Consider the following 57671-nt stretch of genomic DNA (forward strand, 5'->3'; position numbering starts at 1 on the left):
AACTCCAGCCCCGCGAAGGCCACCTCCTTGTCGAGGTAGTCGTCGCGGAACTTCGCGTCCGCCACGCTGGCCGCGGTGGTGTTGGCCTTGAGGACCTCCACGTCGTAGCGCTCCAGCATCGCGGGCAGCGTGAAGAAGAAGCTGTCCACGGGCTTCACGCCATCCGCGATGAAGCGCAGCTTGCTCAAGTCCAGCGGCGGGTAGTACGGCGCGAGCGCCACCGCCGTCTGCATCCACTCCGGCGGCAGCCGCTTGTCGATGAGCACCCGGCGCATCATCGACACCAGGTACATGTTGGCCGGGAAGCGCGGGGTGGACAGCTGCGTGCCCAGCGCCTGGATCAGCGCGGGGTCCAGGTAGAAGTTCTCGTCGCGCTTGTGCAGGTACGGCGCGGACTCGCCCACGATGGTGAGCAGCGCGCCCACGAGCTGCGCGCAGTTCGCGTCGCTCGTCCCCTGCACCAGGGCCTGATTGACGCGGGAGCGGAGGAACCGCTTGTCCATGTCCGCTTCGCGGAACACGGGCGGCTCTCCCGTTCCAAAAAAGAACTCCTTCTGGGCGAGCGCGGGCGTCGACAGCAGGCCCACGGACAGGGCGAAGAGGGCACGGGTACGCATTGGCCTGAACCCTACCATGCCCTCCCCGGGGTGATCCTCCTCCGGGCCGTCCGCCCATGCGCGGAGTGGAACCCGCCATGGCCCCGACGTGAGAGGGCAATCGCGACCAGCCGACCCGATGCGGCGGGGCTTTCGCGACAAGCCCTTTCGCGGCCAGGGGGCAGGGGACGGACCGGCCGCGCGGGGGGGATGCCGGGGCGGCAGGCCGTGGTTTTTTCCGCCTGTTGGCGGCGCGGGCTTTTGTGTACCTTGCCCTCAGCCATGCCGACGCCTCCAGAGACTTCCCCGGCACCCGTCACCATCGCCCACATCAAGGACGAGGCGGAGCTCATGCAGGCCCTCGCCATCCGCGAGGTGGTGTTCATCGAGGAGCAGCACGTGCCCGAGGGCATCGAGCGCGACGCCGAGGACGCCCACGCCTACCACGTCATCGCCTACCAGGGTGGCCACGCCATCGGCACCGGCCGGCTGGTGAAGCTCCCGGAGCCCCCCGCGGGGCAGAGCGGGACGTGGGGCCAGATTGGCCGCATGGCGGTACTCCAGGCGCACCGCAAGGCCCGCGTGGGCTCGCTGCTCCTCACGTCGCTGGAGGAGGAGGCGCGCCGCCGCAACGTAAACGGCATCATGCTGCACGCCCAGCTCTACGCGCTCGACTTCTACAAGAAGCACGGCTACCAGCCCGTCGGCGCTGTCTTCGACGAGGCTGGCATCGACCACCTGGAGATGCACAAGCGGCTGTAGTCCCGCGCGCCGCGCTTTCCGTCAGCGCCTCGGAGGACGGGGCGCGGGTGGCTCGGCGTGGCGCGGATCCTCGGGCCACGAGTGCCGGGGGTACTTGCGGCACAGCTCCTTGCGGATCGCCGGGTAGTGACGCTCCCAGAAGCCCGCCAGGTCCGTGGTCACCTGGACGGCGCGCATGTTGGGAGCCAGCAGGTGCAGCACCAGCGGCACGCGGCCCGCGCCCACGCTGGGCCCCTGCGCCATCCCGAAGAAGTCCTGCAGCCGTGACTCCACCCAGGGGGGCTTGTTGGGCTCGTAGTGCACCTTCACGCCGCGCCCGCCGGGCAGGGTGACGCGCTCGGGGGCGTGGTTCGCCAAGAGCCGCTGCTGCTCGGAGGTGAGCCGCGCGTAGAGCGCATCCAGCAGCGACACGCCCTCCAGGTCGGAGAAGCTGCGCGCGCCCACGCACAGGGACGCCAGCGCGTCGCGCATGAAGGCCGCGTCCACGGTGGGGAAGCCCGCCTCGGGGAACGCCTTGCCCAGAAGCGCCACGCGGGTGCGCCACTGCTCCAGCGCCTCGGGCTCCGCGAAGCGCTCCGGGCCCGCGGCCAGCGCGGCTTCAACCAGCACGCGCGCGGCCTCCTCGGACGGTGGCGCGGGCGTGCGCGTCTCCTCCAGCACCAGGTTGCCGTAGGCCAGCCGGGTGAGGCGCTCCACGCGGCGCGAGTCCGCGTTCCACTGGAGGGTGTCCACCTCCTCCAACGCCTCCGGGTAGAGGTCCAGCAGCCACTCGGCCTCCACGGTGCTGGCGAGCCGCACGACGGCGCCGCGGCCCGGGCGCTCCTCCGCGTCCACGGCGACCATCAGGTCCGCGTCCTGCACGACGCTGAACTCGGACAGGCTGGTGGTGCCGCCGCCGAACATGAGCAGCTCCGGCGAGCGCGGCCTCCGCCTGCGGGCCACGCGGTCCGGATAGCCCGCGAGCACGCTGAGCATCAGCGCTTGCTCCACGTCCTCGGGACGGCCGGGGCGAGCGCCCTGTTCCCGCACCGTGCGGCGCAGCTGCTTCTGCACGCGCTCCACGGACTGCACCGCGCCCGCGTCCAGGGACAGCGACTGCATGCGGCCGGAGGCGAAGCCCGAACGGCCGGCCTCGCGGAAGCGCTCCAGGAGCTCCAGCAGGTCGGAAGGCCCGCTGACGAGCGCGGACGCCCGGCCCCCGCCCCCCAGGTTGGCGCGGGCCTCACGGCGGATGTCGCGTTCACCCATGAGGGCCGCGAGCACGGCGGCCTCACCGCCCACGCCTCGGCGCTCGCCCTCGACGATGACGCGCGCCTGGCGCGGGTGCACGGGGAAGCGCAGGAGCCGCTGGCCCACGGCCGTCACCTGGCCCTTCGCGTCCACCGCGCCCAGCCGGCGCAGCAGCGTCTCCGCGGCCTCCAGCGCGGGGGCGGGGGGCGGCTCGAAGAACGGGAACGCCGTCAGGTCCTTCACGCCCGCCGCGCGCAGCGAGAGCACCGTTTCGGCCAGGTCGGTGCGGCGGATCTCCGGGGCCTCCTGATCAGGCCGGCCGTCGAAGTCGTGCTGGGTGTAGAGGCGCACGCAGTGCCCGGCGCGGGTGCGGCCCGCGCGGCCGGCGCGCTGCACGGCGGAGGCCCGGCTCACCTTGCCCAGCTTGAGCTGCGGCAGCCCGGACCAGGGAGAGTGGGACGCCACACGCGCCAGCCCGCTGTCGATGACGACCGCGACGCCGTCGATGGTGACGGAGGTCTCCGCGACGTTGGTGGACAGGATGATCTTCCGGCGCGAGCTGCGGCGCACGGCGCGGTCCTGTTCCGCGGGAGAGAGGTCTCCATGGAGCGGGAGCACGTCGGCGTCGTGCCGCTCGGCGAACTCCGCGCAGGTGTCGCGCGCGCGGCGGATCTCCCCGGCACCGGGAAGGAACACGAGCACGTCGCCGTCGACTCCCTGGGTGAACAGGCGCTTGAGCGCGGAGAGCACCTGTTGATCCAGGTGCCGCTCATCCGGGGCGGACAGGTACTCGACGCTGACGTCGAAGCGGCGGCCCTCGGAGCGCAGGGACGGGGCGCCGCCCAGGTACGCGCGGACGGGCTCGGCCTCCAGGGTCGCGGACATCACCACGAGCTTGAGGTCGGGGCGCGCCGTCTCCTGCAGCCGCCGCAGGAGCGCGAGCGAGATGTCCGCGGACAGGTGCCGCTCGTGGAACTCATCGAGCACGACGATGCCCACGTCGCGCAAGGTGGAGTCGGTGAGCAGGCGGCGTCCGAGCACGCCCTCGGTGACGAAGGACATGCGCGTCTTGGGGCCGCGGACGTCCTCGAAGCGGACCTGGTAGCCCACGGTCTCGCCCACGCGCTCGCCAATCTCCTCGGACACGCGCTGCGCGGCGAGCCGGGTGGGCAGCCGCCGGGGCTGGAGGACGACGATCTCCTTGCCCGCGCCCAGCCCTGCCTCCAAGAGCGCGCGGGGAACGCGGGTCGTCTTGCCCGCGCCAGGAGGCGCCTCCAGCACGAGTGACCGCGAGCTCCGGAGCGTGGAGACGATGTCGGGCAGGAGGGGATCGATGGGAAGGGCGACGTCCGCCATGTCCGGGTTCCTCTTCACGGCGGGGCACTCACCGCGCGTCGGGTCTCAAGGCGTGCCAGCCTCGGACGGGTCGGTCTTCTTGCGTCGCTTGGGTCGCACGGCCTCCGGAGCACCGGAAGCCGGAGCGTCAGATGGGGCTTCGGCCTGCGCGGGCTCGGCAACTGGAGCGGCGTTCTTCGGAGGCCGGCCCCGCCGGGCGGGACGCGGCGCGACGGGAGCCTCCGAGGCGACGGGTTCGGCGGCAGCGGCGGCATCCTCGGAGCCACTGTCCGAAGCCTGGGGCTCGGAGTCGCCAGCCTCCGCCACGGGCTCGGGCTCCTCCAGGGGAGCCTGAATCTCCGGCTCGTCGGGAGCTGCCTCCATCGGGTCTTCCCCGGAAGCCTCTTCGGTCCCCTCGAACGCCTCCTCCTGGCCGGCGTCGCCCTCCTCACCGAAGAGGTCCGAGGCCCCGTCCTCGGCGGAGAGCGCGAGCGACTTGCCCGCGCGCTTCCGGGGCTTGAGGGTGAGGCCCGCGGCCTCGAAGACCCCGGGCACGGGAACGAGCGCGGCCTCGGCGAGCAGCCGCCCCTGCCGCAGCGCCACGTCCAGGCGCCGTCCCAGCGCCACCAGCGCCTCGCGCAGGGCCGCCTCCTGCTCCGGGGGCAGGGGAGTGGGGGTCAGGCTCGCGGTCCACGCGGCGAACGTCGCGGCGACCTGATCCACGACGGGGCGGACCATGGCGAAGTCGTCGCGGGAGAAGATGCGGGTGACGTAGGCGCTCTTGAGCCGCCGCTCGTACGACGTGGCGTACTCGTTGACCAGCTCCAGGGGCGCCCGGCGCAGCTGCGGGAACTTGAGGTGGGGGAAGAGGGCTTCGATGACGGGCGCGCGGCTGCTGGCGGTGAAGGTGATGCCGGCGTGCAGCTTCTCCAGCGCATCCACCCAGCGGCCCTGCTGATCGAACGAGAACTCCTCGCGGGCCTCGTCGAGCTCTGGCAGGTCCTTCACCTGTTCCAGCAGGCCGCCCGCGGGCTCACGTGCCTCGCGCAGGCGTTCCAGCGCGGAGGCCAGCCACTGCTTCTCGGCCTCCAGCCCCGGCCTGCCGACGACCATCTCCTCCGCCGTGGCGAGTCGGGCCTCGAAGGCCTCGGCGAAGCGGATCAGCTCATAGGATTCGAGCGTGGACGACATGCGTGAACGACTCCTCGGAGGGGCGGCGGAGATACCACACCTTCACCGGCCGACGAGCAGGGCCTCCATGGCTCCGGAGGCGGAGAAATCCGCGAAGGCCCACTCGGCGCCGGCGTCGCGCAGCGCCTGGGGCGTGAAATTGCCGGTGCCCACGCCAATCGTCTCCGCGCCAATGCCCTTGGCGGCCGCGACGTCCTTCGGCGTGTCACCGATGATCACCACCCGGCACGCCTCCAGCGGCTGCCCCAGCTGCGCCGCTCCGGCCTGCGCACCGTGGCGGATGAGCGCCACGCGGTCCTCGAAGTCGCAGCCGAACCCTCCGAAGGCGAACTGGTCGTGGATGTTCACTCGGTCCAGCTTCACCTTGGCGCCCGCGCGCACGTTGCCGGTGCCCAGGCCCACCGCGAAGCCCGGCCGCGAGCGGGCCTCCAGCACGGCCTCACGCATGCCCGGGTGCAGCCGGTACTCGCGCGCATCGACCTTGGGAACCTCCAGCCCCAGGTGGGCGACGTACGCGTCGATGACCGCGCTGATGGTGTCCTCGGTGTCGGGCTGGCCGATGATGCCCAGCGCCTTGCGGACGATGGCCCGGTCCGTCATGCCGGACATGCTGAAGCCGTCGCACGCGTCGCGCCGCCGGTGAAGCTGTTCGAAGGCCAGGCCCATGGCACGGCGGCCGGCACCGCCCGTGGTGACGAGGGTGCCATCGATATCGAAAAGGAGGACGGTGGGGCGCATGGCCTCCCATCTAACGGAAGGTCCCGCCCGACGCGAGCCCCGAGCGGCCCACCAGGGCGGCCGCCCGCACCATGCCCGGCGCCCGGCTCAGGGCTCCGCGAGCGTGAGGCCCTGCTGGAGCGCTTCACGCACCTGGGGAACGTCCTCCAGGGGGAGCCGCTCCTCCAGCACCTCGCGCACCCGCTGACCACCCAGCCGTCCAAGCGCCTGGGCGACGGCCTCACGCAGCCGCAGGTCGCGGTCCTCCAAGCGAGCCTGCAGTGTCTTCACGGCCTCGAACCCCAACCGCTGGCCCAGCGCGGCCGCCGCTTGGGAGCGGACCTCCGAAGGCCGGTGTGGATCCTCCAGCATCGCCTGGAGCGTCTGTCCCGCCTCGGGCGACTCCACGCGGGCCAGCGCCGTCACGGCCCGCATCCGCTGCGCAGCCGGGAGGCTCGTGTCCTCCGCCAGCGCCGCGAGCACGGGCACGACCTCCGGCCCGAACCTGCGCCACGCCGTCTCGGGCACCACGGTCGGCTGTGAGAGCAGTCCCAGTGCCTCCGTGCGCAGCGGCGCGGGAACGGCGGCGGACATGGAAGCCACACCGGAGGTCTTCGCGGGGACGGGAGCTGCTTCGGACACGGGCCCCACGCCCGCGAGCACGGCGAGACCGGCCAGCGCCACCCATCGCGAGGAGGCGGAGCGGGACGGGACCGGCGAGGGACGAACACCGCGGGGGCGGGACGGCTGGCTCGGCATGCGGGGCTCCCGGTAGGGAAGGGGAGCCCCGTTATACGACGGCTGCCGGTCCGGACTCGATAACGCTAAGGTCGGTCCACCATGGCCGGACGCGTCTTCTTCTTCCTCCAACACGCCACGTACGAGCCCGCCTATCAAGCGGCCTCCATGGGCATCACCGCCGCCGCGATGGGCGACGACGTCTACTTCGTCTTCGCCTTCGAGGCCCTGCGCCAGCTGGTCCGCGGCAGCTTCGGCCTGGCGCACAGCGAGCGGGAGCGCACCGAGGCGGCCCGGGCAGAAGGGCTCAATGTGCCCACCCCGGCCCGCATGCTGGAGGAGGCGCGCGCGCTGGGGGCGAAGCTCGTGGCCTGCGACACCACGGTGCGCATCTGTGGCCTGTCGCCCCAGGAACTGCACGGCACGCTGGATGAAGTCATGGGCCTGGCCTCCATCTGGAGGCTGACGGACGGCGCGCGCGTCCTCACGCTATGATCGGACACCCGCGCCGGTCCCCTCCCTCCGGAAGGAGGCGGATGTCCGACAGGGGAACCGGACTCGCCCTCGCGGATCGCCTGACGTTGCAACTTGGCAGCACTACCTGAATGGAACCTGCCTGCCGCGCGTCGCTGTAGCCTCGGTGGGCGTCCACGCGTTACGCTGGGGCATTCGCAGTTCGTTGTTCCCCCCTGGAAGGAATCCTCAAAGCCTATGCGCGCCAAGTCGACCCCCCTGAGCGCACTGCTGGCCGGCACCCTCGGTATCGCCGTGATGGCCGGCTGTCAGACGTATGACTTCGAGCCGGTGGATCCGCTCGCGATCGCCCAGACGACCGTGGAGGCGGTGATCAAAGCCCGCAGGAGCAAGCCGGACGTGATGCTCCTCGTGGACATCTCCGGCTCGATGACCCTGCCGGTCAACAAGGACCTGGTCGTCAACGGCACGCGCGTCTGTGACCTGACCCAGGACGGCTTCACCTTCACCTGCCGCGACGACTACCCCTGCGACACCTCGAAGTGCCCCACGCGTTGGAGCGAGCTCCAGGGAGCGATGGGCCCGTTCCTCGCGGAGAGCGGCAAGCTGGTCCGCTTCGGTCTGACGACCTATCCGGCGCCCCCGCCTGTGCTGCCGCCTCCGCAGAAGCCGAGCGCCGCCCAGTTGTGCTCGCCCGCCGCCACCGGAGAGAGCGTCCGCGTCGCCATCCCCTTCGACAAGGACTCGGACGAGGAACTCCAGCTCCACGCGAACTCGGTGAATGACAGCATCCAGTCCATCCCCAACGGTGGCGCGAACCGCCCCCAGGGTGGTACGCCGACCGCGCAGAGCCTGGTGTTCACGAGCACCCTCCTCGGTCCCCCATCCGAGGAACGCGATCAGATCATCATCCTGCTGACCGACGGTCTGCCCAACTGCAACGACAACAACGCGAACAACGGCAGCAACACCTCCTGCCGCTGCACGCTCGAGGAGCCGACGCAGTGCTCGGCGGAGCAGAGCCCGTATTACAAGCGGGGTTGCCTCGACAAGGACGCCTCCGTTCTGGCGGTGGAGTCGCTGAAGGCGAACAAGATCTCCACCATCGTCATCGGCTTCGGCGCGGAGACGTCGACGGGTGACGGCCCCAGCGTCCTCAACGAGATGGCCCGCGCCGGTGGTTACGCGCGCACCTGCAAGGCCACCGTCGACTGCGGCGCGGGGGACACCTGCGACGTCAACACCGGCCTCTGCGGACGCTCCTTCTACCAGGCGGGCAATCGCGAGGAGCTGGCGGCCGCGCTGAAGACGATCAGCGAGGCAATCCAGCCGGGCGAGCCGTGCTTCACCAAGCTCGAGCCGAGCCAGCTGCCCTCCGATGAGAAGCTCATCGTCGTCTACATCGACGGCGAGCGCACGCTCGCGGGCCCCGACACCTGGTCGCTGGACCTGTCGAAGCCCGAGGCTCCTGGCGTGCGGTTCACGGGCAGCGCCTGCGCGAAGCTGGAGGCGTCGCGTCCTGAAGCCCCGGTCAGCGTCGAAGTGCGCGCCATCCGCCAGCTCTAGCGGCAGGCAGGCGGAGGCGGCTTTACGCGGGCGGAGGCGGGGATTATAGGGTCCCCGCCGGGCCGGTCGCCTCCGCCATGAAAATCACTGTCCTCTCGCGCTCCGCTTCCATCTCGTCCACGCGGCGGATCGTCGAAGCAGGCCGCGCGAGGGGACACCGGGTCCGCGTGCTCAACCCGCTCCGGGTGCAGATGCATCTGGACGGGGGCAGCCAGGCGACCCTCTTCTACGACCGCAAGAAGCTCACCCCCACCGACGTCGTCATCCCGCGCATCGCCCTGTCCATCAGCACCTACGGGCTCGCGGTGGTGAACCAGTTCGGTCTGGCGCGCGTGCCCCTGGTGAACCATGCCCAGGCCATCGCGCAGTCGCGCAACAAGATGCGCGCCCTCCAACTCCTGTCCGCCCACGGCATCGACATCCCCGCCACGGTGATGGCCCGGGACGCGGCCCACCTCAAGGAGATGGTCGGCCTGGTGGGCGGGGTGCCCGTGCTGGTGAAGCTCCTCCAGGGCCAGGAGAAGCACGGCGTGATGGTCTGCGAGAGCCTCCAGTCCCTGGAGGCCGCGCTCGAGGCGGTGCTCGGCCTGGGGCACAATCTGGTCATGCAGGAGTACGTGCGGAGCACCGGCCAGGACGTGCGCGTGCTCGTGGTGGGCGGTGAGGCCATCGCCTGCGTGCTGCGCAAGCCGCGCCCCGGGCGCCTCTCGCACACGCTGAACCGGGGCGCCCGTCTGGAGGCCCTGCCGCTGTCTCCCGGCCATCGCGCCACGGCGGAGAAGGTCGCGCGGCTCGTGGGCCTGGAGGTGGCCGCGGTGGACATCCTGGACGTTCAGGGGCACCCCAAGGTCTTTGAGGTGAACAGCTCGCCCGCGCTCCTGGAGATGGAGGCCGCGACGGGCCTGGACCTGGCCACGCCCATCATCCAGCGGGCGGAGGCCCTCGTCGCTGGCGCCGCCCCCGTCTGGACCGCCGCCCTGGAGACGCCCCAGGCCCTGCCGCCGCCGCCGGGGCGCAAGGGGGCCGTGAAGGTGAGCGCGCCGCGGAGTTAGAAGAGAAAGCGCTCCCCGCGCGTCCGAAGCCCCGGTATACGAACGCCGCCTTCCTGGAGACACCCATGCCCGGTACCCGCCGCCTCCCGACCCTGGCCCCCCTGCTGCTGACGCTCGTCGGTGCGCCGGTGCTGGCCCAGGACGTGGACCCCGCCACCCTCTACGAAGTCACCACCGAGGGGACGTCGACGCAGGTGAAGGCCGGAGGGCAGGGCACGTTCGTGCTCGCCATCAAGTCGAAACCCGGCGCCCACGTCTCCGATGAGGCCCCGCTGAAGCTGGAGCTGGCGGGCAAGCAGCTGACGCCCGCCCAGAAGACGCTGACACGTGAACAGTCGGTGGCGAAGAAGGCGGACGGCCAGCAGTTCGTGGATCCGCGCTTCGAGGTCCCCTTCACCGCGGCGTCCGCTGGCAAGGGCACGCTGGACGCGACGCTGACCTTCTTCATCTGCACGGAGAAGATCTGCGCCCGCCAGAAGAAGACCTTCTCGCTGCCCGTGGAGGTCCAGTAGCCCCCATGCGCGAGCGCTCCCCCAACAAGCCTTCCAGTGGTGACCGCGGCGGCCACGAAGCCCCGCGCTACGTCCATGGCGTCAACCCCGTGCTGGAGGCCCTGCGCGCCCACCCGGACGCGGTGGAGCGCCTCTTCATCGTCGACGGGCAGGTCGGCGCCAAGGCCGCGGGCGAGCTGCTCAGTCGAGCGCGTGACGCGGGCGTCCGGGTGGAGAAGGTCGGCCGCGAGCGGCTGACCTCCATGGCCGAGGGCGGCGTGCACCAGGGCGTCGTCGCCGAACTGCGCGGCTTCCAGTACGTCGAACTGGAGGACGTGCTGGACGCGGCGAAGGCGAAGAAGCAGCCCGCGCTCGTCGTCGTCCTCGACGGCATCCAGGATCCGCACAACCTGGGCGCCATCATCCGCTCGGCGCACGCGCTCGGGGCCCACGGCGTCGTCCTGGCCAAGGACCGCGCCGTGCAGGTGACGGGCACGGTGGCCAAGGCCTCCGCGGGCGCCGTCGAGTACTGCCCCATCGCGCGCGTCACCAACATCTCCCGCGCCCTGGAGCAGCTGAAGGAAGCGGGCCTCTGGGTCGCGGCCGCGGACGTGGAGGGCGCCGAGCCTCTGTGGAGCGCCCGTCTGGACGGGCCCCTGGCGTTGGTGGTGGGGGCCGAGGGGGCGGGCGTGAGGGAAGGCGTCCTCAAGCACTGCGACTTCCGCCTCCGGATTCCCATGGGCGGTCAGGTCGGTTCATTGAATGCGTCGGTTTCCGCCGCCATTCTGCTATACGAGGTCGCCCGTCAGCGGGGCCGTCCTTCCCGCTGATGACGCCGGATCAATCTCCTTGACTTGGAGAGTGGGGGCTTTTAAAAGGTCGCGCCTCTCAGGTCGCTGCCGAGGGATTGACGGTCCGCCCGGGATGAGGTAGGGCGGGGCAGTTGCTGGATGGATGCCGGTGTAGCTCAGTCGGTAGAGCAACTGATTTGTAATCAGTAGGTCGCGGGTTCAAATCCCGCCGCCGGCCAGGTAGGACGGGCCGCGGATAAGGGCCCGGGACGCAGCAGGATGGTGTAGAGAGCAGCGCGCAGCACGACAAACGAATATCTGGAGAGATGCCCGAGCGGCCAAAGGGAGCAGACTGTAAATCTGCCGGCTCTACGCCTACGGTGGTTCGAATCCACCTCTCTCCACTCGGCAATGCGGGAATAGCTCAGTTGGTAGAGCGTCAGCCTTCCAAGCTGAATGTCGTGGGTTCGAATCCCATTTCCCGCTCCAACCGTTGTAGTGAATCGCCAAGCCCTGATAGCTCAGTTGGCAGAGCGCATCCTTGGTAAGGATGAGGTCACCAGTTCAATCCTGGTTCAGGGCTCCATTTTTCGAGGAGTGTCATGTCCAAGGAAAAGTTCGATCGCAGCCTGCCCCACGTGAACATCGGAACGATTGGGCACGTGGACCACGGCAAGACGTCGCTGACCGCCGCCATCACCAAGGTGCTGGCGAAGACCGGTGGCGCCACGTTCCTGGCGTACGACCAGATTGACAAGGCGCCGGAAGAGCGCGAGCGCGGCATCACCATCTCCACGGCGCACGTGGAGTACAAGACGAAGAACCGTCACTACGCGCACGTCGACTGCCCGGGGCACGCCGACTACGTGAAGAACATGATTACGGGCGCGGCGCAGATGGACGGCGCCATCCTGGTGGTGTCGGCGGCGGACGGCCCGATGCCCCAGACGCGCGAGCACATCCTGCTGGCGCGCCAGGTGGGCGTGCCCTACATCGTGGTCTTCCTGAACAAGGTGGACCTGCTGGACGACCCCGAGCTGCGCGAGCTCGTGGAGATGGAAGTCCGGGACCTGCTCAAGAAGTACGAGTTCCCCGGCGACACCATCCCCATCGTCCCCGGCTCCGCGGTGAAGGCGCTGGAGGGTGACACCAGCGACATCGGCGAGCCGGCCATCCTGAAGCTGATGGAGGCGGTGGACAGCTACATCCCGACGCCGCAGCGCGCGACGGACAAGCCCTTCCTGATGCCGGTGGAAGACGTCTTCTCCATCGCCGGCCGTGGTACGGTGGCCACGGGCCGCGTCGAGCGTGGCGTCATCAAGGTGGGCGAGGAAGTCGAAGTCGTCGGCCTGCGCGCGACGCAGAAGACGGTGGTGACGGGCGTGGAGATGTTCCGCAAGCTGCTGGACGAGGGCCGCGCGGGCGACAACATCGGCGCGCTGGTCCGCGGCCTCAAGCGCGAGGACATGGAGCGCGGCCAGGTGCTGGCGAAGCCGGGCAGCATCACGCCGCACACCAAGTTCAAGGCGCAGATTTACGTGCTGTCGAAGGAAGAGGGCGGCCGCCACACCCCGTTCTTCAAGGGGTACCGTCCGCAGTTCTACTTCCGCACCACGGACGTGACGGGCACGGTGAAGCTGCCGGACAACGTCGAGATGGTCATGCCGGGCGACAATATCGCCATCGAGGTGGAGCTCATCACCCCGGTCGCGATGGAGAAGGAGCTCCGGTTCGCCGTCCGCGAGGGTGGCCGTACGGTGGGCGCCGGCGTCGTTGCGGAGATCATCGCCTAGTCGGCTTCCCGCCGACCGGCTTTCACGGGCACTGAGTTGCGGAGGGGAGGGCTGCTTTTGTAGCCTTCCCTTCTCGCATCTGGTGAAATGAACCATGCCTAAGGGTAACCGTTCCATCATCTCGCTCGAGTGCACCACGTGCAAAGAGCGGAACTACACGACCACGAAGAACAAGCGGAAGAGCCAGGACAAGCTTGAGCTGAGCAAGTTCTGCCCTCGCTGCCGCAAGCACACGGACCACAAGGAAGGCAAGGTCTAGGTCGTTCGTTCCATGAAGGTTTAGGCCAGTAGCTCCAACGGTAGAGCAGCGGTCTCCAAATCCGCGTGTTGGGGGTTCGAATCCCTCCTGGCCTGCCAGCTTCAGTACAGGGACCCCCGGTACCGAGCGGTGCCGGGGGTCCCTGCCTTTTCGCAGTCCCGCTTCCGCAGTCCCTCGTGAGGCACCATGGCGACGGCATCTGAGGCCAGCCAGCAGGCTAACCGCTCGGGCATCGACCCCAAGCGGCTCGTGGTCATCTTCTATCTCGTCGCCGGCATCGTCCTGGCCCTCTTCCTGGAGCACGTCTTCGGGTTGCTGTGGAGCCGGTTCGGCTGGAGCGACGCGGAGCTCTTCGAGGGCCTCGGCTGGCGCGTGTCGACCCTGGTGGGCTACGCGGCGGGCCTGGCCCTGGTGCTGGCGGCCTACTTCCACCCTCGCACGCACGCCCTCTCCATCGACGTGGCGTCCGAGTTGATGAAGGTCACCTGGCCTACCTGGTCGGAGACCCGTGCGTCGACCATGGCCGTGGTCGTCGCCTCGCTGGTGGCGGCCGTTCTGCTCTTCTGCATCGACACCGTCGCGTACAACTTGATGGTGGAGTGGCTGCCTGCCCTGTGGGGGAAGCTGTAATGGCGAAGAAATGGTTCACGGTCCAGACCTACTCGAACTACGAGAACCAGGCGAAGAAGAACCTGGAAGAGCAGGTGCGCCTCAAGGGCCTGCAGGACCAGGATCTGATTGGTGAGATCCTCATCCCCATGGAGCAGGTCGTGGAGATGGTGAACGGCGAGAAGAAGACCACCCGCCGCAAGCTGTTTCCGGGCTACATCTTCGTCCAGATGGAACTCAGCGACACCACCGTCCACCTGGTGAAGAACACCTCCAAGGTGACGGGGTTCCCGGGCGTCGGCCAGAACGAGCAGCCCCGGCCCATGTCGGACCGCGAGGTCGAGCGCCTCACCGCGCAGGTCACCGAGGGCGCCCACAAGGCAAAGCCCAAGGTCCAGTTCGAGACCAGCGACACGGTGCGCGTCATCGACGGCCCGTTCGCCAACTTCAATGGCACCGTGGAAGAGGTCAACCCGGAGAAGGGCCGCGTGCGCGTGCTCGTCAGCATCTTCGGCCGTGCGACCCCCGTGGAGCTCGATTTCATGCAGGTGGAGAAGACCACCGGCTAGTTTCACCAGTCTTCCGCGCCCGGGTGACGGGCGCGGATCAATGGGTGGGAGGGTCGTCCCGTCTGACGGCCCGTTGGAACCACCCTCTCGAAAGGCAGCAGTCCGCCGATGAAGAAGGTCACAGGTCAGGTCAAGTTGCAGATCCCCGCCGGCAAGGCGAACCCCGCCCCGCCGATTGGTCCCGCGCTCGGTCAGCAGGGCGTGAACATCATGGAGTTCTGCAAGCAGTTCAACGCCAAGACGCAGGCGGAGGCCAAGGAGGGTCTGATCATCCCGGTGATCATCACCGTGTATCAGGACCGCTCCTTCACCTTCATCCTGAAGACCCCTCCCGCCGCCATCCTCATCAAGAAGGCCGCGGGTCTCCACACGGAGAAGAAGAAGGGTTCGGGCGCGAAGAAGCCGGGCAAGGAGAAGGTGGGGCAGATCACCCGTAAGCAGCTCGAGGAGATCGCCAACAAGAAGATCCAGGACACCACCGCCGCGTCCATCGAAGCCTGCATGAACACCATTGCTGGCACCGCGCGCTCCATGGGCATCGACGTCGTCGGCTAGCCCGCCCCCTCTCTCAAGGATTCCTGCAATGGCTAACTCCGGAAAGAAGTTCCGCGCGTCCAACGAGCTGGTGGACCGCAACAAGCGCTACCCCGTCGCCGAGGGTTTCGCGCTGCTGAAGAAGACCGTCGAGACCCGCGCGACGAAGTACGACCAGACGGTCGACGTCGCCATCAACCTGGGCGTGGACCCAAAGCACGCGGACCAGATGGTCCGTGGCGCCGTGGTGCTCCCGCACGGCACCGGTGCCACCGTGCGCGTGGCCGTGTTCGCCAAGGGTGAGCGCGCCACCGAGGCCGCCAACGCCGGCGCGGACATCGTCGGCGCCGAGGACCTCCAGAAGCGCATCGAGGAGGGTTTCCTCGACTTCGACACCGTCATCGCGACGCCGGACATGATGGGTGTCGTCGGTCGCCTCGGTAAGGTGCTCGGTCCCCGTGGCCTCATGCCGAACCCGAAGGTCGGCACCGTGACCATGGACGTCGCCAAGGCCATCCGCGACTCCAAGGGCGGTAAGGTGGACTTCCGCGCCGAGAAGGCGGGCATCGTCCACGCCAAGATGGGCAAGGCCTCCTTCGCCGCGGACAAGCTCGAGGCGAACTTCAATGCGCTGGTGGACCTGGTGATGAAGCTCAAGCCGGCCACCGCCAAGGGCGTGTACCTGCAGGGCATCGCCATCTCGACAACCATGGGGCCGGGCATCAAGCTCGACACCCAGGAAATCCTGGCGCGTCACCGCTAGTCGCGGTGTCAGGACGGGCAGGGAAGGGTGCGCTCCCTGACGGGGAGCGTCAGTCCTATCGCCCGGAGAACGTCACTCAGATAGAAAGTGCTGGATCTTTGCGAAAGCCGGGGGTATAGGCCCCCGGCTTTTGCAATTGGAGCGCCATGTCGAGAGACGCGGCGTTCCGACCTGGTTCATGACAGCAGGGACCTGGATTGGGGAAGACGCGTCCGTTGGGAACCGGGCAACCGGTCGGGCCGTCCATCCGCTCCTGGTTCAAACGACCGCAAGGTCAGCCCTGCCGAGACTGGAGGTGCGGTGTGGTGCCTCTCGGAGGCTCCTCTCTCGCTCTGCCACTTTGGCCCAGGCATCACGCCCGACCGTCAAGTCGGGCCATGAAGGAGGTGAGTCAAGGTGCTGAAGAGCGAGAAGGAAGAGATGATCAAGGAGCTTCACGAGAAGTTTTCGCGGACCAAGACCGCGGTGCTCGTGGAGTCCTCCAAGGTGAACGTCGAGACCGTCACCAAGCTGCGTCGCAAGTTCCGCGAGGGCAAGGTCGAGTACAAGGTCATCAAGAACACGCTGGCGCGCCGTGCCGCTCAGGGTACGACCGTCTCCGCGATTTCTGATGACTTCACCGGTCCCGTGGCGCTGTGCATCAGCTACGACGACGAGGTGGCTCCTGCGAAGATCCTGATGGATTTCATCAAGGACATGGAGACCATCAAGGTCCGTAGCGCCGTCGTCGCCGGTAACAAGGTCGACGCCAACGGCGTGAAGGCACTGGCGAAGCTGCCGGGCCTCAATGAGCTGCGCGGGATGTTGCTCGGCATGCTCAACCAGCCTGCAGGCAAGCTGGTCCGGACCATCGCGGCCCCCGGGTCGCAGCTCGCGCGCGTCATCCAGGCGCACGCGGACAAGGCGCAGGGGCAGTAATCGTCCCGAGAAGTTTTTCTACCGCAACCTTTTCGGCCGAGCCGCCCAAATGGGTCGCCGGCCGTTAGTCAACCAGAAGGAACAGTTCCATGGCCGATTTGAACGCGATTGCTGAAGAACTCTCGAAGCTCACCGTCCTCGAGGCGGGCGAGCTCGTGAAGCTGCTGGAGAACAAGTGGGGCGTTTCCGCCGCCGCCGTGGCCGTTGCCGCCGCGGGCCCCGCCGCCGCCGCCGCTCCGGTTGAGGAGAAGACGGAGTTCAACGTGGTGCTGGCGAACGCCGGCGCCAACAAGATCAACGTCATCAAGGAGATCCGCGCCATCACCGGCCTGGGCCTGAAGGAGGCCAAGGACCTGGTCGAGGGCGCGCCCAAGACGGTCAAGGAAGGCGTCAACAAGGACGACGCCAAGAAGATCAAGGACCAGCTCGTCGCGGCTGGCGCCACCGTCGAGATCAAGTAGTTCTGTACAGGGGCTACCCTGTTCTTCCGGGAAATCCCGGGTAGCCGCCTGATCGGATGAGCAGGCCGGCGCTCCCTTTGCTGGGGCGCCGGCTTTGCCCATTTGACATTTGCCAAATTTCCCGGCGCCGCCGCGCGTTACTGAAGTTTGCCCCGCCCGAGCAGCCGTCCCCGGAGACCGAATGCCGACGCAGATCCAGAACAATTTCCGCGTGCGGAAGACCTTCGCGAAAATCGCGAAGATCATCGACATTCCCAATCTCATCAACATCCAGAAGCAATCCTACGAGAAGTTCCTCCAGGCCGACATCGCCCCGGAGAAGCGTGAGGACCTTGGCCTTCAGGGTGTCTTCAAGTCCGTCTTCCCGATCCGGGACTTCAACGAGACCTCCTCGCTGGAGTTTGTGAGCTATCACCTGGAGAAGCCGAAGTACGACGTCGATGAGTGCCACCAGCGTGGAATGACCTACTCGGCGCCTATCAAGGTCGTCGTGCGCCTGGTCGTCTGGGACAAGGACGAGGAGACCGGCGCCCAGTCCATCCGCGACGTGAAGGAGCAGGAGGTCTACTTCGGCGAAATCCCGCTGATGACCCAGAACGGTACGTTCATCATCAACGGCACCGAGCGCGTCGTGGTGAGCCAGCTGCACCGCAGCCCGGGTGCGTTCTTCGACCACGACAAGGGCAAGAGCCATTCGTCGGGCAAGCTGCTCTACAACGCCCGCATCATCCCGTACCGCGGCTCGTGGATCGACTTCGAGTTCGACCACAAGGACCTGCTGTACGTGCGCATCGACCGGCGCCGCAAGCTGCCGGCGACCGTGCTCATCCGCGCCCTGGGCGCCGTCGGTGACACGGCGAAGAAGAACCCGCTCGACTTCAAGGGTTCCACCGAGGAAATCCTCAACTACTACTACGCCACCGAGACCATCTACCTGCAGAGCGCCGCGGACTTCGAGAAGTCCGTCGAGCTGGAGCTCCTGCCGGGTCAGCGCGCCACGCGCGACATCAAGACCAAGTCCGGTGAGCTGATCGTCAAGAAGAACCGCAAGTTCACCCGCGCCGCCATCAAGAAGCTCGAAGCGGCGAAGATGACCAAGCTGCCCATCGACGCGGACGAGCTCTTCACCAAGGTGTCCGCCTACGACGTGGTGGACGAGAACACCGGTGAGGTCATCCTCGAGTGCAACGAGGAGGTCTCCCAGGAGAAGGTGGACGAGCTCCTCAAGCGCGACATCAAGGAGTTCAAGGTCCTCTTCATCGACAACCTCAACGTGGGTCCGTACCTGCGTGAGACGTTGATGCTGGACAAGATCGAGTCGCCCGAGCAGGCCATCATGGAGATCTACCGGCGTCTGCGCCCGGGCGATCCCCCGACGCCGGAGACGGCGACGAACCTGTTCAGCAACCTGTTCTTCAACCCGGAGCGCTACGACCTGTCCAAGGTCGGCCGCCTCAAGCTGAACTTCAAGTTCAGCCTCGAAGAGCCCCTCGACGGTCAGATCCTGACCAAGCGCGACATCCTGGAGGTCATCCGCTACCTGATCGACCTGAAGAACGGCAAGGGCACGATCGACGACATCGACCACCTGGGCAACCGCCGCGTCCGCGCGGTGGGCGAGCTGCTGGAGAACCAGTACCGCATCGGCCTCGTCCGCATGGAGCGCGCGATCAAGGAGCGCATGAGCCTCCAGGAGATCGAGACGCTCATGCCGCACGACCTGATCAACGCCAAGCCGGTGACGGCGGTGATCAAGGAGTTCTTCGGCTCCAGCCAGCTGTCGCAGTTCATGGACCAGACGAACCCGCTCTCGGAAGTCACGCACAAGCGCCGTCTGTCCGCGCTCGGGCCTGGCGGCCTCACGCGTGAGCGCGCGGGCTTCGAGGTCCGCGACGTGCACCCGACGCACTACGGCCGCATCTGCCCCATCGAGACGCCGGAAGGCCCGAACATCGGCCTCATCGCGTCGCTGTCGACCTACGCGCGCGTCAACGAGTTCGGCTTCGTGGAGACGCCGTACCGCAAGGTGGACGCGGGCAGCGTCACGGGGGACGTGGCCTTCTACTCGGCGCTGGAGGAGGAGAAGCACACCATCGCCCAGGCCAACGCGGAGACGGACAAGAAGGGCAAGTTCCTCAACGCGCTGGTGCAGAGCCGCCGCAGCGGCGAGTTCGTCCAGGTCAAGGCCGAGGACGTGGACCTGATGGACGTGTCCCCGAACCAGCTGGTGTCGGTGGCCGCCTCCCTCATCCCGTTCCTGGAGAACGACGACGCGAACCGCGCGCTCATGGGCTCCAACATGCAGCGCCAGGCGGTGCCGCTCCTGCGCACCGCGGCCCCGCTCGTGGGCACGGGCATCGAGGCCATCGTCGCGCGCGACTCGGGCGTGACGTGCGTGGCCCGCCGTGACGGCATCGTGGAGTCGGTGGACGCCAGCCGCATCGTGGTGAAGGCGGACTCCAACGCGGCCCTGAGCGACGTGTCGAGCGAGGTCGACATCTACAACCTGCTCAAGTACCAGCGCTCCAACCAGAACACGTGCCTCAACCAGAAGCCCATCATCCGCAAGGGTGACCGGGTGAAGAAGGGCGACGTGATCGCGGACGGTCCGGCCACCGAGACCGGTGAGCTGGCGCTGGGACAGAACATCGTCGTCGCGTTCATGCCGTGGCAGGGCTACAACTTCGAAGACTCCATCCTGCTCAGCGAGCGCATCCTCAAGGAGGACGTCTTCACGTCCATCCACATCGAGGAGTTCGAGTGCATCGCGCGCGACACCAAGCTGGGCAAGGAGGAGATCACCCGCGACATCCCGAACGTGGGTGAGGAAGCCCTCAAGGACCTGGACGAGAGCGGCATCATCCGCATCGGCGCCGAGGTGAAGCCCGGCGACGTGCTGGTGGGCAAGATCACCCCGAAGGGCGAGACCCAGCTGTCTCCCGAAGAGAAGCTGCTGCGCGCCATCTTCGGTGAGAAGGCCGGCGACGTGCGCGACAGCTCCCTGCGCGTGCCCCCGGGCGTGGTCGGCACCGTCATCAACGCCAAGGTGTTCAGCCGCAAGGGCGTGGAGAAGGACGAGCGCGCCAAGCAGATCGAGTCCATGGAGGAGGCGAAGCTCCTCAAGGACCAGAACGACGAGATCAAGGTCCTCCAGGACTCCGCGTACAGCCGCCTCCGCGGGCTGGTCCGCGGCAAGGAGGTCCAGGGCAAGCTCGTGGACGACAAGGGGAAGATCCTCCTGAAGAAGGGGGACATTCTCAACGACGAGCTGCTGGCCACGGTGCCGTACAAGTACTGGGGCGAGATCTCCGTCGGTGATCCGCTGGACGCGCGCCTGCGCGACATCCTGCGCAACCTGGAGGAGACGAAGGAGGCCGTGAAGCTGGCCTTCGGCGAGAAGATCGCCCGCATCAAGAAGGGCGACGAGCTCCCCCCGGGCGTCATCAAGATGGTGAAGGTGTACGTCGCCATCAAGCGCAAGCTCGCGGTGGGCGACAAGATGGCCGGCCGCCACGGCAACAAGGGCGTCGTGTCCCGCGTCCTCCCCGAGGAGGACATGCCGTACCTGGAGGACGGGCGTCCGGTGGACATCGTCCTCAACCCGCTCGGCGTTCCGTCCCGCATGAACATCGGGCAGATCCTCGAGGTCCACCTGGGTTGGGCCGCGAAGGGCGTGGGCGAGCAGTTGCAGCGCTACCTTGAGGAGAACTTCAGCGGCGAGCAGCTCAAGAAGCAGCTGAAGACCGTGTACGACGACAAGGCCTTCGGCGACTTCGTGGACGGCCTGTCCGACCAGGAGGTCCAGGACCTCTGCCGCCGCCTGAAGAAGGGCATCCACGTGGCGACGCCGGTGTTCGACGGCGCTCGCGAGACGGAGCTGCACGCCCTCTTCGACGAGGGCCGGCTGCCTCGCTCCGGTCAGATGGTGCTCTTCGACGGCCGCACGGGTGAGCCGTTCGACCAGAACGTCACCGTGGGCGTGATGTACATGCTCAAGCTGCACCACCTGGTGGACGAGAAGATCCACGCCCGTTCCATCGGGCCCTACTCGCTCGTCACGCAGCAGCCCCTGGGCGGCAAGGCCCAGTTCGGCGGTCAGCGTCTGGGCGAGATGGAAGTCTGGGCGATGGAGGCCTACGGCGCGGCGTACACGCTGCAGGAGTTCCTCACGGTCAAGTCGGACGACGTGGTGGGCCGCACGCGCATGTACGAGGCGATCGTCAAGGGCGACAACGTCCTGGAGTCCGGCCTGCCCGAGTCGTTCAACGTGCTCCTCAAGGAGCTCCAGTCGCTGGCCCTGGACGTGGAGCTGCTGGAGAGCGCGCCCCCGGAGCGTCAGCGCAGCTTCGGCGGTGACTTCCTGGGCGGCGGCGACGGCGAGGACCGGAAGTCGGGGACCGAGGCTTAAGGCCTAGGCCTTTTCAAAGAAGCCGGTGCGCCCGCCTGACCGGCTGGCTGCTCCCTCGTGGAGGGAGCGGCTGGCCGGGCGCAGGGCGGGGGCCCGAAACGTTTGGCGCCTGAGGCGCTCATAAGTTTTCGGAGGCAACGTGAAGGACATTTTCAACTTCTTCGAGAAGCCGAAGGACCCGCTGTCGTTCAACGCCATCCGCATCGCGCTGGCGTCGCCCGACAAGATCCGCCAGTGGTCGCACGGCGAGGTGAAGAAGCCGGAGACGATCAACTACCGCACCTTCAAGCCGGAGCGGGACGGCCTGTTCTGCGCCCGCATCTTCGGGCCGGTGAAGGACTACGAGTGCAACTGCGGCAAGTACAAGCGCATGAAGCACCGTGGCGTCGTGTGCGAGAAGTGCGGCGTGGAGGTCATCCAGTCCAAGGTGCGCCGTGAGCGCCTGGGACACATCACGCTGGCCACGCCCGTGGCCCACATCTGGTTCCTCAAGTCGCTGCCCAGCCGCATCGGCAACCTGCTCGACATCACCCTCAAGGAGATGGAGAAGGTGCTGTACTGCGAGAGCTACATGGTCATCGACCCCAAGGCGACGCCGCTCCAGAGGGGCGAGCTGATCTCCGAGGAGAAGATGCACCGGCTCTTCCAGGAGCACGGTGAGGACTCGTTCAGCGCGGGCATGGGCGGCGAGGCCGTCCGCGAGATGCTCAAGTCCCTGGACGTGGAGAAGCTGTCCGAGGAACTGCGCAAGGACATGCGCGAGACCACCAGCGAGGCGAAGCGGAAGAAGTACGCCAAGCGCCTGAAGGTGGCGGAGGCGTTCCGCGTCTCCGGCAACAAGCCGGAGTGGATGATGCTGGACGTCATCCCGGTCATCCCGCCCGACCTGCGTCCGCTGGTGCCCCTGGACGGCGGCCGCTTCGCGACCTCCGACCTCAACGACCTGTACCGCCGCGTCATCAACCGGAACAACCGCCTCAAGCGGCTCCAGGAGCTGAACGCGCCGGACATCATCATCCGCAACGAGAAGCGGATGCTCCAGGAGGCCGTGGACGCGCTGTTCGACAACGGCCGCCGCGGCAAGACCATCACCGGCCCGAACAAGCGGCCGCTGAAGTCGCTGTCCGACATGCTCAAGGGCAAGCAGGGCCGGTTCCGCCAGAACCTGCTCGGCAAGCGCGTGGACTACTCGGGCCGCTCCGTCATCGTCGTCGGTCCCGAGCTGCGCCTGCACCAGTGCGGCCTGCCGAAGATCATGGCGCTCGAGCTCTTCAAGCCGTTCATCTACAACAAGCTCGAAGAGAAGGGCTACGTCACCACCATCAAGTCGGCGAAGAAGATGGTGGAGAAGGAGCGTCCGGAGGTCTGGGACATCCTCGAGGACGTGATCCGCGAGCACCCGGTGCTCCTCAACCGCGCCCCCACGCTGCACCGCCTGGGCATGCAGGCCTTCGAGCCCGTGCTCATCGAAGGCAAGGCCATTCAGCTGCACCCGCTCGTCTGCGCCGCGTTCAACGCGGACTTCGACGGAGACCAGATGGCAGTGCACGTGCCGCTCTCCATCGAGGCCCAGATGGAAGCGCGCGTGCTGATGATGTCGACGAACAACATCCTCAGCCCTGCGAACGGCAAGCCCATCATCGTCCCGACGCAGGACATGGTGCTCGGCATCTACTACATGACCCGTGCCCGCGAGTTCGCCAACGGCGAAGGCCGCGTGTTCGCGTCGCCGGACGAGGTGCGCGCCGCGTACGACCACGGCGAGGTGCACCTGCAGGCCAAGGTGGTGTGCCGCATCGACGGCAAGCGCAAGGAGACCACGGTCGGCCGCGTGCTGCTGTGGGAAGTGGTTCCGCGCCGCGTGGGCTTCGACGCCATCAACAAGGTCCTGGACAAGAAGTCGCTCGGTAACCTCATCGACCTCTGCTACCGCCTCACGGGCGAGAAGGAGACGGTGCTGCTGGCGGACCGCGTCCGCAGCGCGGGCTACTTCCACGCGACCCGCGCCGGTATCTCCATCGCGCTCAAGGACATGATCATCCCTGCAAAGAAGCAGGAGTTCCTGGACTACGCGCGCAAGGAAGTGGCGGAGATCGAGAACCAGTACCTGGAAGGCCTCATCACCGACGGTGAGCGCTACAACAAGGTCATCGATATCTGGGCGGAGATCACCGAGAAGGTCGCCCAGGAGATGATGCAGCAGATCTCCCAGGACGAGGCTTCCGGGGACGTGGACGGCAAGCGCGTGACGCGCAAGCAGCCGTCGTTCAACCCCATCTACATCATGGCCGACTCCGGCGCCCGCGGCAGCGCCCAGCAGATCCGCCAGCTGGCGGGTATGCGCGGCCTGATGGCGAAGCCCTCCGGCGAAATCATCGAGACGCCCATCACGGCCAACTTCCGTGAAGGCCTCTCCGTGCTCCAGTACTTCATCTCCACGCACGGCGCCCGCAAGGGCCTGGCGGACACGGCGCTCAAGACGGCCAACTCCGGTTACCTCACCCGCCGTCTCGTGGACGTGGCGCAGGACGCCATCATCAACGAGTACGACTGCGGCACCATGGACGGTCTGTTCATCGGCGCCCTGGTCGAAGGCGGCGAGATCATCGAGCCGCTGGGTGAGCGCATCCTGGGCCGCGTGGCCCTGGACGACATCCTCGACCCGGTGACGGGCGAGGTGCTGGTGCGCGCCAACGAGGAGATCGACGAGGAGCGCGTCCGCCGCATCGAGAACAGCGGTCTGGACAAGGTGAAGATCCGCTCGGTGCTCACGTGCCAGGCCAAGCGCGGCATCTGCGTGGAGTGCTACGGCCGTGACCTGGCGCGTGGCCGCAAGGTGTCCGTGGGCGAGGCCGTGGGCGTCATCGCGGCGCAGTCCATCGGTGAGCCGGGTACGCAGTTGACGATGCGCACCTTCCACATCGGTGGCGCGGCGACCCGTCGCGCGGAGCAGTCCAGCCTCGAGAACCGCTACGCGGGCTCCGTGAAGTTCGCGGGCCTGAACACGGTGCAGAAGGCGGACGGCACGCTGGTGGCCATGAACCGCAACGGTGAGATCGTCATCGTCGACGAGTCGGGCCGCGAGCGCGAGCGCTACCAGATCATCTACGGCGCCCGCATCCTGGTGAAGGAAGGCCAGAAGCTGGAGCCGGGCGTGCTGGTGGCCGAGTGGGACCCGTTCGCCATCCCGCTGCTCACGGAAGTGGGCGGTGTCGTGCGCTACGAGGACATCATCGAAGGCGTGACGATGTCCGAGACGCTCGACGAGGTCACGGGCCTGTCGCGCAAGACGGTCATCGAGTCCAAGGACCCGGAGGCGCGCCCGCGCGTCACCATCCGCGACGCGGCTGGCAACGTGAAGGACCTGCCGTCCTCCAAGAACCAGGCGAGCTACTTCCTGCCCCAGGGCGCGATCATCACGGTCAACGACCAGGATGAGATCTCCGCGGGCGAGGTCATCGCCAAGGTGCCGCGCGAGACCACGAAGACCAAGGACATCACGGGCGGTCTGCCCCGCGTGGCCGAGCTCTTCGAGGCGCGCAAGCCCAAGGACGCGGCGGCGATCGCGGAGATCGACGGCGTGGTGTCCTTCGGCAAGGACACCAAGGGCAAGCGCAAGCTCATCATCACCCCCGAGGTGAGCGGCGAGCAGCGCGCGGACTTGGCCAAGGAGTACCTGATCTCCAAGGGCAAGAGCATCAACGTCCACTCCGGCGACCGCGTGAAGGCCGGCGAGGCGATGATGGACGGCGCGGCCAACCCGCACGACATCCTCAAGGTGCTGGGCGAGAAGGAACTCGCGCGCTACCTGGTGGACGAAGTGCAGGAGGTCTACCGACTGCAGGGCGTGAAGATCAACGACAAGCACATCGAGACGATCGTCCGGCAGATGCTGCGCCGGGTGCGCGTCACCGACGTGGGCGACACCAACTTCCTGGTCGACGAGCAGGTCGAGAAGTGGGTGTTCGAGGAGGAGAACGAGAAGGTCATGTCCGAAGGGAAGCGCCCGGCCGTGGGCGAGCCCCTGCTGCTCGGCATCACCAAGGCGTCGCTCTCCACCGAGTCGTTCATCTCCTCGGCGTCGTTCCAGGAGACCACGAAGGTGCTCACCGAGGCCGCCATCAACGGCAAGGTGGACTACCTGCGCGGCCTCAAGGAGAACGTCATCATGGGCCGGCTCATCCCCGCCGGCACGGGCCTGCCGAACTACAAGCACCTCGACATCGAGGTGGAGAGCCCCACGGACGAGGTCAACGAGATGGAGGCCGCCCTGGCCGCCACCCACGGCGACACCGGCCCGCTGACCCCTCCGCCGTCGCGGCCGGACACCCGGTCCACCGACGTCGCCTAGTGCTTCCGCGAAGCGTCCCTGACGCTTCGTGAGTCAGCCGCCGTCCTGGTGTCATACCGGGGCGGCGGCTTTCTCGTTTTGCACACTCCGTTTCCTGTTCGCTTGACACCATGTCGCGGTGCGTTATCTTGACGCATCACGTTATGAGACCCGGAACACCCGGGGGGGAGCGCGACATGGCGACGACGACCGAGAAGACCGACGCGAAGACGGGCATGACGCAGAACGTGGAGGCCTACCTGAAGGGGCGGTTCTCCGAGGCGCAGAAGCGGTTCCAGGGCCTGGAAGGGGAGGCGAACAAGGCCTTCCGTGCGCTGGAGACGCGGAGCCAGGTGGCGGCGAAGGAGGTCCAGGCCCTGTGGACGAAGGTGCAGGCCGGTGAGCTGCGCGCCGATCCTCGCGTGCAGGAGCTGGGCAAGAAGGTGGACGCCGCGGGCGTGGAGCTTCGCAAGCGGCTGGATGGGCTGCAGACGAAGGTCGTGGAGGCGGTGGGAGTTGCCAGCCAGTCCCAGGTGCAGCAGATCACCCAGGAGCTGGGCCGCCTTTCGAAGAAGCTGGATGTGCTCCTGAAGCCCACCCGGCGTGCCCACGCTTCGACCAAGAATTCAGGCGGCGCGGCGTCTTCTCCGCGGGCCTGAGCAGCGTTTTCATCACCCATGGGGTGTGCTTAGGTCGCAAACCCCTTTGAATGCCCAGGGTTCCTTCCACCGGAAGGACCCGGGGTGACTCCCGGAGCGACTTCATGGACAACAACACCGAGGCCCCCCGAGAGAAGACCTCCGTGGCGGAGGCGTTCGAGCGGATCTGGAGCCAGGCGCTCCTGGCGGTGAACACGGCGGAGGAGGAGGCTTCCCGCGCCGTGCAGCGCGTGGCGTCCGTCGCGGGCTGGAGCCAGGACGAGGTGAAGCGTCAGGCTCGTGAGTTCGCGGACCGGCTGACGGGGCACCGCAGGGACCTGGAGCACAACGTGGAGGAGCGGGTCCGCACGGCCCTGACCCTCCTGAAGCTGCCTCGCCGCGAGGAACTGCAGGCCTTCGGTGCCCGCCTGGAGCGTCTGAACGAACGCATCCAGGCCCTGGAGCACCGCAAGTGAGTGGACCCGCCGCCTCGGGCGGCAGGTCGTTGGGAACGCGGTTCTTCGCGGGGCTGCATGCCCTGAGCAGCGGGTGCTCCCGGCTCCCGCTGCTCGCGGGTGTGGCGCTCGTGGTGTCCGCGCGGGTGGTGCCCCTCCTGGAGGAGTCCGCCCCCCAGCCCGTGGTCCCCGAGATGGTGGCGCAGGAGGCCATCTCCGAGGAGGCGGCCCTCATCGACGCCGTGCTGGCCAAGCGCGCCCCGGACCTGGGGCTCACGCTGCGCCGCCGGCTGGGGCAGGCCATCGACGAGGAGTCGCGCCGCACGGGGTATGACCCGCTGCTGGTGCTGGCCCTCATCGACGTGGAGTCCGACTTCGAGGAGGAGTCCGTCTCCGAGAAGGGCGCCCGGGGCCTGATGCAGATCAAGCCCAGCACGCTGCACTTCCTGGCGGAGAAGGAAGGCCTGAAGCTGTCGCGCGAGGAGGTGGTGGCGGATCCCGCCGTCTGCGTGCGCCTGGGCATCCGTTACCTGCGCAACCTGCAGGGCCGCTTCGGCGGCGACCTGGACCTGGCGCTGATGGCCTACAACGCGGGCCCCACGCGCATCCGGGACGCCATGAAGGCCGGGGAGTTGGAGAAGTTCCGCCGCTATCCCCGGGCCGTGCGGCGCGACTTCCGCCGCTTCCGCGAGGGCCATGGCCTGGGCGGGGACTGGGCGCTCGCGCAGCGCGAACTGCCGCCCCCGGCGCCGGACCAGACGCCGACCGCGGCGCCCTGACGGCCTTCGCCGCCGGACTGGAAGACGGGCCCCCGGGTGAATGTTCGGGGCGGCGGAGCGCTCCAAGGAGGGCCGTCCCCGCCTTGTCCCGCTCCCCCGGGTGCGCTAAGTCGTTCGCAAGCTCCCGGGACTGTTGAGGATTCCTGAGGAGGAATGCCCCCCATGCCCCGTCCGTCCGCCCGAATCGCCCTCACCGTCGCGGCCTCGCTCGTCCCCATGCTGGCCCTCGCCGGCTCGGTCTTCCTGAATGGCGTGAAGATCGACGGGGTGACGAACACGCGCTTCGAGAAGGCCACCGTCCGCATCGACGCGGAAGGCAACGTCCACATCGACGCGCCGGGCTACGCCGCCCGCGTGACGAACGTGACGCCCACGCCCACGTCGCCTTCCACCGCCACGCCTCCCGCCGCCGCCCCGGTGGACGCGGGTGTCGTCGCGCAGGCCCCCGCTCCGGCCGCGCCCGCTGCCGCCCCCACCGCGCCGGGGCGCATCACCCAGCGCTACTGGCTGGTGACGGAGCAGACGACGCCGGGCATGACGGACTTCGACATCGACGTGTACGTGAACTCGCGCTGGCTGCGCCGTTTGCGCAACAACGAGGATCAGGTGGTGGTGGACATCACCAGCCAGTTGCGTCCCGGCGCGAACGCGGTGACGCTGATTGCCCGCAAGCAGAACACGGGCAGCCGCCGCAGCACGTCGCCCGGGAACGTCTTCAAGGTGATCATCGGCGAGGGGAACGAGGGCGGTGGCAACGTGATGATTGACACGCCCCTCATCCGCTTCCAGAAGACGGCTGCGGACTCGCAGGACGCGACCGAGGAGTTCACGCTCACCACCCGCTAGGGTGTGCGCGGGAAGGGAGACGACGGTGTTCACCATCGACGAGCGCTACCGGGGCCTTCCCGCCAACCGCGACCAGGTGCTCGCGCTGCACCTGTCCCTCAACACGCCGCACGTGGCCATTCCCGGCAAGCAGGCCGGGCCCGCGCAGGCCTTCGTGGTGGGGCTGCGGGGCGGGCAGGGCGCGGGCGTCTTCGTGTACCTGTACCTGGTGGAGGCGGGGGACTGCGCGGTGTACGTGTCCGGCCGGCGCATCCAGTCCGCGGAGGAGCTGCGCGAGGACGAGGACGACGCGCTCGCGTTCGTGGAGTCGCTGGGCTTCATGATGGACAACGCGAACTGGCGTGCCGCGGCCCCCGCGCAGCAGGACGAGTGGCTGAAGACGCTGCCCGTGTTCTTCCGGGAGCCCACGCTCGTGCCCGCCGTGAAGGCCCGCGCCGAAGAGAAGCGCAACGTCGCCACCACCCTGGGCCGCTTCCTGGCCGCGTTCTGACCCTCCACCCTGGATTGGCACCCATGTCCCGCATCACTTCCTCCTGCTTCCTCGCGTTCGCGCTCGCGTCGGCGGGCTGCGCGCATGTCCCCACGGAGAAGGAGCGCCGCAGCTCGGAGATCCACTACGACCTGGGTGTGCAGGCCCAGCAGCACGGCCACGTGCAGGACGCGCTCGCGGAGTACCAGAAGGCGCTGGAGCAGAACCCGAGCAACCCGGAGGCCCACAACGCGGTGGGCCTGCTGCTGCATTTGTCCTTCCGGCGGCTCGACGAGGCGTCGTCCCACTACGAGAAGGCGCTGGAGCTGCGGCCGTCCTTCTCCGACGCGCGCACCAACCTGGGCAACCTGCGCCTGGACCAGGGGCGCTACGACGACGCCATCAAGCTGTACGAGGGGTCGCTCAACGACATGCAGTACCGCTACGGCTTCTCCGCGCAGAACAACATGGGCTGGGCGCTCTACAAGAAGGGTGACACGGTGAACGCGCTGCAGAACATCAAGGCGGCCATCACCACCAACCCGGAGTTCTGCCTGGGCTACAAGAACCTGGGCATCATCTACGACGAGACGGGCAAGACGGAGGAGGCGTGCCGGCAGTTCGCGCACTACCGTGAGAAGTGCCCGGACGTGGCGGAGGCCTACCACCGCGAAGGCGTGTGCCAGGCGAAGCTCGGGCGGGCGGACGAGGCGAAGAAGGCGTTCGCGGGCTGCGAGGCCAAGGCGCAAGCCAACGAGCAGGTGCTCAAGGACGACTGCCGCTCACTGCTGGACCACCTCTAGCCGCGGGGGCCCCGAAAGACCGTGGACCACGTCGACTTCGGCAAATACCTCAGCCAGCAGCGCGAGCTTCGCGGCATGTCGCGCGAGGACGTCTCCCGGGAGACGAAGATTCCCCCAAGCCTCGTCGCGGCGCTGGAGGCGGGGCAGGTGGAGCGGCTGCCCGAGCGCGTGTTCGTGCTGAACTACATCCGCGCGTACGCGCAGGTCATCGGCCTGTCGCCGGAGGAGGCGGCGCTGCGCTACGAGGAGGTGGACCGGGCGGTGCCCGCGCCTTCGCCGGCGCAGCTGGAGAAGGCCCGGCGCAAGCGGGCGTACGTCATCCTGGCCGTCCTGCTGGCGGTCCTGCTCCTGGGCGCGGGTCTGTTCCTGGTGCTGTCCGGGAAGCTTCCGCCCCCCGCGGCGCGTTGAAGAGAGATCATGGAGCGGTACGCCGACGACGCGTTCGTGCTGTCCACGGTCGACTATGGCGAGTCCGACCGGTTGGTGACGCTGCTCACGCGTGAGCACGGCAAGCTGACCGCGTTCGCCGCGGGCGCGCGCAAGAGCAAGCGCCGGTTCGCGGGGGCGCTGGAGCCGTTCATGCGGCTGCGCGTGCAACTCGTGGAAACGCGCGGCAGCACGGTCCGCATCGATTCGGCGGACATCATCACGGGCTTCTACGCCGCGCGCGAGGACCTGTCGCTCATCGCCCGGGCGCTGTACGCGGTGGAGCTGTGCCGCGAGCTCACGCGCGAGCACGAACCGCACCCGGAGCTGTTCGAACTGGTGGAGGGCTACCTGCACCGGCTGGACGCGAAGGAGGCCGGGCCCACGTCGCTGCTCGCGTTCGAGCTGGCGGCGCTGGCGCAGGCGGGCTTGATGCCGCGCTTCGACTCCTGCTCGCTGTGTGGCGGTGTGCCCGGCGAGCGGCCCCGGTTCGACCAGGGCCACGGTGGCGCGGTGTGCGAGCCGTGTGGCGGGCGCGCGCGTGACTCGGTGCCGGTGCCGGTGGCGCTGCTGGCCGGGCTGCGCTCGCTCCAGGAGGGGCAGCGCACGCCGCTGCCCGCGGACCTCCGCGCGCGGGCCCGGGGCCTGCTCAACGTCTTCATCGCGCACCACGTGGGCCGCAAGCTCAAGAGCGTGGACTTCATGGCGCAGGTGGGCCTGGACTGACGGGCAGCGCGCGGTCCCAGGGGGAGCTGTCATGCACGAAGCCGGGCCGCTGGACGTGGTGTGTGTCGGCGAAACGTTGGTGGACTTCCTCCCCGTGGCCGGCGGCGCCTCGCGCGTGCGGGACGTGGAGGCCTGGAAGCCGTCGCCGGGAGGCTCACCGGCCAACGTCTCCGTGGGGCTCGCGCGGTTGGGCCTGCGCTCGGCGATGGTGGGCGTGGTGGGCTCCGATGAGTTCGGCCACTTCCTGCGCGACCGGTTGGCGGCGGACGGCGTGGACGTGAGCCGCCTGCGCCAGGTGGACCACGCGCGCACGGGCCTGTTGTTCGTCTCGCTGGACGCGCAGGGCGAGCGCAGCTTCACGTACTTCCGGACTCGGTCCGCGGAGTTCCTGCTGGACGACTCCGACGTGGACGGCGCCTTCGTGCGGCGCGCGAAGGCGCTGCACTGCGGCTCCAACTCCCTGCTCCTGCCGGAGGCGCGCGAGGCCATGGTGCGCATGCTCACCCTGGCCCGTGAGGCCGGGATGCTGGTGAGCTGTGACCCGAACCTGCGGCTGCACATGTGGACGCAGCCCGAGGAGCTGCGAGCCCTTCTGGGGCGCATGCTCCCGCTGTGCACGGTGGTGAAGCTGTCCGAGGAGGAGATCCACTTCGCGACCGGCGAGCACTCGCCCGAGGCGGCCCTGCACGTCCTGGCCGCGAAGGGGGTGCGGCTGCCCGTGGTGACGCTGGGCCCTCGCGGCGCGGTGTTCCTCTGGCGCGGCGAGGTCCTCTCCGTGCCGGCGCCCCAGGTGACGGTGGTGGACACGACGGGCGCGGGGGATGGCTTCGTGTCCGCCATGCTGAGCGGCCTGGTGCGCGGGTACGGCGACGCGCGCTCGCTGGAGGATGCGACGCGCGAGGACCTGGTCGCGCTGATGACCTTCGCGGCGGGCGTGGGAGCCCGGGTGGTGACGAAGCTGGGCGCGGTGTCGGCGCTCCCCCTGGCCTCCGAAGTGGAGGGGCTGCTGCCCGCGCTCCCCGCCATGCGGCGTGTCGCTCGCTGACGGGAAGCGCCGTGCCGGGTCAGGCTCGTGTGCTTGGCTGCGTCCTGCGTGGCCCACCATCCCATCCAGGGGGAACCGATGAGTGACACCCGCGAGACTTCTTCCTCCGCTCCGGCGCGCGTCCGGGGACTGGAGCAGATTGACCGGCTGTCGGTGCCCCTGCCGCACGGCACCGAGGTCACCACCCGCGTGGAGCGCGTGGCGTCCGGGGGACGCCGCATCCCCCAGGGCGTGGTGGGCCGCGTGGTGCGCGCGCATGACGGCGGCTTCGACGTGCAGATCGTCGGCGTGGGTGAGGTGTGGTTCGCGCGCGATGAGCTGGTGCCCCGGCGCGCGGGACAGGTGCAGTTCGCCCAGCGGCGCGAGGCGGCCTGGGGCGCGCTGCGGCCGTGCGTGGTGCTGGAGACGCGCGTGGGCAGTCACGCCTGGGGGCTCGCGGATGAGCGCTCCGACGTGGACGTGCGCGGGGTGTTCGCGTTGCCGCTCCCGTGGACGCTGGGGCTGGGCCAGCCGCCGCAGGACCTGGTGAGCGCGGATGGCAGCACCACGTACTGGGAGGTCCGCAAGACGGTGGAGCAGGCGCTGCGCGCGGACCCGAACACGCTGGAGACCCTCTTCGTCCCCGGCGCGACGGCGGTGGACGAGCTGGGCACGTGGGTGCTGGAGGCGCGCGAGGCGTTCGTCTCCAAGGCCATCTTCGGCAGCTTCGGGCGCTACGCCATGAGCCAACTCGACAAGCTCACCCGCAGCCAGCGGCTGGCCGAGCACCGCGACCTGCTCCTCGCATGGCTGTGCGAGGAGCCCACGCCGGACCTGGACGAGGTGGCCCGTCGCCTGGCCGCCATGAGCCCCCGCGCCGCGCCCACGCCCGAAGACGCGGTGCTCGCGGCGAAGACGTACGTCAAGCAGCTCTACCGCTCGCTCTGGGACCAGGGGCTGCTCACGTCCAACGACTTCGCGGCGCTCACGGCATACGCGCGCGGCGGCGGCCAGCGTCCTCCGTCCGCTCGCGAGCTGCGGCCGAAGAACGCCTACAACCTGCTGAGGCTGGTGGCGCTGGCCACGGGCTGGCTGCGCGACGGCGTGCCCACCTTCGAGGCGACGGGGGCGTTGAAGTCGCGGCTGCTCGACATCAAGGGGGGACAGGTGCCCCTGGAGGACGTGCTGCGCGACGCCGAGGCGATGGCTCCGGCGCTGGAGGCCGCGCACCGTGAGAGCCGGCTGCCGGAGCATCCGGACTACGCCCGCGCGGACCGGCTGTTGCGTCGCGTGGGAGACGAGGTAGCGCGGCGCTGGGTCTTGAAGACGCCCGGACCGCTGGGCCGTGACGCGCCGGAAGCCCCGGCGCTGGAAGGAGGGACGGAATGAAGGGCAGGGTGACGGAGCATCAGGAGCGCATGGCGGACCGCGTGCTGGACGCGGAGTCCCTCCTGCGCGAGCACCTGGTCATCTCGCTGTCGGGCGCGCATGCGTACGGTTTCCCGTCGCATGACAGCGACCTGGACCTGAAGGCCATCCACATCGCGCCCACCGCCGCGCTCCTGGGCCTCCAGCCCCGGCACGTGCCGGCGGAGCGGCTGGAGGTGCTGGAGGGCGTGGAGGTGGACTACTCGTCCAACGAGCTGCAGCCCGTGCTGCTGGGCATCCTCCAGGGCAACGGCAACTACATCGAGCGCGTGCTGGGGGCCATCACCGTGCGGGCCCTGCCGGATCTGGAGGCGCTGCGTCCGCGGGTGCGGACCGTGCTGTCGCGGCGCATCCACCGGCACTATCGCGGCTTCGCGCAGGGACAGCTCCGCGAGTGGGAGAAGAGCGGATTCCGCTCCGTGAAGAAGTTGCTGTACGTGCTGCGCACGACGCTCACTGGAACGCACGCGCTGCGCACGGGCGAGGTGGAGACGGACGTCACCGTCCTGCTGGAGCCGTATGGCTTTGGCGAAGCCCGAGCGCTGGTGGAGCGCAAGCGGAGCGGTGAGCGCATCGAGCTGACCGACGCGCTCAGCGCGCAGTGGCAGGGGGAGGTGACGCGCGCCTTCGCGGTGCTCGACGCGGCGGACGCGGCCTCCGTGTTGCCTCTGGAGCCACAACCGGCGGCCGTGGCCGCGCTCGAGGCCTGGATGCTCGACGTGCGGCGCCGGCGTTTCGGCGCCTAAGCCGCTTTCTCCGGGCTCCTGGCTCGGGGGAGCGGCCGGTCTGGAAAGACGATCATCGACCTGGGAGGGTTGGGCGGGTAACATCCGCCTCCGCCATGAGTACGCAGGGAGTCGCCGGAGACGATCCCGACCGGGGGCGGCGCATTGGAAAGTACGAGATCCTCACCCGACTCTCGATGGGCGGGATGGCGGAGCTGTTCCTCGCGTACACCTCCGGCCCCGGTGGCTTCCGCAAGTTCGTGGCGGTGAAGCAGATCCTCCCCGACATCAAGAAGGACGACCAGTTCGTCAAGATGTTCCTCGACGAGGCGCGCATCACCGCGGCCTTCTCGCACGCGAACATCGGACAGGTGTTCGACCTGGGGGAGGAGGACGGCGAGCTGTACCTCGCCATGGAGTTCCTGCCCGGCCAGAACCTGGAGCAGGTGGTGAAGATGGCGGAGCGGCGCAAGTACGCGCTGCCGCTGGGCTTCAGCGCGCGTGTCATCCGCGACACGTGCCTGGGCCTGCACTACGCCCACCACTTCATGGACCCGTCCGGCCGCCCCGTGGCGGTGGTGCACCGCGACGTGTCCCCGAAGAACGTGATGCTCACCTACGACGGCGTCGTGAAGGTGATCGACTTCGGCATCGCCAAGGCGCGCGGCAAGCTGGGCCGCACGCAGGTGGGCACCGTGAAGGGGACCAGCGGGTACATGTCCCCGGAGCAGGTGCGCAACAAGGACCTGGATGGCCGCAGCGACCAGTTCTCCACCGGCGTGATGCTCCATGAGCTGCTCGCCGGACAGCGCCTGTTCAACGCGCCCGGCGAGGCCGCCGTGATGATGCAAATCGTGGACGGGGACATCCCCGCGCCGCGCTCGCTCAACGCGGCCGTGCCGGAGGCCCTGGAAGCGGTGGTGCTCAAGGCGCTGTCGCGCGATACCACCCAGCGCTTCGGCACCTGCCGGGAGATGGCGCGCGCCATCGAGGCCACGCTGGGCTCCGAGCTGTTCGACGAAGACCAGATGACCGCCGTCATGGGCGAGCTCTTCGAGGAGAAGCGCCAGAAGACGCGCACGCTCCTGGAGCTGGCCAGCCGCGCCGAGGACGCCCGCGTCAGCGAGGCCGCCGGCGCGCTCCAGGTGGAGGAGGGCAGTGAGCAGGCCGCCTCGGCGGCCACCGCGCAGGTGAAGTCGCCGCACGCGGAGGCCCCGTCCCCGGACGTCGCGGCGTCCTTCAAGCCCACGCCCGTCCGCCGCACCGCCACGGAGTCCGCGACGCCCGCGCCCCGCGCGACCCCGCGTCCCGCCAATGAGGCCGTGGAGGCCCGCGCCTCTCGCGTCAACACGCCCGCCGTGACGCCGCGAGCGCAGCGGCCCGCGGGGGCGGATGGGACGCCAGTTCCCCGGGTCGTTCGTCCTCCCGCGGACGCCGTGCGGCCCTCGCGGGCCCGTCCCAGCGCTCGGCCGGAGCCCGCCGAAGCCCGCGACGCAGCCCCGTCCGACGGGCTGATGGATCCGCCCAGCGAGCTCCAGACCCAGCGCTTCAAGGCCCGCCCGGTGCGCGGCACCGCGCGGTCCTCGCGGCAGGTGGAGCAAGAGGCGTCCGTTGAAGAAGCGCCCCCCGTGGCCCCGCCCGTGCGCGAGGGCTCCGGCTGGGGCATGCGGTTGTTCCTGCTCTTCCTCCTGGGCGGCGTGGCGTACCTGGCGACGCTCGAACCCGTGCGCCGCGTGTTCATGCCGGCGTTCGACTCCGCGAAGCAGTGGGTGAAGGCGGAGCTGGATCCGCCCCCTCCGGTGGACCCCGCCGCGAACGGACAGTGGCCGCCGAAGCCCTCCGGTCCTCCGCCGGGTTTCGTCCAGAAGACCACCCCCGAGCCCGCGCAGGTTGATCCGACGCCCCCGCCCGAACCGGTGGTGGTCGCGCCGCCCATCGACACGAAGCAGGCCCCCGCTGCCAAGGGGGGACGCAAGACGAAGCCGGCCGCCACGACGGACGCGCCCGCGCCCGTGGTGGCGAAGGCGGAGCCGCGCCCCGCGAAGCCCGCGCCCACGGAGCGGTCCCCGGAGCCCGTCACCACCGTCTCTCAGGAGGAGAACCCGGAGGTGCTCGACACGAGCACCTCCAAGGGCGCTGCGAAGGCGGGCCTGGGCTGGCTGACGCTCTACACGGTGCCGAAGAACGCGGCCGTGTTCGACGGCGCCACGCAACTGGGCACGTCCCCGTTGAACAAGTTCCCCCTGCCCATCGGGACGTACCGTCTGCGCGTGGTGGACCCGCAGGATCCCGGCGGTACGAGCAAGCTGTTGTCCGCTCCCATCCGTCCCGGCGAGGTGACGAAGCTGCAGATTCGACTGGCCGACCTGCCGGACTACTCGGACTGACCGCCGTCCTTGACGCTCCTGGACCCCCTCACTAGGGTCCGCCGCGTTCCGCCTCCGCCTTCGACGCACTGCGAGAAGGACTCGCCATCATGTATTTCCAGGACCTCATCCTCACGCTCCAGAAGCACTGGGCCGACCAGGGATGCATCGTCACCCAGTCGTACGACACGGAAGTCGGCGCGGGCACGATGGCCCCGTACACGTTCCTGCGCGCGCTCGGTCCCGAGCCCTGGAACGTCGCCTACGTGCAGCCCTCGCGGCGCCCCGCCGACGGCCGCTTCGGTGAGAACCCGAACCGCCTGTTCCAGCACCACCAGTTCCAGGTCATCCTCAAGCCCGCGCCCAAGAACGTCCAGGAGCTATACCTGGAGTCGCTGCGGAAGATCGGGATGGACCCGCTGGAGCACGACATCCGCTTCGTCGAGGACGACTGGGAGTCCCCCACGCTGGGCGCCTGGGGCCTGGGCTGGGAGGTGTGGTGCGACGGGATGGAGGTGACGCAGTTCACCTACTTCCAGCAGTGCGGCGGCTTCGACTGCCGCCCCGTGGCCGCGGAGCTGACGTACGGGCTCGAGCGCCTCACGATGTACCTGCAGAACGTGGAGAACGTCTTCGACATCGAGTGGGTCAAGGGCGTGAAGTACCGCGAGGTCTTCCACGCGAACGAAGTGGAGATGAGCAAGTACGCCCTCCACGAGTCCGACCCGCAGATGCTCTTCACGCTGTTCGACGCGTACGAGAAGGAGTGCAAGCGGCTCATCGAGCGCCACCTGCCGCTGCCCGCGTACGACTACGCGCTCAAGTGCTCGCACACGTTCAACCTGCTGGACGCGCGCGGCGCCATCTCCGTCACCGAGCGCGCCAACTTCATCAAGCGCGTGCGTGACAACGCGCGCCTGTGCGCGGAAGGGTATCTCCAGATGCGCGAGCGGCTGGGCTTCCCGCTGACGAAGACGCCGTGGACCGTGGGCGAGCAGCCGCCGGTGCTGGAGGGCAAGCCCGCCAGCGACTACTGGAAGACGGTGCAGCTCAACAAGCCGGTGGAGAAGAAGGAGAAGGCGGAGGTGTCCCGTGGCGCGTGATCTGCTGCTGGAGGTCGGCGCCGAGGAGATCCCGGCGTCGTTCATCATCCCCGCGCTGGAGGACCTGAAGCGCGTGCTCACCGAGCGCATGGCCGACGCCCGCCTGAAGCACGGCGAGGTGCGCACGTTCGGCACGCCGCGCCGGCTGGCCGTCCAGGTCCGCGACGTGGCGGACGCGGGCGAGGACATCACGAAGGAGGTGCTGGGGCCCAGCGCCAAGGCCGCCTTCGACGCGCAGGGCAAGCCCACCAAGGCGGCGGAGAAGTTCGCCGAGAGCCTCAAGCTGTCCGTGGACGCGCTCGGGCGCACCACCAACGCCAAGGGCGAGTACCTCTCCGCGCGCGTGGAGGAGAAGGGCCGTCCCGCGGAGGCCATCCTCCAGGACGCGCTGCACGCGGCGGTGCACGGCATCAACTTCAAGAAGTCCATGCGCTGGGGTGACGTGGACACGGCCTTCGCGCGCCCGGTGCAGTGGCTGGTGGCGCTCCTGGGCGACACGCAGCTGCCGGTGGTGCTGGGCGACGTGAAGTCGGGCCGCACGACCTACGGCCACCGCTTCCTCGCGCCGGGCGCCATCACGCTGAAGGCGCCCGCGGACTACGAGGCCGCGCTGGAGAAGGCGCACGTCATCGCGGACATCGCGAAGCGCCGCGCGGAGCTGGTGCGCAAGGTGAACGCCGCGGCCGCCTCGGCGGGCGCCCGGCTCCTGGAGGACGAGGGCCTGGTGGACCAGGTGACGAACCTGGTGGAGCTGCCGAGCCCCGTGGTGGGCAGCTTCGAGGAGCGCCACCTGGACCTGCCGCCGGAGGTCCTGGTGCAGGAGATGAAGAGCCACCAGCGCTACTTCTCCCTGACGGACGCGAAGGGGAAGCTCCTGCCGCGCTTCATCGCCGTGTCCAACACGCCGGTGCGCGACGAGCAGCTGTCCCTGCGCGGCTACCAGCGCGTGCTGGCGGCGCGGCTCGCGGACGGGCGCTTCTTCTTCGACGAGGACCGCCGCACCCCGCTGGCCGACCGCGTGGAGAAGCTGGGCCGCGTGGTGTGGCAGGGTCAGCTGGGCACGTACCTGGAGAAGGTGGAGCGCTTCCGCGCGCTGGCGGGCTGGCTGGCCCAGGCCACGGGCAGGGCAGGGGAGGCGGCCACGGTGGAGCGCGCCGCCACGCTGTCCAAGGCGGACCTCGTCACCGGCATGGTGGGCGAGTTCCCGGAGCTCCAGGGCGTGATGGGCCGCGAGTACGCGAAGGCGGGCGGCGAGCCCGACGCGGTGGCGCTGGCCATCTTCGAGCACTACCTGCCCCGCGGCGCCGAGGACGCGCTGCCGTCGCAGGACGCGGGCGCGCTCATCGGCCTAGCGGACCGGCTGGACTCGCTGTGCGGCATCTTCGCCATTGGCAGGGCGCCGTCCGGCGCGGCGGATCCGTTCGCGCTGCGCCGCGCGTGCCTGTCCATCATCCGCATCGTGCTGGGGCGCGGCTACCGCTTCAGCCTGTCCGCCGCGGTGGATGAGGCGCTGCGCCTGCTGGCCCCCAAGCTGGCCAACGTGAAGCGCAAGCCGGGTGAGGCGGCCCCGCGCGAGCAGGTGCTGGAGTTCTTCCGCGGCCGCCTCAAGGCGCTGTGGGGCGAGCAGCACCGCACGGACGTCGTGGAGGCGGTGCTGTCCGTGGGCTTCGACGACCTCGTGGCGGCGAAGAAGCGCCTGGAGGCCCTGAGCGTGCTCGTGGGCCACTCGGACTTCCAGCCGCTGGCGGCGGCGTTCAAGCGCGTGGTCAACATCGTGGAGAAGCAGGGCAAGGACGTGGCCGGCGGGCAGACCAACCCGCAGCGGTTCACCGACGAGCCGGAGAAGAACCTCCACACCGCCTTCACCCAGGCGCGCACCCGGGTGGGTGAGCACGTGCGCGCGGACGACTTCGCCGGCGCGCTCAAGGAGATCACCGGCCTGAAGCCCGCCGTGGACACCTTCTTCGACAAGGTGATGGTGATGGCCGAGGACAAGGACCTGCGGGAGAACCGCATCCGGTTCCTCACGGAGATTGGCGCCCTGTTCAACCAGGTGGCGGACTTTTCCAAGATCCAGGCCGAGACCGCCGCGGCCTGACGCCTGGCCGCTCTTCCTCCGCCCCGGAGCGTGCCCGTTCCCCCACCAGGGGAGCGGCGCACGCCCCGTGGATGGGGGCGGATGTCGGCGAGAGGGCGACCGGGAATAGCAGACGCCCTATTCAGTTGCCCGGGGCAGGGCCGCGTTCCTACACTCCGCCCCCCTCTGATGCGCCTCCACTTCCTGACTCCCGCGCTGCTGCTCCTCGGGGCGTGTTCGATTGAATCCGAACCGAACCCGCCTCCGTCCACCCGCTTCGTGTACCCCAGCGGGGTGGCCTTCTGGCGCCCTCCAGCGGCGGGCGGCCCGTCGGCGAGCAATGGCTACCTGTTCGTCGCGAACGCCAACTTCGACAACTGCTACGACTCCGGTTCGGTGGTGGCGCTGAACCTGGACACGCTGAGCACGCAGGTGGACGGGCAGACCGTCACGGTGCCCCACCTGGGCGGCGCGCTCCCGGACGCTCCGCTCGCTTTCGAGGACCTGGCGTCCGCGGACGAGTCGCTCGTGCAGATCCGCAGCTTCGCGGGCGAATTGGGCCTGTGGGTGAACCCGGCCACGGGGCTGCCGCGCCTGTTCGTGCCCTCGCGCGCGGAGGGCAACAACCTGAACGCGGTGGACGTGAGCCTGGAGGCCAACGGCGCTCCGGTGCTCACCTGCGTGCAGGGCGGCATGGACTGCCGCACCGGCGCGTTGTCGCTCACCGAGGACATCCCGTCGTCCCTCAGCGACGAGGGGCGCGCGGACCTGCCCCGCGCTCCGTCGCCTATCGGCGTGACGGTGGATGAGGCGAGCGGCAACCTGTACGTGACGCACTCGGAGGCGGCGGACTCGCCCGCCAGGTCCAGCAGCAACTTCGAGAGCTACCTGGCCACGGTGAAGCTGGACAACCCCACGCGGGACTCGCTGGGCTTCATCTCGCTGTCTCCCGAGGGCTACCTCTACGGCGGCTCGGATTCGGTGACGGTGGGCACGGGCTTCCTCTACGTGACGGGCCGCAACTTCGTGGCCGGCATCAGCGGCACCGTGGCCGGCAACTTCGTGCTGCGGCTGGTGGACAAGAACGACCCCGGCACCATCCTGGAGCCCTCGCTGCAGGCGGAGTACCGCATCCGCGAGGCGCGCGCCGCGCGCGTGGTGCCCCGTCCGGTGACGGCGGAGGAGCGGGCGGTGCGTCCGAACTTCGTGCGCGAGCGGCTGTACATGCTGGCGCGCGGCCCGGACACGCTGCTCACGCTCGACTTCGAATATGACGCGGTGCCGGGCGGCACCTCCACGCAGCCCTTCTTCCGCGTGGTCTCCGCGGTGCCCATGCCCGACGGCGTGAGCGACATGCAGATCATCTCGCGGACGCCGGGCGCGTCCAACGCGGACACCCACATCATCGCGGTGACGAGCACCGGCGACAGCGCGGTGTCCCTCTACGACGAGGCGCTCGGGCAGGTCGTGGCGCAGGTGCCGCTCGTCAACAACCAGAACCAGACCAGCAACCCGTCCCAGGCCTTCGGGCTGACGGTGGACAACCCCGCCGGGACGAACGCGGCGCGGCTGTTCGTGACCAACTTCGGTGACAGCCAGGTGGCCATCGTGGACATCCCCGACCTGTCGCGTCCCCAGGACGCGCGGCTGGTGGCCAGGCTGGGCATCCAGCAGCAGCGTGATCCGAACCAGGGCACCAGCGTGTGCCAGGAGAACTGACCTTGAAGCGCGGCTTTCTTGCTGCCCTGGTGCTGAGCGGCGCGAGCCTCGCGCTCGCCTGCTCCGACACCACCTCCACCGCGGGCGCCGCCGGGCTTTCCGGCACGTACGACGTGGTGCTCTCCAACCAGCTCGTCTTCGTCACCTCGCAGGACCGGGATGAGCTGCGCGTGCTGGACCTGACGCGCACGCCGCGTGAGTTCATCCCCGCGCCCAACCCGCTGGAGCCCCTGGCCATCCCCGTCATCGCGCGGCCGGACTCGCTCACCCGCGACGTGGGCTACGACGGCGACGGCAATGACGTGTCCGGCCCGTACATCTACGCGCGCAGCTCCGGCGGCCGCGGCATCTCCGTGGTGGCCGCGGACCGCGCGCGCCTCAACGAGGTGACGCGCCTGGCGACCGGCCAGCTCATCACCGCCTTCACCGCGCACGCCCCGGTGGCGGAGGGCGCGCCGAGCGTCCTGTACTACGCGCTCCAGACGCGCCCGGAGGCCGCCGAGCAGCTCTGCGGTCCCTTCGGTGGCGGGGTGGTGATGCGCCAGGACCTGCCCGGCCCGGAGGGCTTCGACGCGGCCGCGCTGCCTCCCGCGCTGCCCGTCTTCTGCCTCAAGCCCGCGGACACGGTGATGTCCATGACCACGCTGCCCGCGCGGGCGGACGTGGTGGACTCGCTGGTGGTCGCCATCCGCAACGTGTCCGGCACCAGCCGGCTCGTGCGCGTCGTCGCGGACGGGGCCTCCGTGGAGATTCCGTACAAGCGGCCGCGTCCGGCGCCCTACGCGGTGCCCAACTACGCGGACCTGGTGGACATCCCGGCGCGGCTCGTGGCCACGCACCCCAGCTACAGCGTGCCCAAGCCCAAGCTCGACGATGGGAACTGCCCGGCGGGCACGGTGGTGAAGACCCAGACCGACGGGACGACGAGCTGCATCGAGCCCTGGCCCGCGGGCCGCTTCGTGTTCGTGGTGCTGGACGAGCTGACGTGCAACTCGTCCGACTGCGAGGGCGTCATCGCGCTCGACAACGGGGCGGATCCGGTGAATGCGCCGTCCGCGGCGCCGGTGCTCGCCCGCGACATCACCGGCGCGCCCATGCTGACCCTGCGGACGTCCGCGGGCCTGCCCACGGGCCTCACGCTGCGCTCGGGCCTGGAGGTCCGTGAGATCCTGGCGGACAGCGTGCCCTACATCACCCCCATTCCGCTCCTGGGAATCATGCCGTCGTCCGACGGGAAGATCACCCTGTTCCGCGCGGACGAGCGGCGCCCGTTCAACCTGGACCGCGACTCCGCGAACAAGCCGCTGAACTCGTCGGTGTCCGCGCAGCTGCTGGACAGCAACGAGCAGCTGCGCTCGGATCAGTTCCAGGGCATCACCGTGACCCAGCCCGGCTGTCCCCAGGTGCAGGACGCGACCAACGCCACGGCGTTCCTCTGCAACGGCTCGGTGCCCAACGGGACGTACCGCTTCGTCTTCCAGGGCGTGCTGCCCGGGCTGGTTGGCCTCTCCCGCGACCTGAACCAGGAGGACCCTCCGCTCCTCATCGAGACGGCCCTGGCGACGGCCCGGGGCGTGATTCCCGGCGACTCCATCATCCTGGCGAACAACGCGGGCGCCTGCGCGGCGGTCATCCCCATCCTGCGCCTGGAGGACCAGGGCGACGGCCTCACGCGGCTCTACCCGGACCTGTCCGACCCCGCGGTCGCCGCCGCGGCCGAGCCCTGCGCGTCCTATCCGTCGTTCTCCGTGCGCGCGGGCCCGAACGTGAAGCCCTTCGTGCTCTACGCGGGCGCGGAGACCAGCGGCACGTACCTGCAGCGGCTGGACGTCAACGAGGCGTACACGGTCTCCACCTTCCTGGACTACTACTACCACCCGGACGGCTTCGACCTGGGCCTGGACCCGCCCAGGACGCCCACCACCTACGTGCCCGCGCCGCTGACGCTCACGATGACGCCGACCCTCGGCGCGGGGAGCCGCCTCAACGCGGGGGACCGCTACCTGGTGACGCTGCTGCCGCGCTTCCGCCGCTACATCTTCGGCGTGGACACCGGCCAGTCGAGCAGCCTGGGCGTCTACACCCTGCCTGCTTCCGTGGTGGCCACGGACGTGGAGGGCTCCAGCCTCGCCTACGTCGCGTACCCCTCGGCGGACGGCGTGCTCCAGGTGGCCCTGGAGTCGATCACCGACAACCTGGACAACCTCACGTATCTCCGGGCGTTCCAGTAACTGGGCGCGCCCGAGCGGCTCTGCTATCGTCCCTCACGTCCAGCATTTCCCGAGCCAAGACCGATGATCGATCAGAACTCCCGTCCCGCACGCAAGGTCGGCATCGCCGAGCACCTGTGGGAGACGTACGAAGAGATGGCCCAGCAGATGGGGTCGGATCGCGACGCGCTCATCAACCAGGCGCTGTTCATGTTCGCGCGCCTCAACGGCTTCATCGACGTGAGGACGAAGGGCGAGCCCGCCGTGGCGGCGGTGCCGTCATCCGCGCCCGCCGCGGCGGCGCGTCCGGCCGCGGCTCCGCCCCCGGCCGCCGCGGCCAAGGGCGCTCCGCCGGTGCTGTCCCCCGCGCCGCCCCCGCGAGGCGCCGCGCGCAACGTGGATGAGCGCCCGTCCTCCAACGGCCTGGACAATGATCCGGTGCGCCGCGAGGTCGCCGAGCGCGTCCTGGAGACTGCCGCCGAGTTGGAGCGGCTCATCAAGGGCAAGAACGAGCCGCCTCCGCCCGCCGCGGACGACATGATCGAGGACGAGGAGGAGCCCCTGCCCGAGCAGGAGGAGCCGCCGCTCGACGACATGCAGGACGAGCCGCCGGAAGAGGCCGAGGAAGAAGAGGCCATGGAGGAGCCGGACGAGGAGGAGGGCGCCGCGCTCTACCTCGTCACGGAGTCCGGCGAGCAGGAGAAGATCGTCAAGGACCGCTACGTCATCGGACGCGGCAAGCACTGCGACTTCGTCATCAACTCCGGCAAGGTGTCGCGCGAGCACGCCGTCATCGCCCGCGACGGCGGCGACTTCTACATCGAAGACCTCGGCTCCTCGAACGGGACCTGGTTCAACAAGCAGCGCATCAAGCGCCGCAAGGTCGAGGACGGGGACGAGTACTTCATCTGCAGCGAGAAGATCCGCCTCGTCATCCACTGAAGCCGGCATGACGCGGGGCCCCACGGTGCGATGGCCTTGTTCAGGAATTGACGGGCTCAGGGCCTCCATTGTTTGATGGGGGTCGCCTGCTCCTCATGGGAGCAGGTGCCGAATGACACCTGCTCAGCTCGCGTCGTGGACGATTCTGGGAGTGGCCCTGGTGATTGCGGTGGTGACCGACGTGCTGCGCCGGCTCATCCCGAACGCCGTGACCTATCCCCTCATCGTGCTGGGGCTCGGGCTGCGCGGCGTGTCCGAAGGGGTGGGCGGGCTGGAGTCGGGGGTGGTGAGCGGGCTTCTGGCGGGCGCGGGACTCGCGCTGCTGCTGGTGCCGGGTGCGCTGCGCGGGCGCATGGGGTGGGGTGACGTCAAGCTGATGGCGGGCGTGGGTTGCGTGCTGGGCTTTCCCACGGTGCTCGCCGCGGCGGCCTTCATCTCGCTCACGGGCGCGCTGCAGGCCATCGTCACGCTGCTGTGGCAGGGGGCCGTCTGGGACACGCTGGCGGCGGTGGCCCGTCGCTGGGCGGTGCGGATGAAATGGATGCGCGAGGAAACCTCGCCCTCGCCCGCGCGACACATCCCCTACGGCGTCTCCATCGCGCTCGGGACTTTCTGGGCCATGTGGTGGCAGCAACAACATCTGGGATAGCGCGCCGTCAGGCCGGGCGCGCGCACGCAAGAAGGGGACTCACACGATGTTCACTCGCTTCACGCAAGCCCTGGCGCTCGGCGCCGTCGTCACGGTGGTGGCCAGCGCCCCTGCCCAGGCCCAGGAGGGCAGCTCCGTCAGCCTGGGTGTGGGCACCCAGAAGGTGCTCACCATTCCCGGCCTCAGCCGCGTCGCGCTGGGTGATCCGTCCATCGCCGAGGTGAAGACGCTGGGCACCGGCCAGCTGCTCGTCACCGGTAACGCCGAGGGCAAGACGACGCTGCTCGTCTGGAAGTCCTCCGGTCAGCGCATCAGCTACCTGGTGACGGTCCGCAAGCAGGACCCCAACGAGGTCATCTCCGAGATCAAGCGCCTGCTCGGTGAGATTGAAGGCGTGTCCGTGCGCATGGTGGGCGACCGCATCTACCTGGACGGTCAGGCCTACACCACGCAGGACGCGGACCGCATCGAGCAGGTGGTGAGCCTGTACCCGAACGTGAAGTCGTTCGTGAAGATCGCCCCCAACGCCAAGAAGCTCGTCGCGCAGAACCTGAACGCGGCCTTCCAGAAGGCGGGCCTGAAGAACGTGCAGGCCAATGTGGTGGGCGCGACCATCTTCCTGGAGGGCTCCGTGGAGAGCCAGCAGGACCTCCAGAAGGCGGAGCTCATCACCAAGGCCATCGGTGAGAAGGTGGAGAACCTGCTCGTCGTCGGCATCAAGCGGATGATCCTCTCCGAGGTCCAGTTCGTCGAAATCCGCCGCAACAGCCGCGACCGCTACGGCATCAAGTACCCCACGGACATCACCGGCACGCTGTCCGCCACCGCGAACCTGAACAAGGCGCTGCTGCCCTCCGGCGACGCCGTCTCCACCCTCACGCTGGGCGCGATCGGCGGCTCCGACCTGAGCATCGGCTTCCAGGCCAACGACGGTTACGGCCGCCTGCTGGCGCAGCCCAAGCTGGTGTGCGCCAGCGGTGAGAAGGCGGAGTTCCTCGCCGGCGGCGAGGTGCCCATCCCCCTCATCACCAACACGCAGTTCACGGTGGAGTACAAGCCCTACGGCGTCATCCTGAACATCCGCCCCACCGCGGACCGCAACGGCAACATCCAGACCGAGGTGGAGGCCGAGGCCTCCGAAATCGACACCTCCGTGTCCGTGTCCTTCGGTGGTTCGTCCGCCATCCCGGGCTTCCGCACCCGCAAGGTCAAGACGAACGTCACCGTGCGCCACGGAGAAACGATCGTGCTGTCCGGCGTGTTCAGCCACGACGAGCAGAAGGCCGTCGCGAAGCTGCCCGGCCTGGGTCACATCCCCATCGTGGGCGAGCTGTTCAAGAACCGCGCGTTCGACTCCACCAAGCGCGAGCTGGTGATCTTCGTCACCCCGCGCATCGTGAATCCGGACTCGGACAAGGTCCGCAGCATCATCGAGGACGTGAAGACCCGCTACAAGCAGGCCCGCTCCGAGGTGAACTTCAACATCTTCGACTGACGGCCTTCCTCGCCGTCACGTTGGATCCGGGCCGGCTCCGTCCCCGCTTCAGAGGGGGAGGGTGCCGGCCCGTCCGTTTCCGGGCAGCAGGCGGGCGAGCGTCGCAGGAGTCTTTGAGGTCGTAGGAGGGCTTGGTAGCATCCCGACCCATGTTTCTCATCACGCTGACGGAGAAGGGCGGCGGTTCGGAGCAGCGGGAGTACCCCAAGAACGAGATCACGATCGGCCGGATTGCTGGCAACGACATCGTGCTCGCCAAGGGGAACGTCTCCAAGACCCACTCCCGCATCGTCGAAAAGGATGGGCGCTTCATCATCGTGGACATGAAGTCCACGAACGGCACCTTCGTGAACGGCAAGAAGATCGCCGGTCCCATGGTGCTCAAGCCCACCGACCAGGTCTCCATCGGCGACTACATCCTCAACGTCGAGCCGCTGGAAGACGAGCCCGCGGAAGAGGCCTACGACGAGGAGCAGGGCGAGGAGGCCTACGAGGAAGAGGCCTACGAAGAGGAGGAGCCCTACGAGGAGGAGGAGCCCGCGCCCGCCCCCGCGGCTCCCAGCCGCATGCCCGCGTCCATGGCCGCGGCCATGGCGAAGAACAAGCGCAAGGTGGACCCCCGGCTGGAGCGCTACTCGCGGCTCCAGAAGGAGATCCACGACCGGCTCATCGAGTACCTGGACCTGCGCCGCATGGACATGGACCGGCTCGGGGACGAGGAGCTCTGGCGCCGCACCGAAAAGGCCATCCGGGACATCATCGACCAGATGGAGGCGGACCAGGAGCTCCCCGGGGACGTGGACCGGGAGGAGCTGCTCACCGACGTCATCAACGAGGCGCTGGGCCTGGGGCCCCTGGAGGCGTTCCTCGCGTCGGAAGAGATCAGCGAGATCATGGTGAACCACGCCAACCAGATCTACATCGAGCGCAAGGGCAAGCTGACCCTGTCGGAGAAGACGTTCTCCTCCAACCAGGCGGTGCTCGGCGTCATCGAGCGCATCGTGGCGCCCATTGGCCGCCGCATCGACGAATCCAGCCCGCTGGTGGACGCGCGCCTCAAGGACGGCAGCCGCGTGAACGCCATCATCCCGCCGCTGGCGCTCAAGGGTCCCTGCATCACCATCCGCAAGTTCAAGAAGGACGCGCTGAAGATCCAGGACCTCATCAAATACAAGACCGTCACCGCGCAGATGGCGGAGTTCCTGGAGATGTGCGTCACGGCCCGGCGCAACATCGTCATCTCCGGCGGCACGGGCTCCGGGAAGACGACGACGCTGAACATCATCAGCTCGTTCATCCCGGAGGGTGAGCGCATCATCACGGTGGAGGACGCGGCGGAGCTTCAGCTGCCGCAGGACCACTGGGTGCAACTGGAGAGCCGCCCGCCCAACCTGGAAGGCAAGGGCGCCATCACCATCCGCGAGCTGGTGAAGAACTGCCTGCGCATGCGGCCGGACCGCATCGTGGTGGGCGAGTGCCGCTCCGGTGAGACGCTGGACATGCTCCAGGCCATGAACACCGGCCACGACGGCTCGCTCACCACGCTGCACGCGAACACGCCGCGCGACGCGATTGCCCGCCTGGAGACGATGGTGCTCATGTCCGGCATGGAGCTGCCGGTGAAGGCCATCCGCGAGCAGATCGCCAGCGCCGTGCACCTCATCGTGCAGCAGACGCGCTTCTCCGACGGCTCCCGCAAGATCTGCTTCATCACGGAGGTGTCCGGCATGGAGGTCGACATCGTGACCCTGCAGGACATCTTCTATTACAAGCAGGACGGCTTCACGGAGGACCACAAGGTGCGCGGTCGCTACGTGGCGTCGGGCTTCGTCCCGAAGTTCTACGACGAGCTCCAGCGCAAGGGCATCCCCGTGAACATGAGCATCTTCCGCGAGGACTGACGCGCCCATGCCTACCCTGGTCGTCCGTCACCCTGACGGCACTGAGCACGAGCACGAGATCGCGGGCGAGCTGAAGATTGGCCGCCAGCAGGGCAATGACCTGGTCCTCACGGAAGGTGGCGTGTCGCGGCAGCACGCGCGCATCTACGTGGAGGGCGGCACGGTCTACGTCGAGGACGGGGGCAGCCAGAACGGCACCTTCGTGGACGGCGAGCGCATCGAGGGGCCCACGGCGCTGACGCCGGCCTCGCAGGTGCTCTTGGGCGACTATGAGCTGAAGCTCAAGGGCAGCGCCCGGAGCACCAGCGGCCGCCGCGCGGCGACGCCTCCTCCCGGCGACCCGGCGACGCTCTCGGACGCGCCCGTGAAGGGCACGCGCGCCATGCCCAGCATCCGCGCCAAGGCTACGCAGAACGGGGCCGCGAAGCCCGAGGGCGCGCTGGCGAAGCGGCCCGCGCGCTCCACGCCCTCGCGGGCGGGCGCGGGTGACGCGGCGGCGGGCGCGAGCTCCGGTCCGATGCTCAAGGGAATGACGGGCCCGTGGGCGGGCAAGTCCTATCCCATCAACGGCACGGTGCTGGTGGGCCGGGCGCCTCCGGCGGCGGTCATCCTGGATGACGACTCTGTGAGCCGGAAGCACGCGGAGGTGAAGCGCGAGGGCTCCGCCGTGCTCGCGCGCGACCTGGGCAGCGCCAACGGCACGCTGCTCAACGGCGAGCTGCTGGGCGAGGAGTTCGTCGACCTGCAGCCTGGGGACGTCCTCCAGTTCGGCGTGGTGGAGATGACCTACGAGGCCGCGGACACGCCCTCGCGCCGTCCGGGCACGGGCGCGGCGCCGGCCCGTCGTGGCGGCAGGGCCGCGCCCGAGGCCGACAAGAAGCGCAAGCTGCTGGTGGTCGCGGGCGGCGTGATGGCGCTGCTGGCGGTGGCGGCGGTGGTGAAGACCTCCATCGGGGCGCCCCAGAAGGCGCAGAAGACGGGGCCGGCCGCGCCGCTGGATCCCGCGCAGCAGGTGCAGGAGTTCCTCAGCGAGTGCCGCTCCTACTCCTCCAATGAGATGGGGGCTCCCGACTGGGGCCGCGCCGAGAAGGCGTGTGAGCAGGCGCTGGACATGGACCCCATCAACGCCGAGGCGAACACCCTCGTGCGGCGCATCAAGCTGGAGAAGGAGGCCTTCGACAACTTCGAGGCCGCGAAGAAGGCCATCGAGCTCAACCGCGAGAAGGACGCGCTGGAGTTCCTGCGCAAGATTCCGAAGGAGAGCGAGTACTTCCGCCGCGCCCGCTCCAAGGCGAAGGAGACGGCCGAGCAGTTCGTGGACCGCGCGAAGTTCGACTGCAACCGCTACCTGAACAACTCGCAGTGGGGCCCGGCCGTCCAGCGCTGCCAGCAGTACATGGAAGTGTGGTGCCAGAAGCAGAGCAAGGAGGACCTGGAGCCGCCCATCGGTCAGACGCTCCGCCTGGAGGGCCACCTGCGCAGGAACGAGTGGCGCCCCAAGGACGCCATGTTCGTGAAGTTCCTGGTGGCCCGCAACCGCGTGGACCGCAACGCCCAGCCGTGGACCTGCCCCGTGTCCGACATCCTCCAGGAGGACGGGCTGGGCGTGGATCAGGCCAGCGAGGTGCGCGCCATGTTCGCCAAGCGCTACGCCCCGAAGCTCGTCCAGGCGGCGATGATGGACTACTGGGCCGGCCGCGGCAGCGAGGCGATGGCGACGCTGCAGAAGCTGCGCTCGAAGGAGGACCAGGCGCAGTTCCACCAGTTGGCGGACGATCTCATCCGCGACGTGTCCAACGTGGATCAGCTCTTCAAGACGGGTGAGAGCTCGCTCAGCAACGACGACCCCGAGCGCGCGGTGGCGCCGTTCAAGGACGCGCTGGCCACGGACAAGCGCATCATGGCGGAGCTGGCGGAGTCGCACCTGTCCTTCTACCGGAAGAACATGTTCCAGGACCTGGCGGCCTCCGCCTACCAGCGCGGCAAGCACTTCGCCGACCGCGAGGACCGCCGCCGTGGCTGCCGCATCTGGAAGATGGGCTTCGACTTCTACAAGGGCAACACGAACCTGAACCGCGTGGTGGCCTTCTGCTCCACGCAGGCGCAGAACGCGTTGAACAACGTGGGCGGCTGCTCGGACTTCCAGGCGGTGGAGGACTACGCCGTGCCGGGTGACGGCATCGCCGAGCAGATGGCCTCGAAGAAGGCCGAGATGAAGTGCCGCTGAGCGGCGCTCCGGTGCGGGGCTTCGTGGACAGACCGCGGTAGGCGCGCTAGGGACGGGGGATGGCCGACACCAGCCCCCCGCGCTCCGAGCGCCGCCTGGCGCTCTTCGACGCCTCTGGCTTCATCTTCCGCGCCTACCACGCCATCCCCCCGCTCACGACGAGCAAGGGGGTGCCCACCAACGCGGTGCTGGGCTTCACCCGCATGGTGCTCAAGGCCTTGCAGGAGCTGAAGCCCACGCACGTGGCGTTGGCGTTCGACAAGTCCGGCCGCGTGGAGCGTCAGAAGATCGACCCCACGTACAAGGCGAACCGCAAGGCGCCGCCGGAAGACCTGACGCCCCAGTTCCCGCTCATCCGCAAGGTGGGTGACGTGCTGAACCTGGCTTCGCTGGACGCGGAGGGCTGGGAGGCGGACGACGTCATCGGCACGCTGGCGCTGCAGGCGAAGGCGGAGGGCTTCCAGGTCCTGGTCGTCACCAGCGACAAGGACTTCATGCAGATCGTCGACGAGGACATCACCCTCTTCGACCCCGCGAAGAACAAGCGCATCGGCATCGCGGACGTGCAGGAGAAGATGGGCATCCTGCCGAAGCAGGTGCGCGACTTCCTGGCCCTGGTGGGCGACGCGGTGGACAACGTCGCCAAGGTGCCCGGCGTGGGCGACAAGACGGCGGTGGAGCTGCTCCACCAGTTCGGCGACGTGGAGACGCTGCTCGCGCGCGTGGAAGAGGTGAAGAAGCCGAAGATCCGCGCGGCGCTGGAGTCCCACCGCGAGAGCCTGACGCGCGCCAAGCAGTTGGTCACCTTCAACACCGGGCTGGCCCTGGGCGTGAAGCTGGACGACCTGGTCCGCCGCGCGCCGGACGCCACGCGCGCGCGGGATTTGTTCACGGAGCTGGAGTTCTTCGCGCTCCTGCGCGACCTGCCCGCGGAGGAGGCTCCGGCCCGGCCGGACGTGGCGCCGCTCGTCACCACCACCACGCTGGTCACCACCGAGGCGGAGTTGAAGGCGCTGGCGGACGCGGCGAAGGAGGCCGGGGCTCTCTCTCTGGTGCCCGCCTACGAAGGCATGCCCTTCGCGGCGCCGCTGGTGGGCCTGGGCGTGGCGCTGCCGGACGGCTCCACGCGCTACGTGCCGCTGAGGCACCAGCAGCTGGGCGCCACGCAGGTGCCGGTGGCGGCCTTCACCGCGGCGATGAAGGACGTGATTTCGGATCCGGCGGTGAAGAAGGGCGGCCACGACCTCAAGGCGCTCACGCTGGTGCTGGCCCATGAAGGCCTGACGCTGGAGGGCGCGCACGACGACGTGGAGCTCCTGAGCTACCTGCTCAACCCGTCGCGCCGGGAGCACGCGCTGGCGGACCTGGCGCGCGAGCGGCTGCGCTCGGAGCTGCCCGCGCTGCCCGCGTCGGTGGAGGGCAAGAAGGGCCGGCCGCTGGCGGACCACGGGCCGGACGAGGTGGCCGCGGCCTACGCGGTGCGCGCGGACGCGGCGCGCAGGATGGCGCCGGAGCTGTGGAAGGAGCTGGAGCTGGGCGGGCTCGCGGAGCTGGCGCGCACGCTGGAGCTGCCGCTGTTGCCCGTGCTCGCGCGCATGGAGCGCGAGGGCGTGAAGCTGGACGTGGCGGAGCTGGGCCGCACGTCCGAGCGCGTGGACGTGGAGGTGAAGGCGAAGGAGGCCGAGTGCCACCAGGCCGCGGGCCATGTCTTCAACCTGGGCTCCAACCCGCAGCTGGCGCAGGTGCTCTACGAGGAGCAGAAGCTGCCCATCCTCAAGCGCGGCAAGACGGGCCCGTCCACGGACCAGGAGGTGCTGGAGAAGCTGGCGGAGGAGCACAACAGCGTGCTCGCGCGCGCGCTGATCGAATACCGGGGCCTGTCCAAGCTCAAGAGCACCTACCTGGACACGCTGCCGACGCTGGTGGCGAAGGACGGGCGCATCCACACCACGTACCACCAGGCGGCCACCGCCACCGGCCGGCTGTCCTCGTCCGACCCGAACCTGCAGAACATCCCGGTCCGCACGGAGCTGGGGCGGGAGATCCGCCGCGCCTTCGTGGCGGACGCGGGGCACCAGCTGGTGAGCGCGGACTACTCGCAGATCGAGCTGCGGCTCCTGGCGCACATCGCGGAGGACCCGGTCCTCATCGACGCGTTCCGCAACGACGAGGACATCCACAGCCGCACGGCGGCGGAAGTCTTCGGCGTGGACCCCAAGGACGTGGACCGCGAGCAGCGCCGCGTGGCGAAGATGGTGAACTTCGGCATCGCGTACGGCCTGTCCGCGCACGGCCTGTCCACGCGCCTGGGCATCTCCCAGGAGAACGCGCGCGACGTCATCGAGAAGTTCTTCATCCGGTACGCCGGCATCCGCCAGTACCTGGAGGACACCGTGGAGAAGGCGCGCAAGGTGGGCTACGTGGAGACGCTCTACGGCCGCCGCCGCCTGATGGGGGACCTGCTCTCCAAGAACCGCGCGGTGGCCCAGGCCGCCGAGCGCGCCGCCATCAACATGCCCATCCAGGGCACCGCCGCGGACCTGATGAAGAAGGCCATGCTGGCCGTGGACGCCGCGCTCCGGGAGCAGAAGCTGAAGACGCGCGTGCTCCTCCAGGTGCACGACGAACTGCTCTTCGAGGCGCCGGACGCGGAGGTGGAGGCCGTGAAGGCCCTGGCCGTGAAGAGCATGGCCTCCGTCGCCGAGCTGAAGGTGCCGCTCAAGGTGGACGTGGGCGCGGGGAAGAGCTGGGCGGACGCGCACTGAGCAAAAAAAATGCGGGAGAGCGCCCACCCCCGTAGGCGCCCTCCCGCTGCCCCATCCCCAATCCCCCCGACAAAACATGCCGATCCGTCCGACCGGCGGAGCGCGCGGACCCCCATCCACGCGTTCCGGCGTTCGACTGTGTGCGGCTCACCGCTCCCCCGAGCAGGAACTCGCACCCTCAAGGCGCGTCACGGACCCCCATCCATGACAGCGCTCCCTCCCGCCAGCCCCCGGACCCTTCCTCAGTGAGGAGTGTCAAGCCGGACGGATCGGCAAACCCTTGCAACAAAACCCTGGCGCCTCCTGCGCGCCGTTCAATGCATGGCGGACCGCTCGTCGCGGCGGCCCATGGGGGCCCGGCGCGCGTGGGACGGCCGCTCGAAGTACTCCACCACCAGACCGCCGAACGGCACCCGGGGCCCATCCGCCTTCGGGTCCGCCATCCGCTGGAGCAGCGCCACCGCGCTGTCCACGGCCTCGTCGAGCGCGCGGTTGATGCGCTGGCGCTCCGCGTCTCCACCGCCCAGCACCTCCAGGGCGTCCACCAGGCACCGCCGCAGCAGTGCGAACTCGTCGTGCAGGGCCCGCGCGCCACGCTCCGGCGCCAGGCGCAGCACCGCGCGGGTGCGGCTCCAGGGGCTGGACTCCACGCCCTCCAGCGTCAGCCCCAGCTCCCGGACGAAGGGCTCCACCAGTCCGTCCAGCAGGCTGGGGCCTGGAACGCCCTGGCCCTCGTGCGACGCCAGCCGCATCCGCCGCCACAGGGCCGCGATGCGCTCCGGCTGCTTGCTGAAGACCCGGGCCGCCCCGGCCTTCTTCCGTCCCCGCTCCGCCGCCATGTCCGTTGTCGTCCGCATCGCGAACGAAGACATAGCAAGGGCTTTGCCAACGCCAGATGGTTGCTGGCTCTCAATGAATCCGCCCACTTGGGCAATGGGGGTGCCCTGAAGGGCGGCCGGAGGACGTAAATCCTACGGGGCGGATGTTGAAAGGCGGGGAGCAAGGGAAGTTCCTTCCCTGCCTGGGCACGCCGCGCCCCTCAGTGGAGCGTCGGCTTGGGCGGGCGGCCCGACGGGGCCTCGCCATCCAGCTCGTACTCGCCGCTGGAGGACTCCGGCTCCTCGTCGTCCATGTCCATGTCCTGACCGTCCGGGCCCTCCGGATGGCCCGCGCCCGACTCCAGCGCTTCTGGCGCGCCCTCCAGGGCCTCCGGCTGGCTGGGGGCGGACGGATTGGGCGGGGCCACGGGCGGGGTGGCGCCGGGCCACTCCGGCCAGGGGAGGGCGGGGGACAGCGGCTCGGAGCCGTCCACGGGGACGGGCCCCGCGGCGCGGGCGGCGGCGAGCAGGCGCAGCGCGGCGTCCTCGGCGGCGTCCTCCGCGGCCAGCTCCGTCATCCGCTCGGACTTCTGGCGCATGCGGCGCACGAAGGCGGCCACGCACAGGATGGAGGCGGTGAGCCACAGCAGCGCGGAGCTGGTGGTGAGCGGCAGCCAGCCGTAGCGGGCCGCGAGCCCCTCGCGCCAGTCCTGCTCCTCCAAGAGCAGCGACGTGCGGAACGCCTTGCCGAAGGCCTGCTCGAAGGGCTCACCCGCGCGCACGCCGTCCACCAGCTGGCCCATGGCGTGAGCGCCGTGCTTGCCGGTGAGGAAGGCCACGAACGCGGCGCTCTGCGCGTAGGCGATCTCCACGTCCGCGGGCACGTCCGGCCATTCGTCGGACAGGTCCTCGAAGTGGAAGACGCGCTCCTGCGTCACCGCGCGGAAGAGGGCGCTGTAGTGGGCGACGGAGTAGCGCTCGTCGGTGAGGTTCTGCGCCACGCCCTCCTGGAACCAGCGCGGCCAGTCCTTCGCCAGCTGGCCCAGCGCCACGTGCGCCAATTCGTGCCGCAGCGTGGTGGGCCCTTCCGTGTCGCTCAGGCTGAGCGCGTCCAGCAGGATGATCTGATGCCCGGGGTAGGCGAGCGCCACGGCCCAGCCCGGAGGCTTGCCCCCGGGGAGCGCCAGCGCCTCGAACTCCTGGCGGCCCACGCCCAGGCGGATCTCGGTGGTGCCCGGCCAGTCGCGCCCGAGCATCGCGCCGAAGGCGTCCCGCACGCCTTCAATCTGCCCGGCCAGCGCCCGGGCCGCGCCCGCCGCCTTCGCGGTGTGCAGGATGACGAAGCGCTGCGTCTTCAGCTCGCCCGCGACGATGGCGGGGCGGGCGTGGGGCACGAGCGCGGCGTCCGTGACGACGGCCTCCGTCGCGTGGATGCCCCGCGGACCTTCGTCCTGTGCGAACACGCCCGGCGAGGCCAGCAGCATCATCAGGAAGGCGAACAGGCGGAGCATGCGTGGCCTCACGGTCCACCAGAGATAACAGCCTCGGCCGCCGCCGCATCAACCCCTTCCACCCTCAATCGCTTACGGCGCGACGTGTCACCCGCCACGAGTGTTACCTGCCGACGCGGCACGCCCATCGTTTTGGCGATGAATTCCACCAGGGCCGCATTCGCTTCACCGTCCACGGGCGGCGCGGCGAGCTGGATCTTCAGCTGGCCGTCATGCTCGCCCATCACCCGGGTGCGGGACGCGCGCGGCTGGACGAGCACCGTCAGCTCCACCCCGGTCTGCACGGCCTTGAGCCAGGGGGCGGGCATGCGCGGATGCTAGTCGTTGGAGGTGGCCTTCTTCTGGGACAGGAACGCGACGTTGTCCTCCACGCGCGCGTAGTCGCGGTCCGCGAAGGTGGGCGCGGCGAACGTCTCCAACAGCTTGCGGTGGGCCTCCACCACGGAGCGCACCTGCGACTCGAACTGGGTGCGCTGGCGCTTGAGCTCGTTGATGTCCTCCACCACCTGCACCAGCCGCTGGTGCGCGCCGTGGACGATCTTCTCCGCCTGGTGCTCCGCGTCCGCGATGATGATCTCCGCTTCCTTCTTCGCGGCGTCCTTCAGGTCCTCGCTGATGCGCTGGGCGGTGACCATCGTCTCCTGGAGGGTGCGCTCGCGCTCCTGATGCTGCTCGAGCCGCGCCTGCGTGCGCTTCAGCTCCTCCTTGAGCGCGATGTTCTCCTTCACGACCTCCTCGAACTCGCCGGCGATCAGCTCCAGGTACGCGCCCACTTCGGGACGCGCGAAGCCGCGCATCACCGTCTCGAAGCGCTTCTGCCGGATGTCGAGGGGGGTGATCTTCATGCGCCCCAGTCTAACCCATACACGCGCGCACTCCAGGAATCGGCCCGGCGGGCACGTGTGTCGTCAGGGCTGGAGGGCAGACAGGCAGGCGTGTTTCAGGGCGCGGCGGCCGGGGCGGCTTCCCACTGCGACGCCACCGAGCGCGCGGCGTTCTGCACCGCGTAGCCCACGCGGCTGTCCGCGGCCACGTCCTGCACCACCCGGCGGGCGGTGGGGGTGCGCTGATACAGCAGACCTCCCAGCGCTTGAATCTTCAGCGTGTCCGGCAGGCGCGGGTGTCTCACGACGTTGCCCAAAATCTCTTCCGCGCGCCGGTGCTGGAAGAGCGCCACCGCGCGCAACGCGGCCTGCTGGATGCGCGGGTTGGGGTCCCAGATGAACGCGGCCAGCGGGTCCAGGGCGCGCGCGTCGCCCAGGAGCGCCAGGTCCTCGATGGCGAGCGTGCGGATCTCCTCCGGCGCGGGCTCCGCCGCCCACAGCAGGCCCTTCAGGAGGGAGGCGTCGGAGGCGCCGGCATCCGCCGGGGGACGGGCGGGGGCGGCGCGCTCGGCGGGGGCCTTCTCGGGCTTCGGGGCGGCCTTGGGCGCCGCGGCCGGAGGGGCCGACGGGGCCTGGGCGTGCGCGGCGGCGGTCAGGAGCAGGGCGGCGGCGAGGAGCGGTCGCATGGGCTTGGTTCTACCCGAAACCCGGGAAGCCCGGCAGCGCGCCGGAGGGACCCCCCGGGTCGTTCGCGACATTTTCTTGACGGGATCCGCCGCTGTGGGAGTTTGCCGGTGCTACAGGCGTGTTGCGAACGGAGGTCGAAGTCACCATGGGTGCGGCGGTCGCGAGCTGGCAGACACTGGAGAACGTCACGGTGGAGTGCACCCACTGCGGCGTGATGATGACACTCCAGCCCGGAACCCGGGTGAAGTACTACCGGTGCGGTTCGTGCCACCGCTGGGTGTCCAGCACCTACAGCGAGGTCTTCCGCGCGGACGCGAAGATGCGCACGCACCCGGTGAAGGACACCGCGGACGCGGACGCGCGCTTCGTGGAGGTGAAGGACCGGCTGGACAAGTGGCTCTCCGCCGTCCAGGAGCAGTGCCCGTACCAGACGCTGGGCGTGTCGCCGCTGGATACGCCGGACGTGATTCG

General features: G+C 69.1%; 49 protein-coding genes and 5 tRNA genes (2 of these 54 cut by a window edge). 44 read left to right on the top strand and 10 right to left on the bottom strand.

The window, feature by feature from the left end; all coding sequences use genetic code 11:
• Positions 1-617 carry the 5' portion of a hypothetical protein gene (locus JYJ93_RS18150; protein WP_206792987.1) on the bottom strand. It extends 433 nt beyond the left edge of the window, so 617 of the gene's 1050 nt are visible here — the first part of the coding sequence; it begins with the start codon at positions 615-617; the stop codon falls past the left edge of the window.
• A 261-nt stretch (positions 618-878) separates the two neighbouring features.
• On the opposite strand from JYJ93_RS18150, the gene JYJ93_RS18155 reads away from it, so the two are divergent.
• Complete coding sequence (locus tag JYJ93_RS18155; RefSeq protein WP_206792989.1) at positions 879-1358, top strand: GNAT family N-acetyltransferase; 480 nt, start codon at positions 879-881, stop codon at positions 1356-1358.
• A 21-nt stretch (positions 1359-1379) separates the two neighbouring features.
• Here the strand turns inward: JYJ93_RS18155 and hrpB are convergent, their stop codons facing one another.
• The 4 genes from hrpB to JYJ93_RS18175 all read right to left on the bottom strand — a co-directional run bounded on the left by hrpB (position 1380) and on the right by JYJ93_RS18175 (position 6515).
• Positions 1380-3944 (bottom strand): ATP-dependent helicase HrpB, encoded by a 2565-nt coding sequence (hrpB, locus tag JYJ93_RS18160; RefSeq protein WP_206792991.1) that lies wholly within the window; start codon positions 3942-3944, stop codon positions 1380-1382.
• A 45-nt stretch (positions 3945-3989) separates the two neighbouring features.
• Entirely contained in the window at positions 3990-5114 is a 1125-nt protein-coding gene (locus JYJ93_RS18165) for a hypothetical protein (RefSeq protein WP_206792993.1), read from the bottom strand.
• Positions 5115-5156: 42 nt separating this feature from the next.
• Entirely contained in the window at positions 5157-5852 is a 696-nt protein-coding gene (locus JYJ93_RS18170) for an HAD family hydrolase (protein WP_206792995.1), read from the bottom strand.
• Between the two features lie 87 nt (positions 5853-5939).
• Positions 5940-6515 (bottom strand): HEAT repeat domain-containing protein, encoded by a 576-nt coding sequence (locus JYJ93_RS18175; protein ID WP_206792997.1) that lies wholly within the window; start codon positions 6513-6515, stop codon positions 5940-5942.
• Positions 6516-6671: 156 nt separating this feature from the next.
• Between JYJ93_RS18175 and JYJ93_RS18180 the strand changes: the two genes are divergently transcribed.
• The 42 genes from JYJ93_RS18180 to polA all read left to right on the top strand — a co-directional run bounded on the left by JYJ93_RS18180 (position 6672) and on the right by polA (position 53360).
• Positions 6672-7064, top strand: coding sequence for a DsrE family protein (locus JYJ93_RS18180; protein ID WP_206792999.1), 393 nt, complete (start codon positions 6672-6674; stop codon positions 7062-7064).
• A gap of 216 nt (positions 7065-7280) precedes the next feature.
• Entirely contained in the window at positions 7281-8609 is a 1329-nt protein-coding gene (gene cglB, locus JYJ93_RS18185; RefSeq protein ID WP_206793001.1) for an adventurous gliding motility lipoprotein CglB, read from the top strand.
• Between the two features lie 77 nt (positions 8610-8686).
• Positions 8687-9661 carry a RimK family alpha-L-glutamate ligase gene (locus tag JYJ93_RS18190; RefSeq protein ID WP_206793003.1) on the top strand — a complete coding sequence of 325 codons (975 nt, stop codon included), beginning with the start codon at positions 8687-8689 and terminating at the stop codon, positions 9659-9661.
• Positions 9662-9726: 65 nt separating this feature from the next.
• A complete protein-coding gene (locus JYJ93_RS18195; RefSeq protein WP_206793005.1) occupies positions 9727-10173 on the top strand; it encodes a hypothetical protein in 447 nt (148 codons plus the stop codon).
• A gap of 5 nt (positions 10174-10178) precedes the next feature.
• A complete protein-coding gene (rlmB, locus tag JYJ93_RS18200) occupies positions 10179-10982 on the top strand; it encodes a 23S rRNA (guanosine(2251)-2'-O)-methyltransferase RlmB (protein ID WP_206793007.1) in 804 nt (267 codons plus the stop codon).
• Positions 10983-11108: 126 nt separating this feature from the next.
• Positions 11109-11181: transfer RNA gene (locus JYJ93_RS18205), tRNA-Thr, on the top strand.
• Between the two features lie 82 nt (positions 11182-11263).
• Positions 11264-11347: transfer RNA gene (locus JYJ93_RS18210), tRNA-Tyr, on the top strand.
• A 9-nt stretch (positions 11348-11356) separates the two neighbouring features.
• Positions 11357-11432 (top strand) — tRNA-Gly (locus tag JYJ93_RS18215).
• Positions 11433-11453: 21 nt separating this feature from the next.
• Positions 11454-11529: transfer RNA gene (locus tag JYJ93_RS18220), tRNA-Thr, on the top strand.
• A gap of 16 nt (positions 11530-11545) precedes the next feature.
• On the top strand, positions 11546-12736 hold the full coding sequence (gene tuf / locus JYJ93_RS18225) for an elongation factor Tu (RefSeq protein WP_143901324.1): 1191 nt from the start codon (positions 11546-11548) through the stop codon (positions 12734-12736).
• A 94-nt stretch (positions 12737-12830) separates the two neighbouring features.
• A complete protein-coding gene (gene rpmG, locus JYJ93_RS18230) occupies positions 12831-12995 on the top strand; it encodes a 50S ribosomal protein L33 (protein WP_002617522.1) in 165 nt (54 codons plus the stop codon).
• A gap of 22 nt (positions 12996-13017) precedes the next feature.
• Positions 13018-13093, top strand: a tRNA-Trp gene (locus tag JYJ93_RS18235).
• An 88-nt stretch (positions 13094-13181) separates the two neighbouring features.
• Positions 13182-13625, top strand: coding sequence for a preprotein translocase subunit SecE (secE, locus tag JYJ93_RS18240; protein WP_206793009.1), 444 nt, complete (start codon positions 13182-13184; stop codon positions 13623-13625).
• Positions 13625-14173: a transcription termination/antitermination protein NusG gene (gene nusG, locus JYJ93_RS18245; RefSeq protein ID WP_014397772.1), complete on the top strand. Its 549-nt coding sequence runs from the start codon at positions 13625-13627 to the stop codon at positions 14171-14173. Before secE ends, nusG begins: the two co-directional genes overlap by 1 nt.
• Before the next feature lie 108 nt (positions 14174-14281).
• Positions 14282-14728 (top strand): 50S ribosomal protein L11, encoded by a 447-nt coding sequence (gene rplK / locus JYJ93_RS18250; protein WP_120596209.1) that lies wholly within the window; start codon positions 14282-14284, stop codon positions 14726-14728.
• A gap of 28 nt (positions 14729-14756) precedes the next feature.
• Positions 14757-15470: a 50S ribosomal protein L1 gene (rplA, locus tag JYJ93_RS18255; RefSeq protein ID WP_206793011.1), complete on the top strand. Its 714-nt coding sequence runs from the start codon at positions 14757-14759 to the stop codon at positions 15468-15470.
• Positions 15471-15866: 396 nt separating this feature from the next.
• Positions 15867-16388: a 50S ribosomal protein L10 gene (gene rplJ, locus JYJ93_RS18260; RefSeq protein WP_206793013.1), complete on the top strand. Its 522-nt coding sequence runs from the start codon at positions 15867-15869 to the stop codon at positions 16386-16388.
• Between the two features lie 89 nt (positions 16389-16477).
• Complete coding sequence (gene rplL, locus JYJ93_RS18265; protein WP_120619345.1) at positions 16478-16849, top strand: 50S ribosomal protein L7/L12; 372 nt, start codon at positions 16478-16480, stop codon at positions 16847-16849.
• A 181-nt stretch (positions 16850-17030) separates the two neighbouring features.
• Entirely contained in the window at positions 17031-21257 is a 4227-nt protein-coding gene (gene rpoB / locus JYJ93_RS18270) for a DNA-directed RNA polymerase subunit beta (protein WP_206793016.1), read from the top strand.
• Positions 21258-21396: 139 nt separating this feature from the next.
• Positions 21397-25608: a DNA-directed RNA polymerase subunit beta' gene (rpoC, locus tag JYJ93_RS18275; RefSeq protein ID WP_206793018.1), complete on the top strand. Its 4212-nt coding sequence runs from the start codon at positions 21397-21399 to the stop codon at positions 25606-25608.
• A 176-nt stretch (positions 25609-25784) separates the two neighbouring features.
• On the top strand, positions 25785-26246 hold the full coding sequence (locus tag JYJ93_RS18280; RefSeq protein ID WP_206793020.1) for a hypothetical protein: 462 nt from the start codon (positions 25785-25787) through the stop codon (positions 26244-26246).
• Between the two features lie 104 nt (positions 26247-26350).
• Positions 26351-26701 carry a phasin family protein gene (locus JYJ93_RS18285; protein ID WP_206793022.1) on the top strand — a complete coding sequence of 117 codons (351 nt, stop codon included), beginning with the start codon at positions 26351-26353 and terminating at the stop codon, positions 26699-26701.
• Positions 26698-27459, top strand: a complete 762-nt coding sequence (locus JYJ93_RS18290; protein ID WP_206793024.1) for a lytic transglycosylase domain-containing protein — start codon at positions 26698-26700, stop codon at positions 27457-27459. Before JYJ93_RS18285 ends, JYJ93_RS18290 begins: the two co-directional genes overlap by 4 nt.
• 162 nt (positions 27460-27621) lie before the next feature.
• Positions 27622-28305, top strand: a complete 684-nt coding sequence (locus JYJ93_RS18295; protein WP_206793026.1) for a hypothetical protein — start codon at positions 27622-27624, stop codon at positions 28303-28305.
• Positions 28306-28330: 25 nt separating this feature from the next.
• Entirely contained in the window at positions 28331-28795 is a 465-nt protein-coding gene (locus JYJ93_RS18300) for a social motility and stimulation tgl protein (protein WP_128797888.1), read from the top strand.
• Positions 28796-28818: 23 nt separating this feature from the next.
• Positions 28819-29577, top strand: coding sequence for a social motility TPR repeat lipoprotein Tgl (gene tgl, locus JYJ93_RS18305; protein ID WP_206793027.1), 759 nt, complete (start codon positions 28819-28821; stop codon positions 29575-29577).
• Between the two features lie 21 nt (positions 29578-29598).
• Positions 29599-29985 carry a helix-turn-helix transcriptional regulator gene (locus JYJ93_RS18310; RefSeq protein ID WP_206793029.1) on the top strand — a complete coding sequence of 129 codons (387 nt, stop codon included), beginning with the start codon at positions 29599-29601 and terminating at the stop codon, positions 29983-29985.
• A 9-nt stretch (positions 29986-29994) separates the two neighbouring features.
• A complete protein-coding gene (gene recO, locus JYJ93_RS18315) occupies positions 29995-30729 on the top strand; it encodes a DNA repair protein RecO (RefSeq protein WP_206793031.1) in 735 nt (244 codons plus the stop codon).
• Positions 30730-30760: 31 nt separating this feature from the next.
• Positions 30761-31774: a carbohydrate kinase gene (locus JYJ93_RS18320; RefSeq protein WP_206793033.1), complete on the top strand. Its 1014-nt coding sequence runs from the start codon at positions 30761-30763 to the stop codon at positions 31772-31774.
• 78 nt (positions 31775-31852) lie between these two features.
• Positions 31853-33142, top strand: coding sequence for a nucleotidyltransferase domain-containing protein (locus JYJ93_RS18325; RefSeq protein WP_206793035.1), 1290 nt, complete (start codon positions 31853-31855; stop codon positions 33140-33142).
• Positions 33139-33927 (top strand): nucleotidyltransferase domain-containing protein, encoded by a 789-nt coding sequence (locus JYJ93_RS18330; RefSeq protein WP_206793037.1) that lies wholly within the window; start codon positions 33139-33141, stop codon positions 33925-33927. Before JYJ93_RS18325 ends, JYJ93_RS18330 begins: the two co-directional genes overlap by 4 nt.
• A 95-nt stretch (positions 33928-34022) precedes the next feature.
• Positions 34023-36293: a serine/threonine-protein kinase gene (locus tag JYJ93_RS18335; RefSeq protein WP_206793039.1), complete on the top strand. Its 2271-nt coding sequence runs from the start codon at positions 34023-34025 to the stop codon at positions 36291-36293.
• Positions 36294-36382: 89 nt separating this feature from the next.
• Positions 36383-37375 (top strand): glycine--tRNA ligase subunit alpha, encoded by a 993-nt coding sequence (gene glyQ, locus JYJ93_RS18340; RefSeq protein ID WP_206793041.1) that lies wholly within the window; start codon positions 36383-36385, stop codon positions 37373-37375.
• The gene (glyS, locus tag JYJ93_RS18345) at positions 37365-39473 is read left to right on the top strand and encodes a glycine--tRNA ligase subunit beta (protein ID WP_206793043.1); all 2109 of its coding nucleotides are present in this window, start codon (positions 37365-37367) and stop codon (positions 39471-39473) included. Before glyQ ends, glyS begins: the two co-directional genes overlap by 11 nt.
• A gap of 168 nt (positions 39474-39641) precedes the next feature.
• A complete protein-coding gene (locus tag JYJ93_RS18350) occupies positions 39642-41171 on the top strand; it encodes a hypothetical protein (RefSeq protein WP_206793045.1) in 1530 nt (509 codons plus the stop codon).
• A gap of 2 nt (positions 41172-41173) precedes the next feature.
• On the top strand, positions 41174-43402 hold the full coding sequence (locus JYJ93_RS18355) for a hypothetical protein (protein WP_206793047.1): 2229 nt from the start codon (positions 41174-41176) through the stop codon (positions 43400-43402).
• 63 nt (positions 43403-43465) lie between these two features.
• Complete coding sequence (locus JYJ93_RS18360; RefSeq protein WP_206793049.1) at positions 43466-44323, top strand: FHA domain-containing protein; 858 nt, start codon at positions 43466-43468, stop codon at positions 44321-44323.
• A 112-nt stretch (positions 44324-44435) separates the two neighbouring features.
• Entirely contained in the window at positions 44436-44972 is a 537-nt protein-coding gene (locus tag JYJ93_RS18365) for an A24 family peptidase (protein ID WP_206793051.1), read from the top strand.
• 46 nt (positions 44973-45018) lie between these two features.
• Positions 45019-46467, top strand: coding sequence for a pilus assembly protein N-terminal domain-containing protein (locus JYJ93_RS18370; protein ID WP_206793053.1), 1449 nt, complete (start codon positions 45019-45021; stop codon positions 46465-46467).
• Positions 46468-46616: 149 nt separating this feature from the next.
• The gene (locus JYJ93_RS18375) at positions 46617-48368 is read left to right on the top strand and encodes an ATPase, T2SS/T4P/T4SS family (RefSeq protein ID WP_206793056.1); all 1752 of its coding nucleotides are present in this window, start codon (positions 46617-46619) and stop codon (positions 48366-48368) included.
• A gap of 7 nt (positions 48369-48375) precedes the next feature.
• On the top strand, positions 48376-50595 hold the full coding sequence (locus JYJ93_RS18380) for an FHA domain-containing protein (protein WP_206793058.1): 2220 nt from the start codon (positions 48376-48378) through the stop codon (positions 50593-50595).
• A 59-nt stretch (positions 50596-50654) separates the two neighbouring features.
• Positions 50655-53360 (top strand): DNA polymerase I, encoded by a 2706-nt coding sequence (gene polA, locus JYJ93_RS18385; RefSeq protein ID WP_206793060.1) that lies wholly within the window; start codon positions 50655-50657, stop codon positions 53358-53360.
• A gap of 314 nt (positions 53361-53674) precedes the next feature.
• Here polA and JYJ93_RS18390 read toward each other — a convergent pair whose 3' ends face one another.
• The 5 genes from JYJ93_RS18390 to JYJ93_RS18410 form a co-directional block, all read right to left on the bottom strand.
• Positions 53675-54217, bottom strand: a complete 543-nt coding sequence (locus JYJ93_RS18390) for a hypothetical protein (RefSeq protein WP_206793062.1) — start codon at positions 54215-54217, stop codon at positions 53675-53677.
• Positions 54218-54399: 182 nt separating this feature from the next.
• A complete protein-coding gene (locus JYJ93_RS18395) occupies positions 54400-55689 on the bottom strand; it encodes a peptidase MA family metallohydrolase (protein WP_206793064.1) in 1290 nt (429 codons plus the stop codon).
• A gap of 8 nt (positions 55690-55697) precedes the next feature.
• Positions 55698-55997 carry a DUF167 domain-containing protein gene (locus tag JYJ93_RS18400; protein ID WP_206793066.1) on the bottom strand — a complete coding sequence of 100 codons (300 nt, stop codon included), beginning with the start codon at positions 55995-55997 and terminating at the stop codon, positions 55698-55700.
• A 9-nt stretch (positions 55998-56006) separates the two neighbouring features.
• Positions 56007-56534, bottom strand: a complete 528-nt coding sequence (locus tag JYJ93_RS18405) for a DivIVA domain-containing protein (protein ID WP_014397740.1) — start codon at positions 56532-56534, stop codon at positions 56007-56009.
• A gap of 95 nt (positions 56535-56629) precedes the next feature.
• Positions 56630-57199: a HEAT repeat domain-containing protein gene (locus tag JYJ93_RS18410; RefSeq protein ID WP_206793068.1), complete on the bottom strand. Its 570-nt coding sequence runs from the start codon at positions 57197-57199 to the stop codon at positions 56630-56632.
• Positions 57200-57345: 146 nt separating this feature from the next.
• Between JYJ93_RS18410 and JYJ93_RS18415 the strand changes: the two genes are divergently transcribed.
• On the top strand, positions 57346-57671 hold the 5' portion of the coding sequence (locus JYJ93_RS18415; RefSeq protein ID WP_206793070.1) for a J domain-containing protein. Its footprint extends 190 nt past the window's final position; only the first 326 of its 516 coding nucleotides appear in the window; it begins with the start codon at positions 57346-57348; its stop codon lies off the right edge, out of view.

The organism is Corallococcus sp. NCSPR001, from assembly GCF_017309135.1.
In the GTDB taxonomy this organism is placed as follows: domain Bacteria; phylum Myxococcota; class Myxococcia; order Myxococcales; family Myxococcaceae; genus Corallococcus.

Bases quoted from the DNA above. Each gene is read 5' to 3' on its own strand.
- JYJ93_RS18395 (WP_206793064.1), bottom strand. From the start codon at position 55,689: ATGCTCCGCCTGTTCGCCTTCCTGATGATGCTGCTGGCCTCGCCGGGC.
- JYJ93_RS18170 (WP_206792995.1), bottom strand. From the start codon at position 5,852: ATGCGCCCCACCGTCCTCCTTTTCGATATCGATGGCACCCTCGTCACC.
- JYJ93_RS18190 (WP_206793003.1), top strand. From the start codon at position 8,687: ATGAAAATCACTGTCCTCTCGCGCTCCGCTTCCATCTCGTCCACGCGG.
- JYJ93_RS18280 (WP_206793020.1), top strand. From the start codon at position 25,785: ATGGCGACGACGACCGAGAAGACCGACGCGAAGACGGGCATGACGCAG.
- JYJ93_RS18325 (WP_206793035.1), top strand. From the start codon at position 31,853: ATGAGTGACACCCGCGAGACTTCTTCCTCCGCTCCGGCGCGCGTCCGG.
- tuf (WP_143901324.1), top strand. From the start codon at position 11,546: ATGTCCAAGGAAAAGTTCGATCGCAGCCTGCCCCACGTGAACATCGGA.
- JYJ93_RS18365 (WP_206793051.1), top strand. From the start codon at position 44,436: ATGACACCTGCTCAGCTCGCGTCGTGGACGATTCTGGGAGTGGCCCTG.
- JYJ93_RS18390 (WP_206793062.1), bottom strand. From the start codon at position 54,217: ATGCGGACGACAACGGACATGGCGGCGGAGCGGGGACGGAAGAAGGCC.
- rplA (WP_206793011.1), top strand. From the start codon at position 14,757: ATGGCTAACTCCGGAAAGAAGTTCCGCGCGTCCAACGAGCTGGTGGAC.
- tgl (WP_206793027.1), top strand. From the start codon at position 28,819: ATGTCCCGCATCACTTCCTCCTGCTTCCTCGCGTTCGCGCTCGCGTCG.
- JYJ93_RS18350 (WP_206793045.1), top strand. From the start codon at position 39,642: ATGCGCCTCCACTTCCTGACTCCCGCGCTGCTGCTCCTCGGGGCGTGT.
- JYJ93_RS18195 (WP_206793005.1), top strand. From the start codon at position 9,727: ATGCCCGGTACCCGCCGCCTCCCGACCCTGGCCCCCCTGCTGCTGACG.
- JYJ93_RS18380 (WP_206793058.1), top strand. From the start codon at position 48,376: ATGCCTACCCTGGTCGTCCGTCACCCTGACGGCACTGAGCACGAGCAC.
- JYJ93_RS18180 (WP_206792999.1), top strand. From the start codon at position 6,672: ATGGCCGGACGCGTCTTCTTCTTCCTCCAACACGCCACGTACGAGCCC.
- hrpB (WP_206792991.1), bottom strand. From the start codon at position 3,944: ATGGCGGACGTCGCCCTTCCCATCGATCCCCTCCTGCCCGACATCGTC.
- JYJ93_RS18405 (WP_014397740.1), bottom strand. From the start codon at position 56,534: ATGAAGATCACCCCCCTCGACATCCGGCAGAAGCGCTTCGAGACGGTG.
- glyQ (WP_206793041.1), top strand. From the start codon at position 36,383: ATGTATTTCCAGGACCTCATCCTCACGCTCCAGAAGCACTGGGCCGAC.
- JYJ93_RS18295 (WP_206793026.1), top strand. From the start codon at position 27,622: ATGCCCCGTCCGTCCGCCCGAATCGCCCTCACCGTCGCGGCCTCGCTC.
- cglB (WP_206793001.1), top strand. From the start codon at position 7,281: ATGCGCGCCAAGTCGACCCCCCTGAGCGCACTGCTGGCCGGCACCCTC.
- JYJ93_RS18285 (WP_206793022.1), top strand. From the start codon at position 26,351: ATGGACAACAACACCGAGGCCCCCCGAGAGAAGACCTCCGTGGCGGAG.
- JYJ93_RS18370 (WP_206793053.1), top strand. From the start codon at position 45,019: ATGTTCACTCGCTTCACGCAAGCCCTGGCGCTCGGCGCCGTCGTCACG.
- JYJ93_RS18165 (WP_206792993.1), bottom strand. From the start codon at position 5,114: ATGTCGTCCACGCTCGAATCCTATGAGCTGATCCGCTTCGCCGAGGCC.
- secE (WP_206793009.1), top strand. From the start codon at position 13,182: ATGGCGACGGCATCTGAGGCCAGCCAGCAGGCTAACCGCTCGGGCATC.
- rplL (WP_120619345.1), top strand. From the start codon at position 16,478: ATGGCCGATTTGAACGCGATTGCTGAAGAACTCTCGAAGCTCACCGTC.
- JYJ93_RS18320 (WP_206793033.1), top strand. From the start codon at position 30,761: ATGCACGAAGCCGGGCCGCTGGACGTGGTGTGTGTCGGCGAAACGTTG.
- JYJ93_RS18410 (WP_206793068.1), bottom strand. From the start codon at position 57,199: ATGCGACCGCTCCTCGCCGCCGCCCTGCTCCTGACCGCCGCCGCGCAC.
- rplK (WP_120596209.1), top strand. From the start codon at position 14,282: ATGAAGAAGGTCACAGGTCAGGTCAAGTTGCAGATCCCCGCCGGCAAG.
- rpmG (WP_002617522.1), top strand. From the start codon at position 12,831: ATGCCTAAGGGTAACCGTTCCATCATCTCGCTCGAGTGCACCACGTGC.
- rlmB (WP_206793007.1), top strand. From the start codon at position 10,179: ATGCGCGAGCGCTCCCCCAACAAGCCTTCCAGTGGTGACCGCGGCGGC.
- JYJ93_RS18335 (WP_206793039.1), top strand. From the start codon at position 34,023: ATGAGTACGCAGGGAGTCGCCGGAGACGATCCCGACCGGGGGCGGCGC.
- JYJ93_RS18360 (WP_206793049.1), top strand. From the start codon at position 43,466: ATGATCGATCAGAACTCCCGTCCCGCACGCAAGGTCGGCATCGCCGAG.
- JYJ93_RS18400 (WP_206793066.1), bottom strand. From the start codon at position 55,997: ATGCCCGCCCCCTGGCTCAAGGCCGTGCAGACCGGGGTGGAGCTGACG.
- nusG (WP_014397772.1), top strand. From the start codon at position 13,625: ATGGCGAAGAAATGGTTCACGGTCCAGACCTACTCGAACTACGAGAAC.
- recO (WP_206793031.1), top strand. From the start codon at position 29,995: ATGGAGCGGTACGCCGACGACGCGTTCGTGCTGTCCACGGTCGACTAT.
- polA (WP_206793060.1), top strand. From the start codon at position 50,655: ATGGCCGACACCAGCCCCCCGCGCTCCGAGCGCCGCCTGGCGCTCTTC.
- JYJ93_RS18330 (WP_206793037.1), top strand. From the start codon at position 33,139: ATGAAGGGCAGGGTGACGGAGCATCAGGAGCGCATGGCGGACCGCGTG.
- rpoB (WP_206793016.1), top strand. From the start codon at position 17,031: ATGCCGACGCAGATCCAGAACAATTTCCGCGTGCGGAAGACCTTCGCG.
- JYJ93_RS18375 (WP_206793056.1), top strand. From the start codon at position 46,617: ATGTTTCTCATCACGCTGACGGAGAAGGGCGGCGGTTCGGAGCAGCGG.
- JYJ93_RS18155 (WP_206792989.1), top strand. From the start codon at position 879: ATGCCGACGCCTCCAGAGACTTCCCCGGCACCCGTCACCATCGCCCAC.